This is a genomic window from Tenggerimyces flavus, assembly GCF_016907715.1.
Lineage (GTDB): Bacteria > Actinomycetota > Actinomycetes > Propionibacteriales > Actinopolymorphaceae > Tenggerimyces > Tenggerimyces flavus.
Genome location: NZ_JAFBCM010000001.1, coordinates 617902 through 672547, shown reverse-complemented (window position 1 = coordinate 672547; position 54646 = coordinate 617902). Strand labels below are relative to the sequence as shown.

Annotated in this window: 60 protein-coding genes (2 of these 60 running past the window's edge); 30 read left to right on the top strand and 30 right to left on the bottom strand. The window is 68.8% G+C overall.

Translation table 11 applies throughout. The annotated features are described in order from the left end of the window. Positions 1 to 384, bottom strand: the beginning of a protein-coding gene (locus tag JOD67_RS03290; RefSeq protein ID WP_205114956.1) for a sulfite exporter TauE/SafE family protein. It extends 522 nt beyond the left edge of the window; 384 of the gene's 906 nt are visible here — the first part of the coding sequence; its start codon is at positions 382 to 384; the stop codon falls past the left edge of the window. 314 nt (positions 385 to 698) lie between these two features. Here JOD67_RS03290 and JOD67_RS03285 point away from each other — a divergent pair, with 314 nt between their 5' ends. Beyond that, a complete protein-coding gene (locus JOD67_RS03285; RefSeq protein ID WP_205114954.1) occupies positions 699 to 2039 on the top strand; it encodes a dipeptidase in 1341 nt (446 codons plus the stop codon). A gap of 19 nt (positions 2040 to 2058) precedes the next feature. Next, the gene (locus JOD67_RS03280) at positions 2059 to 3075 is read left to right on the top strand and encodes a DNA polymerase IV (RefSeq protein WP_307782256.1); all 1017 of its coding nucleotides are present in this window, start codon (positions 2059 to 2061) and stop codon (positions 3073 to 3075) included. Here JOD67_RS03280 and JOD67_RS03275 read toward each other — a convergent pair. Continuing rightward, on the bottom strand, positions 3049 to 3984 hold the full coding sequence (locus JOD67_RS03275) for a hypothetical protein (RefSeq protein ID WP_205114952.1): 936 nt from the start codon (positions 3982 to 3984) through the stop codon (positions 3049 to 3051). The genes JOD67_RS03280 and JOD67_RS03275 overlap by 27 nt on opposite strands. Before the next feature lie 179 nt (positions 3985 to 4163). Here JOD67_RS03275 and JOD67_RS03270 point away from each other — a divergent pair, with 179 nt between their 5' ends. After that, complete coding sequence (locus JOD67_RS03270; RefSeq protein WP_205114949.1) at positions 4164 to 5147, top strand: PLL family lectin; 984 nt, start codon at positions 4164 to 4166, stop codon at positions 5145 to 5147. Continuing rightward, positions 5144 to 6484 (top strand): hypothetical protein, encoded by a 1341-nt coding sequence (locus tag JOD67_RS03265; RefSeq protein WP_205114947.1) that lies wholly within the window; start codon positions 5144 to 5146, stop codon positions 6482 to 6484. Before JOD67_RS03270 ends, JOD67_RS03265 begins: the two co-directional genes overlap by 4 nt. On the opposite strand, the gene JOD67_RS03260 is transcribed toward JOD67_RS03265, so the two are convergent. Together JOD67_RS03260 and tdh are read right to left on the bottom strand one after the other, a co-directional pair. Continuing rightward, complete coding sequence (locus tag JOD67_RS03260; protein WP_205122836.1) at positions 6481 to 7650, bottom strand: glycine C-acetyltransferase; 1170 nt, start codon at positions 7648 to 7650, stop codon at positions 6481 to 6483. The genes JOD67_RS03265 and JOD67_RS03260 overlap by 4 nt on opposite strands. A gap of 16 nt (positions 7651 to 7666) precedes the next feature. Beyond that, the gene (gene tdh, locus JOD67_RS03255) at positions 7667 to 8695 is read right to left on the bottom strand and encodes an L-threonine 3-dehydrogenase (RefSeq protein WP_205114945.1); all 1029 of its coding nucleotides are present in this window, start codon (positions 8693 to 8695) and stop codon (positions 7667 to 7669) included. Positions 8696 to 8778: 83 nt separating this feature from the next. Between tdh and JOD67_RS03250 the strand changes: the two genes are divergently transcribed. Then, entirely contained in the window at positions 8779 to 9132 is a 354-nt protein-coding gene (locus JOD67_RS03250; protein WP_205114943.1) for a hypothetical protein, read from the top strand. A 12-nt stretch (positions 9133 to 9144) separates the two neighbouring features. Here the strand turns inward: JOD67_RS03250 and JOD67_RS03245 are convergent, their stop codons facing one another. From JOD67_RS03245 to JOD67_RS03230, 4 genes are all read right to left on the bottom strand, one after another. Next, positions 9145 to 10104, bottom strand: coding sequence for a phosphotransferase enzyme family protein (locus JOD67_RS03245; RefSeq protein ID WP_205114941.1), 960 nt, complete (start codon positions 10102 to 10104; stop codon positions 9145 to 9147). Then, complete coding sequence (locus JOD67_RS03240) at positions 10101 to 10949, bottom strand: alpha/beta fold hydrolase (RefSeq protein WP_205114931.1); 849 nt, start codon at positions 10947 to 10949, stop codon at positions 10101 to 10103. The genes JOD67_RS03245 and JOD67_RS03240 overlap by 4 nt, the downstream gene beginning before the upstream one ends. Beyond that, complete coding sequence (locus tag JOD67_RS03235) at positions 10946 to 11551, bottom strand: PadR family transcriptional regulator (protein ID WP_205114929.1); 606 nt, start codon at positions 11549 to 11551, stop codon at positions 10946 to 10948. Before JOD67_RS03235 ends, JOD67_RS03240 begins: the two co-directional genes overlap by 4 nt. A gap of 292 nt (positions 11552 to 11843) precedes the next feature. Continuing rightward, on the bottom strand, positions 11844 to 12410 hold the full coding sequence (locus JOD67_RS03230; protein WP_205114927.1) for a TIGR03086 family metal-binding protein: 567 nt from the start codon (positions 12408 to 12410) through the stop codon (positions 11844 to 11846). 146 nt (positions 12411 to 12556) lie between these two features. Between JOD67_RS03230 and JOD67_RS03225 the strand changes: the two genes are divergently transcribed. Next, complete coding sequence (locus JOD67_RS03225; protein ID WP_239554405.1) at positions 12557 to 13342, top strand: class I SAM-dependent methyltransferase; 786 nt, start codon at positions 12557 to 12559, stop codon at positions 13340 to 13342. Here the strand turns inward: JOD67_RS03225 and JOD67_RS03220 are convergent. After that, the gene (locus tag JOD67_RS03220) at positions 13339 to 14685 is read right to left on the bottom strand and encodes a serine hydrolase domain-containing protein (protein WP_205114923.1); all 1347 of its coding nucleotides are present in this window, start codon (positions 14683 to 14685) and stop codon (positions 13339 to 13341) included. The two genes, JOD67_RS03225 and JOD67_RS03220, sit on opposite strands and share 4 nt — an antisense overlap. Before the next feature lie 11 nt (positions 14686 to 14696). Beyond that, positions 14697 to 15290, bottom strand: a complete 594-nt coding sequence (locus JOD67_RS03215) for a TetR/AcrR family transcriptional regulator (protein WP_205114921.1) — start codon at positions 15288 to 15290, stop codon at positions 14697 to 14699. Positions 15291 to 15402: 112 nt separating this feature from the next. Between JOD67_RS03215 and purF the strand changes: the two genes are divergently transcribed. Together purF and purM are read left to right on the top strand one after the other, a co-directional pair. Next, positions 15403 to 16908 carry an amidophosphoribosyltransferase gene (gene purF / locus JOD67_RS03210; RefSeq protein ID WP_205114918.1) on the top strand — a complete coding sequence of 502 codons (1506 nt, stop codon included), beginning with the start codon at positions 15403 to 15405 and terminating at the stop codon, positions 16906 to 16908. Continuing rightward, the gene (gene purM / locus JOD67_RS03205) at positions 16895 to 17965 is read left to right on the top strand and encodes a phosphoribosylformylglycinamidine cyclo-ligase (protein ID WP_205114916.1); all 1071 of its coding nucleotides are present in this window, start codon (positions 16895 to 16897) and stop codon (positions 17963 to 17965) included. The genes purF and purM overlap by 14 nt, the downstream gene beginning before the upstream one ends. Positions 17966 to 17971: 6 nt before the next feature. On the opposite strand, the gene JOD67_RS03200 is transcribed toward purM, so the two are convergent. Together JOD67_RS03200 and JOD67_RS03195 are read right to left on the bottom strand one after the other, a co-directional pair. Then, positions 17972 to 18169, bottom strand: coding sequence for a DUF3073 domain-containing protein (locus tag JOD67_RS03200; RefSeq protein ID WP_205114914.1), 198 nt, complete (start codon positions 18167 to 18169; stop codon positions 17972 to 17974). A gap of 255 nt (positions 18170 to 18424) precedes the next feature. Further along, positions 18425 to 19057 carry an eCIS core domain-containing protein gene (locus tag JOD67_RS03195; RefSeq protein ID WP_205114912.1) on the bottom strand — a complete coding sequence of 211 codons (633 nt, stop codon included), beginning with the start codon at positions 19055 to 19057 and terminating at the stop codon, positions 18425 to 18427. Between the two features lie 384 nt (positions 19058 to 19441). Here JOD67_RS03195 and JOD67_RS03190 point away from each other — a divergent pair, with 384 nt between their 5' ends. The 4 genes from JOD67_RS03190 to JOD67_RS03175 all read left to right on the top strand — a co-directional run bounded on the left by JOD67_RS03190 (position 19442) and on the right by JOD67_RS03175 (position 22347). Further along, positions 19442 to 20215 carry an NAD-dependent epimerase/dehydratase family protein gene (locus tag JOD67_RS03190; protein WP_205114910.1) on the top strand — a complete coding sequence of 258 codons (774 nt, stop codon included), beginning with the start codon at positions 19442 to 19444 and terminating at the stop codon, positions 20213 to 20215. A gap of 17 nt (positions 20216 to 20232) precedes the next feature. Then, on the top strand, positions 20233 to 20904 hold the full coding sequence (locus JOD67_RS03185) for a ThuA domain-containing protein (RefSeq protein WP_205114908.1): 672 nt from the start codon (positions 20233 to 20235) through the stop codon (positions 20902 to 20904). 6 nt (positions 20905 to 20910) lie between these two features. Continuing rightward, positions 20911 to 21870 (top strand): acetylxylan esterase, encoded by a 960-nt coding sequence (locus JOD67_RS03180; RefSeq protein WP_205114901.1) that lies wholly within the window; start codon positions 20911 to 20913, stop codon positions 21868 to 21870. A 93-nt stretch (positions 21871 to 21963) separates the two neighbouring features. Next, entirely contained in the window at positions 21964 to 22347 is a 384-nt protein-coding gene (locus JOD67_RS03175) for a VOC family protein (protein WP_205114893.1), read from the top strand. Here JOD67_RS03175 and JOD67_RS41670 read toward each other — a convergent pair. The 3 genes from JOD67_RS41670 to JOD67_RS03160 form a co-directional block, all read right to left on the bottom strand. Beyond that, complete coding sequence (locus JOD67_RS41670) at positions 22337 to 22531, bottom strand: aminoglycoside phosphotransferase family protein (protein ID WP_205114883.1); 195 nt, start codon at positions 22529 to 22531, stop codon at positions 22337 to 22339. The two genes, JOD67_RS03175 and JOD67_RS41670, sit on opposite strands and share 11 nt — an antisense overlap. Before the next feature lie 225 nt (positions 22532 to 22756). Beyond that, positions 22757 to 23845 carry a Leu/Phe/Val dehydrogenase gene (locus JOD67_RS41665; RefSeq protein WP_205114882.1) on the bottom strand — a complete coding sequence of 363 codons (1089 nt, stop codon included), beginning with the start codon at positions 23843 to 23845 and terminating at the stop codon, positions 22757 to 22759. Positions 23846 to 23974: 129 nt separating this feature from the next. Further along, the gene (locus tag JOD67_RS03160; RefSeq protein ID WP_205114879.1) at positions 23975 to 25507 is read right to left on the bottom strand and encodes an MDR family MFS transporter; all 1533 of its coding nucleotides are present in this window, start codon (positions 25505 to 25507) and stop codon (positions 23975 to 23977) included. Positions 25508 to 25642: 135 nt separating this feature from the next. Between JOD67_RS03160 and JOD67_RS03155 the strand changes: the two genes are divergently transcribed. Next, a complete protein-coding gene (locus JOD67_RS03155) occupies positions 25643 to 26203 on the top strand; it encodes a TetR/AcrR family transcriptional regulator (protein ID WP_205114877.1) in 561 nt (186 codons plus the stop codon). Here JOD67_RS03155 and JOD67_RS03150 read toward each other — a convergent pair. Together JOD67_RS03150 and JOD67_RS03145 are read right to left on the bottom strand one after the other, a co-directional pair. Then, the gene (locus JOD67_RS03150) at positions 26200 to 26577 is read right to left on the bottom strand and encodes a VOC family protein (RefSeq protein WP_205114875.1); all 378 of its coding nucleotides are present in this window, start codon (positions 26575 to 26577) and stop codon (positions 26200 to 26202) included. The two genes, JOD67_RS03155 and JOD67_RS03150, sit on opposite strands and share 4 nt — an antisense overlap. Continuing rightward, positions 26574 to 26990 (bottom strand): MerR family transcriptional regulator, encoded by a 417-nt coding sequence (locus JOD67_RS03145; RefSeq protein ID WP_205114873.1) that lies wholly within the window; start codon positions 26988 to 26990, stop codon positions 26574 to 26576. The genes JOD67_RS03150 and JOD67_RS03145 overlap by 4 nt, the downstream gene beginning before the upstream one ends. A gap of 24 nt (positions 26991 to 27014) precedes the next feature. Between JOD67_RS03145 and JOD67_RS03140 the strand changes: the two genes are divergently transcribed. Continuing rightward, on the top strand, positions 27015 to 27779 hold the full coding sequence (locus JOD67_RS03140) for an SDR family NAD(P)-dependent oxidoreductase (RefSeq protein WP_205114871.1): 765 nt from the start codon (positions 27015 to 27017) through the stop codon (positions 27777 to 27779). On the opposite strand, the gene JOD67_RS03135 is transcribed toward JOD67_RS03140, so the two are convergent. Beyond that, entirely contained in the window at positions 27745 to 28563 is an 819-nt protein-coding gene (locus JOD67_RS03135) for a ferritin-like domain-containing protein (RefSeq protein ID WP_205114869.1), read from the bottom strand. The genes JOD67_RS03140 and JOD67_RS03135 overlap by 35 nt on opposite strands. Positions 28564 to 28746: 183 nt before the next feature. On the opposite strand from JOD67_RS03135, the gene mug reads away from it, so the two are divergent. Together mug and JOD67_RS03125 are read left to right on the top strand one after the other, a co-directional pair. Beyond that, entirely contained in the window at positions 28747 to 29301 is a 555-nt protein-coding gene (mug, locus tag JOD67_RS03130; RefSeq protein WP_205114867.1) for a G/U mismatch-specific DNA glycosylase, read from the top strand. A gap of 11 nt (positions 29302 to 29312) precedes the next feature. After that, complete coding sequence (locus JOD67_RS03125; protein ID WP_205114865.1) at positions 29313 to 29768, top strand: winged helix-turn-helix domain-containing protein; 456 nt, start codon at positions 29313 to 29315, stop codon at positions 29766 to 29768. Here the strand turns inward: JOD67_RS03125 and dnaN are convergent. Then, positions 29765 to 30895 (bottom strand): DNA polymerase III subunit beta, encoded by a 1131-nt coding sequence (dnaN, locus tag JOD67_RS03120; protein WP_205114863.1) that lies wholly within the window; start codon positions 30893 to 30895, stop codon positions 29765 to 29767. The genes JOD67_RS03125 and dnaN overlap by 4 nt on opposite strands. Positions 30896 to 31099: 204 nt before the next feature. On the opposite strand from dnaN, the gene JOD67_RS03115 reads away from it, so the two are divergent. Then, a complete protein-coding gene (locus JOD67_RS03115) occupies positions 31100 to 31906 on the top strand; it encodes an alpha/beta fold hydrolase (protein WP_205114854.1) in 807 nt (268 codons plus the stop codon). Here the strand turns inward: JOD67_RS03115 and JOD67_RS03110 are convergent. After that, positions 31893 to 32804 carry an aldose 1-epimerase family protein gene (locus tag JOD67_RS03110; RefSeq protein ID WP_205114852.1) on the bottom strand — a complete coding sequence of 304 codons (912 nt, stop codon included), beginning with the start codon at positions 32802 to 32804 and terminating at the stop codon, positions 31893 to 31895. The genes JOD67_RS03115 and JOD67_RS03110 overlap by 14 nt on opposite strands. A 32-nt stretch (positions 32805 to 32836) precedes the next feature. Next, complete coding sequence (locus JOD67_RS03105; protein WP_205114850.1) at positions 32837 to 33235, bottom strand: carboxymuconolactone decarboxylase family protein; 399 nt, start codon at positions 33233 to 33235, stop codon at positions 32837 to 32839. 58 nt (positions 33236 to 33293) lie between these two features. On the opposite strand from JOD67_RS03105, the gene JOD67_RS03100 reads away from it, so the two are divergent. After that, positions 33294 to 34034 (top strand): SDR family oxidoreductase, encoded by a 741-nt coding sequence (locus tag JOD67_RS03100; protein ID WP_205114847.1) that lies wholly within the window; start codon positions 33294 to 33296, stop codon positions 34032 to 34034. Between the two features lie 501 nt (positions 34035 to 34535). Here JOD67_RS03100 and secD read toward each other — a convergent pair. The 3 genes from secD to JOD67_RS03085 all read right to left on the bottom strand — a co-directional run bounded on the left by secD (position 34536) and on the right by JOD67_RS03085 (position 37668). After that, complete coding sequence (gene secD, locus JOD67_RS03095) at positions 34536 to 36866, bottom strand: protein translocase subunit SecD (RefSeq protein ID WP_205114845.1); 2331 nt, start codon at positions 36864 to 36866, stop codon at positions 34536 to 34538. Between the two features lie 69 nt (positions 36867 to 36935). After that, complete coding sequence (locus JOD67_RS03090; RefSeq protein WP_205114843.1) at positions 36936 to 37301, bottom strand: hypothetical protein; 366 nt, start codon at positions 37299 to 37301, stop codon at positions 36936 to 36938. 46 nt (positions 37302 to 37347) lie between these two features. After that, positions 37348 to 37668: a DUF6191 domain-containing protein gene (locus JOD67_RS03085; protein WP_205114840.1), complete on the bottom strand. Its 321-nt coding sequence runs from the start codon at positions 37666 to 37668 to the stop codon at positions 37348 to 37350. A gap of 86 nt (positions 37669 to 37754) precedes the next feature. Here JOD67_RS03085 and JOD67_RS03080 point away from each other — a divergent pair, with 86 nt between their 5' ends. From JOD67_RS03080 to JOD67_RS03070, 3 genes are all read left to right on the top strand, one after another. Further along, positions 37755 to 38666: a 1,4-dihydroxy-2-naphthoyl-CoA synthase gene (locus JOD67_RS03080; RefSeq protein WP_205114838.1), complete on the top strand. Its 912-nt coding sequence runs from the start codon at positions 37755 to 37757 to the stop codon at positions 38664 to 38666. 160 nt (positions 38667 to 38826) lie between these two features. Then, a complete protein-coding gene (locus tag JOD67_RS03075; protein ID WP_205114836.1) occupies positions 38827 to 40767 on the top strand; it encodes a Xaa-Pro dipeptidyl-peptidase in 1941 nt (646 codons plus the stop codon). Between the two features lie 101 nt (positions 40768 to 40868). Next, positions 40869 to 41075, top strand: coding sequence for a hypothetical protein (locus JOD67_RS03070; protein WP_205114834.1), 207 nt, complete (start codon positions 40869 to 40871; stop codon positions 41073 to 41075). 175 nt (positions 41076 to 41250) lie between these two features. On the opposite strand, the gene JOD67_RS03065 is transcribed toward JOD67_RS03070, so the two are convergent. Next, positions 41251 to 41649, bottom strand: a complete 399-nt coding sequence (locus JOD67_RS03065) for a RidA family protein (RefSeq protein ID WP_205114832.1) — start codon at positions 41647 to 41649, stop codon at positions 41251 to 41253. A gap of 94 nt (positions 41650 to 41743) precedes the next feature. Between JOD67_RS03065 and JOD67_RS03060 the strand changes: the two genes are divergently transcribed. Together JOD67_RS03060 and JOD67_RS03055 are read left to right on the top strand one after the other, a co-directional pair. After that, complete coding sequence (locus JOD67_RS03060; RefSeq protein WP_205114830.1) at positions 41744 to 42070, top strand: lycopene cyclase domain-containing protein; 327 nt, start codon at positions 41744 to 41746, stop codon at positions 42068 to 42070. Then, positions 42063 to 42410: a lycopene cyclase domain-containing protein gene (locus JOD67_RS03055; RefSeq protein ID WP_307782255.1), complete on the top strand. Its 348-nt coding sequence runs from the start codon at positions 42063 to 42065 to the stop codon at positions 42408 to 42410. The genes JOD67_RS03060 and JOD67_RS03055 overlap by 8 nt, the downstream gene beginning before the upstream one ends. Here JOD67_RS03055 and JOD67_RS03050 read toward each other — a convergent pair. From JOD67_RS03050 to JOD67_RS03035, 4 genes are all read right to left on the bottom strand, one after another. Further along, positions 42328 to 43185: a phytoene/squalene synthase family protein gene (locus JOD67_RS03050; RefSeq protein WP_205114826.1), complete on the bottom strand. Its 858-nt coding sequence runs from the start codon at positions 43183 to 43185 to the stop codon at positions 42328 to 42330. The two genes, JOD67_RS03055 and JOD67_RS03050, sit on opposite strands and share 83 nt — an antisense overlap. After that, complete coding sequence (gene crtI, locus JOD67_RS03045) at positions 43182 to 44639, bottom strand: phytoene desaturase family protein (protein WP_205114824.1); 1458 nt, start codon at positions 44637 to 44639, stop codon at positions 43182 to 43184. The genes JOD67_RS03050 and crtI overlap by 4 nt, the downstream gene beginning before the upstream one ends. Next, positions 44636 to 45877: an FAD-dependent oxidoreductase gene (locus JOD67_RS03040; RefSeq protein WP_307782254.1), complete on the bottom strand. Its 1242-nt coding sequence runs from the start codon at positions 45875 to 45877 to the stop codon at positions 44636 to 44638. The genes crtI and JOD67_RS03040 overlap by 4 nt, the downstream gene beginning before the upstream one ends. 664 nt (positions 45878 to 46541) lie before the next feature. Then, entirely contained in the window at positions 46542 to 47435 is an 894-nt protein-coding gene (locus JOD67_RS03035) for a LysR family transcriptional regulator (RefSeq protein ID WP_205114819.1), read from the bottom strand. Between the two features lie 96 nt (positions 47436 to 47531). On the opposite strand from JOD67_RS03035, the gene JOD67_RS03030 reads away from it, so the two are divergent. Then, positions 47532 to 48434 (top strand): alpha/beta fold hydrolase, encoded by a 903-nt coding sequence (locus JOD67_RS03030; RefSeq protein ID WP_239553702.1) that lies wholly within the window; start codon positions 47532 to 47534, stop codon positions 48432 to 48434. A 58-nt stretch (positions 48435 to 48492) separates the two neighbouring features. On the opposite strand, the gene JOD67_RS03025 is transcribed toward JOD67_RS03030, so the two are convergent. Further along, entirely contained in the window at positions 48493 to 49008 is a 516-nt protein-coding gene (locus tag JOD67_RS03025; protein ID WP_205114817.1) for a hypothetical protein, read from the bottom strand. Between the two features lie 122 nt (positions 49009 to 49130). Here JOD67_RS03025 and JOD67_RS03020 point away from each other — a divergent pair, with 122 nt between their 5' ends. From JOD67_RS03020 to JOD67_RS02995, 6 genes are all read left to right on the top strand, one after another. Then, positions 49131 to 49781: a nitroreductase family protein gene (locus tag JOD67_RS03020; RefSeq protein ID WP_239553701.1), complete on the top strand. Its 651-nt coding sequence runs from the start codon at positions 49131 to 49133 to the stop codon at positions 49779 to 49781. Beyond that, a complete protein-coding gene (locus JOD67_RS03015; RefSeq protein ID WP_205114813.1) occupies positions 49771 to 50679 on the top strand; it encodes a serine hydrolase domain-containing protein in 909 nt (302 codons plus the stop codon). The genes JOD67_RS03020 and JOD67_RS03015 overlap by 11 nt, the downstream gene beginning before the upstream one ends. A 78-nt stretch (positions 50680 to 50757) precedes the next feature. Then, entirely contained in the window at positions 50758 to 52062 is a 1305-nt protein-coding gene (locus JOD67_RS03010) for a sugar ABC transporter substrate-binding protein (protein ID WP_205114812.1), read from the top strand. A gap of 3 nt (positions 52063 to 52065) precedes the next feature. Then, on the top strand, positions 52066 to 53547 hold the full coding sequence (gene malF, locus JOD67_RS03005) for a maltose ABC transporter permease MalF (protein ID WP_205114811.1): 1482 nt from the start codon (positions 52066 to 52068) through the stop codon (positions 53545 to 53547). Then, positions 53544 to 54392 carry a sugar ABC transporter permease gene (locus tag JOD67_RS03000; protein WP_205114810.1) on the top strand — a complete coding sequence of 283 codons (849 nt, stop codon included), beginning with the start codon at positions 53544 to 53546 and terminating at the stop codon, positions 54390 to 54392. The genes malF and JOD67_RS03000 overlap by 4 nt, the downstream gene beginning before the upstream one ends. Positions 54393 to 54395: 3 nt before the next feature. Then, positions 54396 to 54646, top strand: partial view of a glycoside hydrolase family 31 protein gene (locus JOD67_RS02995; protein ID WP_205114809.1) — the 5' end (the start) only. 1594 nt of this gene lie beyond the right edge of the window; only the first 251 of its 1845 coding nucleotides appear in the window; its start codon is at positions 54396 to 54398; its stop codon lies beyond the right edge, outside the window.

Sequence of the window (54646 nt, the reverse complement as noted above, 5' to 3'; positions counted from 1 at the left end):
CAGGTTGCCCTTCGGCATTCCCCAGCCGGTGAAGCGGATCAGCAGGTAGATGCCGATCGCGAGCAGGATGCCGGACATGACCGGTGCGGCCGTCTCGGTGGACAGGTTCGACAGGAACGTCGCCCCGGCGAACGCGCCGATCGCGCCCGGGATCGCGATCTTCCCGACGACCTTCCAGTCGACGTTGCCGAAGCGCCAGTGCGAGGCGCCGGACGCCAACGTGGTGCCGATCTCCGCGAGGTGGACGGTCGCCGACGTGGCGGCCGCGCCCACGCCGGTGGCCAGCAGCAACGTCGCCGACGTCGCGCCGTACGCCATGCCGAGGCTGCCGTCGACGAGTTGGGCGATCAGTCCGACGATCGCCAGCAGGATGAGTTTCCGCACAACTACAGCCTTCCGATGTCTCCGACAGTTCAGCTAGGAAAAGGGTACGAGCGGTGTCCATATTCCGAAGGGCTTTCTCCGCATTCGGACAACAGCCGAACCGATCCCGCCCACATAACCGCCCAGGCTCGCCCGAACCGGACAAGCTCGCGGAGGCTCGTACGGCCCGCGTCCACAGGCTGGCGCCACTTCACCCACCGAACCGGGGTTCTGCAACGTGGTAAAGGTCCGTCGGACCCCGATTCCGTGGGTGAAGTGCGGGTGGGTGCGCGGGCGGTGGCTCGGGTTCGTGCCGAAGGTTAGGCTGCGGTTTCGTGACCGACGACCTGCGCAAAGCCGTTGAAGCCGTCCTTCCGAGTGTTCGGGCCGATCTCGACGCCCTGATCCGGATCCCGTCGATCAGCGCGGACCCCGGCTCAGCCGAAGTGATGCGCCAGTCGGCGGAGACCGTCGCCAACCTGTTCCGCGCCGTCGGCAGCCCGGACGTGCAGATCCTCGACGACCTCGAGGGCGGCCAGCCGGCCGTCGTCGCGCACTACCCGGCCCCGCCCGGCCAGCCGACGATCGTGCTGTACGCGCACCACGACGTGCAGCCCACCGGCGACCCGGACGGCTGGACCAGCCCGCCGTTCGAGCCCACCGTGCGCGGTGGCCGGCTGTACGGCCGCGGTTCCAGCGACGACAAGGCCGGCATCGCCGTCCACCTCGCCGCGCTCCGGGCGTTCGACGGCAAGCCGCCGATCGGCGTCACGGTCTTCATCGAGGGCGAGGAGGAGATCGGCTCGCCCACGCTGGGTCCGTTCCTCGAACGCCACAAGGACAAAATCGCCGGGGACGTGATCGTCATCGCCGACTCCGGCAACTACGACGTGGGCATCCCGACGCTCACGACCTCGCTGCGTGGCCTCGTCGACGTGTACGTCGAGGTCCGAACGCTCAACCACGGCGTGCACTCCGGCCAGTACGGCGGCGCCGCGCCCGACGCGCTCACCGCGCTCGCGCGGATCCTCGCCACGCTCCACGACGAGGACGGCAACGTCGCGATCGAGGGCCTGGTGACGGCGAAGACCCCCGAGGTGGAGTACCCCGAGGACCGGTTCCGCGCCGAGTCCGCGCTCGCGGACGGCGTCCAGCTGATCGGTTCCGGCACGCTCGCCGAACGGCTGTGGGCCAAGCCGACCGCCTCCGTCCTCGCGCTCGACACCACCCGCGTCGCCGACGCGTCGAACACCCTCATCCCGGTCGCCCGCGCGAAGGTCAGCGTCCGGCTCGCACCGGGCGACGACGCGCTTCGTGCGCGCAAGATCCTGGCCGAGCACCTCGCCAACCACGCGCCCTGGGGCGCGCAGGTCACCGTGCGGGAGGGCGACGCGGGCGAGCCGTTCGCGCTGGAGGCGAGCGGTCCGGCGTACGACGCGATGCGCGCCGCGTTCCGCGAGGGATTCGGCGTCGACAGCGTCGAGATGGGGATGGGCGGCTCGATCCCGTTCATCGCCGCGTACTCCGCGAACTTCCCGAACGCCGAGATCCTCTGCGTGAGCGCGGGCGCCGACCCGGACACGCGGGCGCACGGGCTGGACGAGAGCCTGCTGCTCGCCGACTTCGAGAAGGCCGCGATCTCCGAGGCTCTGTTGCTGGCGAAGCTCGCGCGCTGATACTGGCAAAATCAGTCCGGTGTGGATCCTGCACGTCGACATGGACGCGTTCGTCGCGTCCGTGGAGCTGCGCCGGCACCCTGAGCTGGTCGGTCAGCCGATCGCGGTCGGCGGTCGCGGCGATCCGCAGCAGGCGCGCATGGTGGTGATGAGCGCGTCGTACGAGGCTCGCGCGCTCGGCATCCATGCCGGACTGCCGCTCCGGCGGGCCGTACGTAAGGTGCCGGAGCTCGTGGTCGTGCCGGTGGACCAGGCGGAGTACCTCGCCGCGTCGGCGGAGATTCTCCAAGCCCTGCGCGAGTTTCCGATGCCGATCGAGCCGTGGGGACTGGAGGAGTTCTTCCTCTCCACCGATCGTGCCGACCCCGAAGACCTCGCGCTGGAGCTCCAGGCGAGCGTGCTGGCCGACACCCGGCTGGTGTGCACGGTGGGGATCGGCGAGAACAAGCTGCAGGCGAAGATGGCCACGAGGCACGCCAAGCCGGCTCGGATCTTCAAGATCACCAGGGAGAACTGGCCGCTGCTCATGGACCACCGGCCCGCCGGCGACCTGTGGGGGATCGGCGAACGGACAGCGGAGAAGCTGGCCGAGCTGGGGATCGGCACGATCGCGGAGCTCGGCGCCGCGGACGAGGCGATGATGGCGAAGCGGTTCGGTCCGACGATCGGGCCGCGGCTGGCGCGGATGGGGCGAGGCGAGGGCGACACCGAGATCGTGACCGAGCCGCAGCAGGCGAAGTCGCGGAGCCACGCCGTGACGTACCCGGAGGATCTGACCGAGCGTGCCGAGATCGCCGCGCGGGTCGAGGGTCTGGCACGCGACCTGGCCACCTCGGTGATCGCCGACGGTCGTCAGGTGGTGCGGGTCGCGGTGACCGTACGGAACGCCGGATTCTTCACCAAGACGCTGCCACTGAAGCTTCCGGAGGTCAGCACGGATCCGGAGCTGGTGGCCTCGCATGCCCTGCTGGTGTTGGAGAAGTTCCCGCTCGACCGCCCCGTCCGGCTGCTAGGCGTGCGCGTCGATCTCGCCTGAGGTGCGGTGCCGGTAGTAGGCATACGCGGCTAGCGCGACCGCGACGGCCCACGGGACGAAGAACAGGCCCGGGCCACCGGAGCCCCAGTTCGTCGCGGTGATCGGGTCGACGTTCGCGATCGCCCAGGCGGTCACTCGCAGCCCGGATTGCGCGATCATCAGCGCCGCGGTGATCGCTGGAGCGACCGCGAACCACACCGGCACGCGCCGCCCGCCGGCGAACGGAATCCAGCGCGGGAACGTCTCGCCCCACGGCCGGACGAGCCCGAGGGTGAGGATCCCGCCACCGACCGCGAGCAACCCGAGGCCGGTCTCGCCGAGGCGGAGCGCGAGGTCGTCGGCGTCCAGCATGCTCGGCGGGACGCCGAGCGGGATGCCGAGCGCCCAGGAGATGCGGACGATCGGGTACGGCAGCGCGAGCAGGGCGGCCGCGTACGTGACGGGAACGCGCCAATGCTCGAGCTTGGCCTGGTCCGTCGGCTTGGCGCGGCACTGTCGGATCGCGACCCACGCCCAGAGCGCGCCGCCGACCATGCTGAACACGCAGACCGCGAGCCCGAGCTCCCACATTTTCGTCACGCCGAAGAACAGGTAGGCGAAGTTCTGGATCACGCGGATGTCCGGAACGGCGACGAACAGCCCGGCGGCCAGCACGGCAGCAAGCGGCCACGCCCGCCGGAAGCGGCCCAGCGCGAACGCGAGCACGAGTCCGAACAGTCCGACGCCCGCGGTGCCGAGACCCATCGTCAGAGGCTCGGCGTTGTCGAGCAGGCTGCCCACCTCTCCGCGCCGCGGGTCGTTCGCACCGAACGGGAACGGGACGACGCCGGTCGCCCAGCCGACCCCCAGCAGTGCGGAGAGGGCGGACCAGGCGGCCGCCGCGGAGCGGATCAGCGATGTCTTCACCATGACCACCAGGCTCGTCGCCCGCGTGGTGGGTCCACCTCCACCGAACGCATGACCAACCTCCCGTTCGAGGCGCCCTCCCTCGGCCGATTGGCGGCGCTCGTGCACAGGTGTGAACCATTTACGGCGAGTTCGCATTCGTGAGAAGTTCTTGACGGAGATCTCTACAACGATGTACATCCATGGGCATGGAAGCCCTCGCCCAAGCACCGATCTGCCTGGACTCACCTGACGAGCCGGTTGGCTCTAACCCGCCTCCGTTCCCTCCCGCGCCGGTCCGCAAGACGGCCGAGCCGACGCTGGACCTGTTCGCCCGCGGCACCGACAACCAGCTCTACCACCGCTGGTGGAAGTCAGGATCGCCTTGGACGCAATGGCAAAGCCTGCGTGGCGAGCTCGCGTCCGGGGCGGGCGTCGCGTCGCACAACAACGGCGTCCTGCACCTCGGCGTGCTCGGCCCCGACCGCCGCATCCACGACCGGTCGTTCGTGAACGACGGCATGCTTGCCGGCGGCTGGAGCAACTGGAAACCCTTGGGGAGTGGGGAGTTCAGCTCCGCGCCCTCGCCCGTGTCGTGGGGGACCGACCACTTCGCGATGTACGCCAAAGGCGCGGACAACCGGATCCGGCAGAACCGCTACACGTTCGGTGTCGGCTGGTCGGACTGGCAGCTGTTCCCCGGCGACACCCAGACGTTCACCTCGGCACCCGCCGCCGTGGCGTACGCGCCGGAACGGCTGCACGTGTTCGTCAAGGGCACCGACGACCGCATCTACGAACGGCACACCCTCCCTGCGGGTGGCTGGAGCGCGTGGGCCGCGCTCGGCACTCGGACGTTCCACTCCGGTCCAGGGGCGGTGTCCTGGGGTGAGCAGCACCTCGAGGTGTTCGCGGTCGATCTCGCCGACCGCAAGGTCTGGCACACCTGGTACCGCTTCGGCGTCGGCTGGAGCGACTGGGTCACGTTCGACGGCGCCCAGACGTTCACCGAGGCACCGGCGGCGGGAACGCACGGGCTGGAGAAGCTCAACCTGTTCGCGCTCGGCACCGATGGCCGGATCTGGGAGCGATATCACCTGGGCGGCGGCCAGTGGAGCCCGTGGGCCTCGACGGGCACTCAACAGTTCACCTCCGCACCGGCGAGTGCCTCCTGGAGCAACCGATGACCAATCCCACAAGGAAGTCTGGCGCCCTGAGTCGGCGTACGCTGCTGGGGATCGCAGCCGGTGCGGCAGGTGCGAGCCTGCTGCCCGCGTCCGCGTTCGCTTCGACGGCGCGGGTGGGTGCCGTCGTTCCGCTGGCGGGCTCGCCGACCCTCCTGACCGACGCCGAGTTCCCCATCGGGTTCTTCTGGCCGCCGCCGCGGCGGCAGTCCACGCAGGCGCGGTACGACGAGATCGCCGACGCCGGGTTCACCCTCGTCCTCGGCGGCAACGACGTCGTCCAGAAGAACGCGAGCCAGAAGATCCTGCCGTTCGCGCAGGCGGCCGGCTTGCGCGTGCTGCCGGTCGACGACCGGATCAACCAGTGCGTTCCCAAGCCTGGCTTCGAGAACGACCTGCGCGCGGTGCTCGAGGAGTACTCGGCGTTCCCGGCGTTCGCGGGCTTCCGCATCGACGACGAGCCCGTGCCGACGGAGTATCCGCGCTACCGGATGATCACCGACGTGCTGGCCGCGGCGGCGCCGGACAAGCTGAGTCACTTCAACCTGGTGCCGGCCTACGATCCGGCCGCCGACCTGCGGTACCGCGAGTTCATCTCGCGGTACGTCGAACAGGTCGACCCGACCTTCGTCTCGTTCGACCACTACCCGCTGCTGAAGGACGGCACGACGCGACCGACGTTCTTCGCCAACCACCAGCGGATCCGTGAGGCCGGCCTCGCGGCGGGGCTGCCGACGTGGGTGTACATCCAGTCCGTCGACCACGGGATCATGAAGCGGCCCACGTTCGCCGAGCTGGCGTGGCAGATCAACATGGGGCTCGCCTATGGCTGCAAGGGGATTCAGTACTTCACGTACTGGACGCCGGGGGACGCGGACTTCGTGTTCGGCGAGGCGCTGATCAAGAAGGACGGTTGCCAGTCGCAGGTGTACGTCGACGCGCGCACCATCAACCGGACGTACCTGCAGCCGGTCGGCCGGCAGCTCAAGCACCTGAAGAGCGAGAAGGTCTTCCACGCTCTGGAGTCGCCGTTGCCGCTGGGCGCCGTCGGCTTCGCGTCGGCCCAGTCCACGGTGCTGAACGCGGTGGCGGGGACGACGCCGGTCGTGATGGGGGAGCTCAGCCAACTCGGCGGAGACGCGCGGCGGTGGGTCCTGGTCGCGAACCGTTCGTTCAAGGCCAACGCCTCGGTGACGTTGACGGTCAAGCCCGGCGTCGCCGCGGTGTCGCTGTTCGACCCCGCGACGAGCGCCTACGGGCCGGTGCCACTGAACGGTGGCGCGTTCTCCGTCAGCCTGGCGCCGGGGATGGCGAAGCTGTACCTGCTCGCGCCTGCCTAGCCCGCGATGCGCTTGCGGGCTTCGACGAACGCGTCCGCGGCCCGGTCCAGATCTTCCGTCGAGTGGGCCGCGGACATCTGCGTACGGATGCGCGCGGTGCCGTGCGGGACGACGGGGTAGGAGAACGCGGTCACGTAGAGGCCGAGGTCGAGCAGCTCCGCGGCCATCTTCCCAGCGAGCACCGCGTCGCCGAACATCACCGGGATGATCGGGTGTTCGCCGGGGAGGAGCTCGAATCCCTCGTCCTGCATGCGATTCCGGAAGTGCGCGGTGTTGGCACGGAGCCGTTCGCGCAGCTCGCTGGACCCGCTGAGGAGATCCAGCGCGCGGATCGAGGCGGCGGCGATGGAGGGGGCGAGGGAGTTCGAGAACAGGTACGGGCGGGAACGTTGGCGGAGAAGCTCGACGATCTCCGCCTTCGCGCTGGTGTAGCCGCCGGACGCGCCGCCGAGAGCCTTGCCGAGAGTTCCGGTGACGATGTCGATCCTGTCGGCGACGCCGTGCAGCTCGGGCGTGCCGCGTCCGTTCTCGCCGACGAACCCGACGGCGTGCGAGTCGTCGACCATGACCAGCGCGTCGTACTGCTCGGCGAGGTCGCAGATCTCAGGGAGCGGAGCGAGGTAGCCGTCCATGGAGAAGACGCCGTCGGTCGCGATCAGCCGGAAGCGCGCGTCCTTGGCCTCTTGGAGCTGCTTCTCGAGGTCGGCCAGGTCGCGGTTGGCGTACCTGAGGCGTTTGGCCTTGCACAGACGTACGCCGTCGATGATGCTCGCGTGGTTGAGGGCGTCGGAGATGATCGCGTCCTCTGGGCCGAGCAAGGTCTCGAAGAGACCGGTGTTGGCGTCGAAGCAGGAGCTGTAGAGGATGGTGTCCTCGGTGCCGAGGAACCTGGAGATCCTGGCTTCGAGCTCCTTGTGCAGCTCCTGCGTGCCGCAGATGAACCGTACGGACGCCATGCCGAAGCCCCAGGTGTCAAGCGCGCCTTGCGCCGCCTTGATCAGCTCGGGGTGGTCGGCGAGGCCGAGGTAGTTGTTGGCGCAGAGATTGAGCACGTTCTTGTCGTCGACGGCGACGGTTGCGCCTTGTGGGGTGGAGATGTGGCGTTCGCCCTTGTAGAGGCCGGCTTCGCGGATCTCGTCGATCGTCTGCTTGAGGTGGTCGCGCATCGTTCCGTACATCTGCCTAGGCCTCCCAGTCCATGATCACCTTGCCGCATTGCCCTTCGCGTACGGTGGCGAGCGCCTCCTCGTAGTCGTTCGCCTCGAACCGGTGCGTGATGACCGGCGTGATGTCGATGCCCTGCTCGACGAGGACCGACATCGCGTACCAGGTCTCGTACATCTCCCGGCCGTAGATGCCCTTGAGCGTGAGCATGTGCAGGACGACGCGGCTCCAGTCGATGCTGATCGGCTGCGCGGGCAGGCCGAGCATCGCGATGCGGCCGCCGTGCGACATGTTGTCGACCATGGTCGGGAGGGCGGTCGGGTGGCCGGACATCTCCAGGCCGACGTCGAAGCCCTCCTTCATGCCGAGGTGCTTCTGGACGTCCTGGATCGTCTCTTGTTGGACGTTGACCGCCGCGGTGACGCCGACTCTGCGGGCGAGGTCGAGGCGGTACTCGTTCACGTCGGTGATCACGACGTGCCGCGCGCCGGCGTGCTTGACCACGGCGGCGGCCATCACGCCGATCGGGCCGGCGCCGGTGATGAGGACGTCCTCACCGATGACGGGGAACGCGAGCGCGGTGTGCACGGCGTTGCCGAACGGGTCGAAGATGCTGGCGACCTCGAGGTCGATGTCTGGCTTGTGTTTCCAGACGTTGGTCGCGGGGAGCGTGAGGTACTCGGCGAAGGCGCCGTTCCTGGCGACGCCGATGCCCTCGGTGTTGGCACAGAGGTGGCGGCGGCCGGCCATGCAGTTGCGGCAGTGACCGCAGACGATGTGGCCCTCGCCGGAGACGATGTCGCCTTCTCGGAGATCCTCGACGCCGTGGGTGGTTCGGACGATCCGGCCGACGAACTCGTGGCCGACGACGAGCGGGGCCTTGACGTTGCGTTGGGCCCAGTCGTCCCAGGCGACGATGTGCAGGTCGGTGCCGCACAGTCCGGTTTTGAGGACCTGGATGAGGACCTCGCCCTCCTGGGGTGTGGGGACGGGGACGTCTTCGAGCCAGAGGCCGGGTTCGGCTTTGGCCTTCACGAGAGCGCGCACGGAGTACAGCATTCATCGCGGTTGTCCACAACGCACGCGCGGGGTCCTGGCGAGTTGTCGGTGTGGGCTGCTAGCGTTCGAACATGTCATCGAAACGACTGTACGAGCTGCTCCCGTCCGGGCTGCCGGACATCGATGCCGTTGCCCTCGGCCACGCCGGCCTGCAGGCCCTGGCCCTCGCCGGAACGGCGATCCTAGCGCGCCACGCGACCGTCGAGCTGCGGGCCGACGGCGTCTCCGACATCGAGGGCACGCTGCCGCTGGCGGAGTGGGGCGTGGTGATGCGCGCGCTGGGCGCGTTCGCCGATCCGGGCGGGGATCTGGTGAGGACGGAGAAGCAGAGAAGGGAGGAAGCCTTCGTCGCGATGTGTGTCCAGGCCCGCGCCGCGTTGGAGAAGGGGCACCGCCTGGGAGCCGGCCGCTCCGCATCCCTCTGACCGCCGCCTCGGCTACTTGATCGGGTGGGCGAGGAGCCATTCGGCGATGGTCATGCCGGCTCGGCGTTCGCGGTAGCGGAGGTAGGTCGAGTCGGGGAAGTAGGCGGCGGGCGCTGCCACTGCCAGTGGGATGGCCGCTGCGTACGGGGTGAGGGCGCGGTGTTCGAGGTCGGTCAGCTGCTCGCCGCTAGCTGACTCGTAGGCCTGGAGCAGCTCCGGCACGCGGGACCAGTCGAAGTCCGGCGCGAGGCCCTCGTCGTTCGGTCCCACCACCAGATAGAACAGCGCGACGGCGAGGTCGTGGATGCGCGGGCGGACGGCGGCGCAGCCGAAGTCGAGGTAGAGGGCTCGGCCGTCGTCGCTCCGACCGAGGTTGGGGCCGACGAGATCGCCATGCACAAAGTGCGTCGGCAGCTCGCGAGCCGGGACCCACTGCCGCCTGAGCTCGCGGACGATGCCCAACGCCCATTGGGCGACGCGCATGGTCTCGGCATCGCCGCGCACGTCCAGCAGGTACCGCCGCAGGGTTGCGGGTGTGCCGTACTGCGCGTCGACCGGTCGTGGAACGGCGATGCCCCGACTGGCTCGATGGAGCTGGCCGAGGGCTTCGAACTGCGCCACGTCGCCAGCCAGCGCGGTGTGCGGCACGTACGTCTCCAGCTCGGCGACCCGCTGACCGCAACGCAGCAAGGCCAACGGCTCCGGCACCAGCAGGCCACGCGCGAGCAGCGACCGCCGGGCATCGTGGACCGCCGCCAGCCGCGACCGCGTGACGAAGCGCTGATGCACGCGCAGCACCTGACCCGGCCCGACGAGGTGCACGTTCGTACTCGTCCAGCCACCGAGCTCGACCGCCTCGCTGCCGGGAGCGAACTCGGCGATCAGCGCCGCGACGTCCGGATGACCGATCCCGAGGAACGACGGATCGCCCTCGTCGCTGGCGAAACGAGCGCGCAGCCGGTCGCCGATCACGCCAGGAACGTACGCATCGCGCCGGCCACCGTCAAAGGATTACCGCGCTGCGCGGCGTTGCCCGACCCGCCGTGCCCAAGGCGGGGAAACTCCACCCGCTGCCGCACGGGCAGCACGCGCTCGAGGGTCGCGAGCCCGTCCTTCAGGTACGGCGGGCTCTGCCCGCCACCGAGCAACAACACCGAAGCCGAGATCTCGGCGTACCGCGACGCACGCCCCGCGGCCTCGCGCACGAGGCGGAAGTCGCCCGCTACCGTGGGCGCCGCCTGGCGCATCGTGAACGAGCCCGGCGCGGCACTCCGCTCCTCGGCCCGCATCCCGAGCCGCACCAGCGGCCGCAGCACGAAGTCGGGCAGCCGGCTCAGCGCCGGCGGCCCCAGCTGCGCAGCCTTCATCGCCGCCACCATCGCGCCGACCACATCGCCGGCCGCCAGCCGCGCGAAGTACCGGTCGACTGAAGTCATGTCGTACGAGGAGTCCACCAGAGCCGGCTCGTAGACGACGACCTTCCGCAAGGGCAACGACAGCGCCGCTTCCAGCGCGATGAGCCCACCCGAGCTGACCCCGAAGACCAGCTCCGACCCGGTCGCCGCGAGCACGGCCGCGAGGTCCGCGACCTCCGTACCCAGCCCGTGCGACGATCCGAACGGCCCACTCGCGCCCCGCCCGCGACGGTCGTACAGCGTCACTGTGAACGAGTCCGCCAGGGCTGACGCGAGCTCGTCGTGGCTGGCAGCCGACTCGACGCTCCCGTGCACCAGCACGAGCCCCGGCCCCTGCCCGAGCGAGCGATATCCCAAGGAGGTTCCATCGGCGGAGGTCGCCGACAGTGCGGTAGTGATCATGACGAAGCTCCGTTCGAGAGGTGATGGTCCCGCCAGCCCTCGAGATCCGGGAACGACCCGTCGACCAGCTCGCCGAGCAGCGAACGGGTCCAGGCCAGCTCGGTCTCCCGAACGGCGAGGTCGTACTCGCGCTCGAGCAGGAACAGCCGCGGCAACGTACGGCTGTGCAGCGAGAACGTCGCGCGCTGCGCGGCCTGCAGCGACTCCAGCCGCTCGACCCGCTGCTGGAGCAGCGCGATCATCTCGTCCGGCCCGAGCAGGCCCATGACCGACAGCCCGGCCTCCAGCCGCGAGTGCTCGGGCGTCGGCCAGGCGAGCAGCTCACGCACCCAGGAGTCCGCCTCCTCGCGACCGGGCGCGGTGATCCGGTACACGGTCCGCTCCGGCCGCGCTCCCTGCCGCCCGCTCTCGATGGCCTCGATGAACCCGTACCGCTCGAGGTTCTGGATCACGCGGTAGAGCGAGCCCCACTTGATCGCGAGGTCCTGCTCCTTGTCGCGTTCGCGCAGCACCGACGCGAGCTCGTACGGGTGCATCGGCTTCTCGACGAGCGTCGCGAGGATGCCCAACGCGAGCAGGTTCCCGACCGGTCGACGTCCCACAGACAGCCTCCTCGCACGCGAATACTCGCATGCGAGTATGGACGCCAGGCCACCCCGCCGTCAAGCCCCGCGGCTGGAGCGACCCAGTGGCGTCTCCGCATGGCCGACGCGCAGGCCGCCCTCCGGGTGCTCCCCTGGATGGCTCTCCAGCGACTCCCCAGTGACGGCAAATGATCATGTTTACATGATCATTTGCCGCTCTACGTGGGATATCCCCCGCGTCAAGCACCCACTCGCCAGGTAATGCGGCATCGGTTCCCCATCCGCCAGCACCCCCGACCTACGCAAGGTTCTAGGGGCGGCGGCCGGACAGGGCGATCAACCGGTCGAGCGGAGAGTCGTACGACCCCGTGACCGCGTCCTTGAAGCCGAACCCGCGCCACTCCTCGACGTGCTCCGCTAGGTACGCGGTCACGTGCGCGACAGCCGCCGGGTCGGGAGCAGGCGGCACCCCGATCGACCGGGCCAGGTCCCACCCGTGGATGACGAGGTCGGTCAGCATCTGGTCGGCGTACTCGCCCAGCGGCGTGTCCCCGAACGACAGGTGGACGGGCTGCGAGTCGGACGCGGCAGCGAACTCCTTGGCGGATACCGAAGCGGCCGCGTCCCAGGTGGCCACCGGGTCCGAGCCGAGCACGTCGCCGTCGTAGCGCGATCCCACCTCCGCGATCGTCCCTCCGCCCAGCAGGTGCGGCACCCACAGATGCTCGCCGGTCACGTGGTTGACCAGGTCGCGTACGGACCAGTCGGTGCACGGCGTCGACCCGGTCCAGTCCGACGGGTCGACCGCGTGCACGAGCGCGGTGAAGGAGTTGATCGAGTCCGGCATCAGCGTCCGGGCGGTCTGGGTGTCAGCCATGGTCGCGGCCTCCTTGCCTACCCCCGAAGTCTCGCCCACCGAAGCCGTCTCCGTGGCGAATCCCATACGCGGCACGGATGTCTCATCAACCGGGCCGGCCGACGCTGGGAGGACCGCGACGGAGAAGGAGTACGAACGTGACCACGATGCCGCTGCTCGACTGGACCATCGTCGACGAGGGCTGGGGGCGCAAGGCGGTCGACTTCGCGACGCTGAGCGAACCCGCCAGCTGCCGCGAGTACGTCGCCGTCCATCACCGGCTCGGCCTCGAGCGGGGCGACCGGCTGATCGACGTCGCCTGCGGCGCCGGCCTCGCCCTCGAGCTCGCCGCCATCCGAGGCGCCGAATGCGCCGGCATCGACGCCTCGCACCGGCTCGTCGCGATCGCCCGCGACCGATCGCCGGACGCGGACATCCGTACGGGCGACCTGCAGGCGTTGCCGTGGGACGACGAGAGCTTCGACGTCGCGACCAGCTTCCGCGGCGTCTGGAACACCACGCCGTCGGCGGTCGACGAGCTCTACCGCGTCCTCGTTCCCGGCGGCCGCCTCGGCCTCACCGCCTGGGGGCACGTGAAGCACTCGACCGGCGCGTGGGCGCTGACTCCGTTCCGGCTGGCCGCACTGGCGCAGTTGGAGTACCAGTCCGCGATGCAGCTCGGACGCCCCGGCGTCGGCGAGGACCTGCTGGAGCGGAAGGGCTTCGTGGACGTGGAGCGGTTCCACGTCCCGTTCGCCTGGGAGTTCCCCGACCCCGAGACGTACGCCCGCGCGCTCGCCTCGACCGGCCCCGCGTACGAGGCGATCGAGACCGTCGGCGAGGAGTCGTTCCTGCAGGCCGCGCGGCACCAGGCGCGGCAGCGCGTGCGGGACGGACTGCCGCTGCGGGCGACGATCGACCTGGTCGGATTCGTTGCCCGCAAGCCCTACTAGCGCCAGCCCTCTACGCCACCCGGAACGGGAGCGTCCGGGTCGTACGGCGAACGCGTGAAGACGAACGACGCGAGGTCGAGGTGGCTCACCGAGCCGTCGGCGAGCCGCACGACCCGCAGGGTCTCACCGAGGTAGTAGCCGTCGAGTCCCTGCCAGGTGTCGGTCCCCGTCGGCCGGAACCGCGACGCCCGCCCTCGTTCGGTGAGCGGCGTGAGGTCGAGCCAACCGTCCGCCTTGGCGTGCAGGGCGAACGGCGTCGGCCCCCAGTACCAGGGCCCGACCAGCTCGAGCACCGAAGCGGGGACGGAGGGATCGGGCGCCCACTCGGCCGGGACCCGCGGCTCGTGCTCGGCCAGGATCGAGACGAGGTCGGTGCCGAGCCGGACGGGGTTCACCCCCGACGTCGTGTTCGCCGCGCACACCCCCGCGGTGGAGTCCGCGACGTCGACGTACACGCCGGCGAGGAACCCGGGCATCGACCCGCCGTGCCCGACGAACGTGCGCCCGCCGACGTGCAGCACCTGCAGCCCGAGACCGTAACCGGAGACCCAGGTGTCCGATCGCTCGACGGTGTTGGGCTCCCGCAGCTCAGTGAGCGTGTCGGCGGACAACACCTCGCCGGTGTCGCCACCGATGAACGCCGCCCACCGCGCGAGGTCGACGACCGTCGACCACAGCTGGCCCGCCGGTGCCATCGCGCCCGCGTCGTGGAACGGCTCCTCCAACACGACGTCGGCCCACGGGTGCACGGCGTACCCGAGAGCGTGCGGCGCCTCCGGCGAGAACGACGTCCGCGTCAGCCCGAGCGGCCGCAGGATCTCCCCTTGCAGCGCGTCGAACCAGGACGCGCCGCGCAGTCTGGAGATGACCTCGCCGAGCACCGCGTACCCGAGGTTGGAGTAGTGGTGCAGCTCTCCGCCGCGGTGCAGCGCCGGACTGAGTGCGCCGGCGAGCGTGTCCCACGCGCCGCCCGGCGTGCGCTCCCACCACGGGCCGGAAGTTTCGGCCTGCACGCCGGAAGTGTGCGCGAGGAGCTGGCCGATCGTCCGGTCGCCGAGCGTCGTGCCCGGAACGTGGCGGTCCAGCGGGTCGGCGAAGTCCAGCTTGCCCTCGTCCCGCAGCCGGGCGACGAGCACGGCGGTGAACGTCTTGCTGATCGAGCCGATCCGATACTGCGTACCGCTGTCGGGCTCGGCGCCGTCGACCTTGCCGCGGCCGCCGGACCAGAGCAGGACGCCGTCGCGGACGACGCCGCCGACGAGCGAGGGCGTACGCGCGGTCCGTTGCTCGTCGGCAAGCCGGACCAGCAGGGCGTGGGCAGTAGGAGCGAGGACGTCGGACACGGACCGGGAGTCTACGAGCCGAACAAGGTCCGCAGCGCGGAGACGTGCGCCGGCAGGTCGAACGCGTCGCCGAAGATCGCCTTCTGCACCATCAGCCCGGGCAGCACGCCTATGTACGTCTCCGCCGCGATCCGCGGCGGCACCGACGGGTTCATCAGCCCGGCCTTCTGCGCCCGGATCACGACCTGGGTCAGCACGTCGTACACCTCGGTCATCCGCGTCATGATCACGTCGCGGACCTCGGGGTTGCGGATCGCTTCGCCCCACACCTGGATCACGATCCGGATCCGCAGCTTCGCGTCGTCGAGCCCGGCCATCGCGGTGAGCAGGTCGCCCAGGACGTCGGTCGGGCGCGGCGGCTCGGTACGGTTCAGCGCCTCGGTCAGCACGGTGTGGATGTGCGTCAGCGTCTCGTCGGCGATCGCCTCGATGATCGCCTGCTTGCTCGGGAAGTAGCGGTACACAGCACCGGCGGACAGCTCCGACGCGGCGAGTACGTCCTGCATCGACGTCGCGTGGAATCCCTCCGCGGCGAAGCAGCGACCGGCGGCGTCCAGGATCTGGCGCCGGCGCCGGTCCAGGTGCATCTGACTCACGCGGGGCATAGGCGGCACGCTAGCAAACGCGAACGATCATTCGTTCTAAGTCCAGGCAAAGGTCGCCCCCTGTTCGAGTGCCGTCAGCCGCGCTTGCACCCGACCGTCTACACTCGTGAATGTGCCGGGTGGCGTAGGAACCAGCAGTCCAGACCTCGACCCCGACGAGAAAGGCCCCCAGGACGCTTGCGGCGTCTTCGGTGTGTGGGCGCCGGGGGAAGAGGTAGCCAAGCTCACCTATTTCGGTCTCTATGCGCTGCAGCACCGCGGCCAGGAGAGCGCCGGGATCGCCGTCAGTAACGGGCGTCAGATCGTCGTCTACAAGGACATGGGTCTGGTCTCCCAGGTCTTCGACGAGGCGACGCTCGAATCGCTCAAGGGGCATCTCGCAGTAGGGCACTGCCGCTACTCCACGACCGGTTCCAGCGTCTGGCAGAACGCGCAGCCGACGTTCCGTTCCACCGCGACCGGGGCCCTCGCGCTCGCCCACAACGGCAACCTCACCAACACCGAGGAGCTCATCGAGCTCGCCGCCGAACGGGCGCCCGAGTCGAGCCTGTTCGCGCTCAACGACGCCCAGTCGACCAGCGACACCGGCCTCGTCACCACCCTTCTCGCCGAGTTTCCCGACCGCAAGCTGATCGACGCGGCGGTCGAGGTCCTCCCCGCCCTCAAGGGCGCGTTCTGCCTGGTGTTCATGGACGAGAACACGCTGTACGCCGCGCGCGACCCGCAAGGTCTGCACCCGCTCGTGCTCGGCCAGCTCGACAACGGCTGGGTGGTCGCGAGCGAGAACTCCGCGCTCGACATCACCGGCGCCACGTTCGTCCGCGAGATCGAGCCGGGCGAGATCGTCGCGATCGGCGAGCACGGCGTGGACTCGCGCCGGTTCGCCCAGCCCGCGCGCAAGGGCTGCCTGTTCGAGTACGTCTACCTCGCCCGTCCGGACGCCAAGATCGCCGGCCGCTCGGTGCACGAGAGCCGCGTCGACGTCGGCCGCCGGCTGGCCAAGGACTTCCCGGTCGACGCCGACCTGGTGATGCCGGTGCCGGAGTCCGCGACGCCCGCCGCGATCGGGTACGCCGAGGCGAGTGGGATCCCGTACGGCCACGGCCTGGTGAAGAACAGCTACGTCGGCCGGACGTTCATCCAGCCCAGCCAGACGCTCCGCCAGCTCGGCATCCGGCTGAAGTACAACCCGCTCCGCGAGGTCATCGAGGGCAAGCGGATCGTGATGGTCGACGACTCGATCGTGCGCGGCAACACTCAGCGCGCGCTCGTCCGCATGCTCCGCGAGGCCGGCGCGCAGGAGGTGCACGTACGGATCTCCAGCCCGCCGGTGAAGTGGCCCTGCTTCTACGGCATCGACTTCGCCTCCGCCGGCGAGCTGATCGCGGGCGCGATGAACGTCGAGGAGATCTGCGCGTCGATCGGCGCCGACTCGCTCGGCTACATCTCGTTGGAGGAGCTCGTGGAGTCCAGCCTGCAACCGAACGACCAGCTGTGCCGGGCCTGCTTCGACGGCGTCTACCCGGTCGAGATCCCGGAGTCCTCGCGGAGCGGCAAGCTCCGGCTGGAGCCGCGGAAGGCCGACGCGCAACCGGTGGGCAGCCTTGTCGGCCGGTAAGGGCGCGGGCGCGTCGTACGCGGCCGCCGGCGTCGACATCGAGGCCGGCGAGCGCGCGGTCGACCTGATGCGCGAGTGGGTCGAGAAGGCCCGCCGCCCGGAGGTCGTCGGCGGTATCGGCGGGTTCGCGGGCCTGTTCGACGCGTCGGCGCTCAAGACGTACCGGCGGCCGTTGCTCGCGACCTCGACCGACGGCGTCGGCACGAAGGTCGCTATCGCGCAGGCACTGGACAAGCACGACACGATCGGGTTCGACCTGGTCGGCATGGTCGTCGACGACCTCGTCGTGTGCGGCGCCGAGCCCCTGTTCATGACCGACTACATCGCTTGCGGGCGGGTCGTGCCCGAGCGGATCGCCTCGATCGTCAAGGGCATCGCCGAGGCGTGCGTCGCCGCGGGAACCGCGCTCGTCGGCGGCGAGGTCGCGGAGCACCCCGGCCTGCTGAACCCGGACGAGTACGACGTCGCTGGCGCGACGACCGGCGTGGTCGAGGCCGACGAGATGCTCGGCTCTTCTCGGGTCGAGGTCGGTGACGTGGCGGTCGCGATGGCGTCCACCGGGCTGCACTCGAACGGCTTCTCGCTCGTACGGAAGGTGTTCGCCGACGCGGGCTGGGCGTACGAACGGCACGTCGACGACTTCGGTCGCACGCTCGGCGAGGAGCTGCTCGAGCCGACGCGGGTGTACGCCAAGGACTGCCTCGCGCTCGCGCGCGGCCCGTTCGGCGTCCACGCGATGGCACACGTCACCGGCGGCGGGCTCGCGAACAACCTCGCGCGCGTGCTGCCCGGTCAGATCGACGTCGAGCTGGACCGTTCGACCTGGACCCCGCCGCGTGTCGCCACGCTCGTGGGTGAGCTCGGTGGGGTGGATCCGCTCGAGCTCGAGCGCACGCTGAACATGGGTGTAGGCATGATCGCACTCGTCCCCGAGGAGCACGCCGCCGGAGCGGTCGAGTTCCTCGGGGAACGAGGCGTTGATTCCTGGATCGCCGGACGGGCGATCGCTGGTGCGGGTGAAGTCCGGCTGGCGAGCGATTACGCCGAGTCGAGATGAGCGCCGTCAGAGACGGCGAGCTATCCGCTCGTCGTCATCTTGATCAGGCTCGTCGACATCGCTGTCAGAACCTGTGTCCCCGTTGCCGGCTTCTTCTCGCCCAGCGAGCTCCCGTTGCAGCGCATCGAGGTCGGTCTCGTAGCTGCGATACTTCAGCTCCCGGGCGACCTTCGTCTGCTTGGCCTTAGCTCGGCCGCGCCCCATAGGGTCGACCCCCTCGCACACATCTACCGGGGCGGCGCGTGCACGGCGCCCTCGGGCTCACGGATTCATCTGATCGTAGGTCCACGGTACCGGCTGCCGCCGACTTCTCGCACCTCGGGTCGGGCGAGGGAGGTAGGTTTCTGCACCCCCAGGCGGTCCTTACCCGGCTCTCACCTGGTCAACTGCCGGATTGTGCGGCATTGACTACGGTACGAAGTTTTTCGTCCAGGCTTGGACACCCGTCCCATAATTCGGTCAGGGCTCGAGTTCTTCTTCCTCTTCTTCGAGCTCTCTCTGCACCGGGCTGGGCTCGGCGAGCACCCGCGCGGCGGTGTCGGCGGCCTCCCGTTCGAACCTGTCGCCGGGGTCGCTGACCGCGATGCCGCCACCTGTCGGAGTGCCGTCCACCGGGCCGTTGCGCTGCTGGACGACGTGGGTGAGCTCGTGCGCGATCGTGTTTCTTCCGGCGTTTGAGCTCGGGTTGAACGCGTCGCGCTGGAAGACGATGTCGTTCCCGACGGTGTAGGCGTGGGCGTTGACGGCCTCGGCGGAGGCGGCGGCCTGGCCGTCGGTGTGGATCCGTACGTCGCCGAAGTCGGCGCCGAGCCTGCCCTCCATGTCACTGCGGAGGTCGGCGGGGAGCGGACTGCCGCCGCTGCCGACCGTGTCGAGGACGGCGTCGTCGACCATGCCGGCCACGCCCTGGTTCCCGGCGAGCCGCTGCAGGTGCTGGACGCCTTCGTGGCCGAGCAGGTCGGGCCTTCCCGCGGCGAGCGCCCGCTGGACGAGCTCGGGGGTGCCGGATTCGGTCTCGTTCTCGTTCTCAGGCGCCCGCCGCCGCGCGGTGGTGGCGAGTTCCTCATCGTGGGCGTGATCGTGGCGGACCATGCCTTGCAGGATCCCCGCGCTCGCGGCTGGCGGGAACGGCCATCCGCCCGGCCGTTCGGGAATCTCGAGCTGCCCCAACGGGCGCCCAGCCCCGCGCGGTCTGACTCGAATCGTGGCGGAGGTCTGGTTGGGTCGGGGGCACCCTCGTCCAGACCTATCGGACCAGGGTGCCCCTCACCCAAACCTCTGCCACCTGCCCATGATCACGGACAGGGAGGGCGCCTGGGGGAGGGGCCGGCCAATGGGACCGGGGTGCCCCCGACCCAACAGCGAGTCCGCGCCAGATTCGTCAGACCACTTATGGACAGCGGCTCGCGCGCGCGTTCGGGAACGGGTGCGATAGGAAGGTCTCAGCAGTGATCTTCGAAGGAGCCGACGCGCAACATGAGCACGGTGCTGGTGACGGGTGCCGCCGGTCGGGTCGCGCAGATGGCGATGCCCGGACTGGTGAGCGCCGGATACGACCTTCGGCTCCTCGACCGGATCGAGACTCCCGATCCGCCCGAGGGCGCCCAGGTCCTGGTCGGTGACATCACCGACCGCACGTTCATGGCCAAAGCCTCCGACGGCGCGGACGTCGTCCTGCACCTGGCGGCCTCGCCGGGCGCGCGGGCGACGTACGAGGACCTCCGCGCCCCCAACCTCGACGGCGTCGACGTCGTCATGCAGGCGGCCAGTGACGCCAAGGTACGCAGGGTCGTGCTCGCCAGCTCGGTGCACGCCGCCGGCGCGTACGTCGAGATGGGCAACGTCCCCGTCGATCCCGCCTGGCCGAGCTGGCCCTGCTGTACGTACGGCGCCTCGAAGGCGTTCGCCGAAGCGCTCGGCCGCCGCTACGTCTACCGGTCGGCAAAGGAGCTGACCGTCGCCTGCCTGCGCTTCGGCGCGGTCCAACCGCAGCCGTGGTCGGTGGGCATCCGTACCTGCTGGATCGGCCCGTCCGACCTGCGGCAGCTGGTGACGAAGAGCATCGATGCCGACGTCGCGTTCGGCGTCTATCACGGCATCTCCCGCAACCTCAGTGGCCATTGGGATCTCGCCAACGATGTCGGGTACGAGCCCACCGAAGACGCCGAAGCCTTCGAGAATCTCGACCCCAACCCCGCTACCAGCATGTGTCTCGCCGACCACCTGGCGAGCGCAAAGCAACGCGCATGACGAAGGAGCGATTCACAGTGGCAGACAAGATCCGGGTCCTGGTGTGGTCCGAGCACACCGCCCCGCGCGACATGTACCCGAACGACATCAACGGCGCGGTCGCCGACGGGCTGCGCAAGGACGACCGGCTCGAGGTCAGCATCGCCGAGTACGTCGACCCTGACCAGGGCGTGTCCGAGGAGACGCTCGCCCAGACCGACGTGCTCGCCTGGTGGGGTCACATGCTGCACCGCCAGGTGACGGACGAGACCGTCGACCGGATCGAGCGGCACGTGAAGGAGCGCGGCATGGGCTTCCTCGCACTGCACTCCTCGCACATGGCCAAGCCGTTCACCCGGCTGATCGGCGACGACGGCCGGATCGGCGGCGTGAAGCATGACGCGGGCCCCGAGCAGATCAAGGTGCTCGCGCCGGACCACCCGATCGCGAAGGGGATCACGGACTTCGCGATCGACGACGAGGAGATGTACGACGAGGAGTTCGGCTGCGGTACGCCGGACACGGTCGTGTTCCACTCGACGTTCCCCGGCGGGCACGAGTTCCGGTCGGGCTGCGCGTACCAGATCGGCAACGGACGGGTCTTCTACTTCCGTCCGGGCCACGAGGAGAACCCGACGTACTACCGCGACGACGTCCAGCTGATCCTCAACAACGCGGTGCACTGGGCCGCGCCGTCCAAGGGGGAGTAAGTCCGCATGCCGATCTTCGACAAGGAGCTGCCCGACCTCGAGGCCTACAAGCCCGAGCGTGAGGAGCAGCCTGACTTCGACTCGTTCTGGACCGCGACGCTCGATGAGGCGCGGCAGCACCCTGTCGATGCTCGGTTCGAACCCGTGGACGCGTTGCTCTCGACCGTGGACGTCGCCGACGTGACGTACCGCGGCTTCGGCGGCGACGAGATCCGCGGCTGGTTCGTGACGCCACACGGCGCCGACGGGCCGCTGCCGTGCGTGGTGGAGTACATCGGGTACGGCGGCGGCCGCGGCCTGCCGCACCAGTGGCTGCTGCACGCGAGTGCCGGGCGCGCGCACTTCGTCATGGACACGCGCGGCCAGCGGGGTGGCGACACCCCGGACCGCGACCCGTACCCGACCACCCCGTCGTACCCGGGCTTTATGACGATGGGCGTCGAGTCGCCGGAGACGTACTACTACCGGCGGCTGATGACCGATGCCGTACGCGCGATCGACGCGGCTCGTACGCATCCGCTGGTCGATCCCGCGAAGATCGTGGTGACGGGCGGCTCGCAGGGTGGCGGCCTGGCGCTGGCCGCTGGCGGGCTGGCCTCGGACGTCGTCGGGGTGATCTCCGACGTGCCGTTCCTGACGCACTACCGGCGCGCGGTCGACGTGGCGGACGACGGCCCGTACCCGGAGATCAAGTGGTACCTGCGCGACCGGCGCGGCCGGGTGGAGGAGACGTTCAAGACGCTGTCGTACTTCGACGGCGTGAACTTCGCCGCCCGCTGCGCGGGCTCCGGCCTGATCTCGGTCGGGCTGCTGGACAACGTGTGCCCACCGTCGACTGTGTACGCGGCGTACCACCACTACGCGGGCCCGAAGGAGCTGCGCGTGTGGGAGTACAACAAGCACGAGGGCGGCGCGAACTACCAGCAGGCCGAGGCGTTGAGGTTCCTCAAGGACCTGCTTGGGTAGCCCGCACCGGGCCCTGGGGCGGGCGAAATCCCTGTGCGTGTAACCGGCTAAATCGCTATGGTGGTGCTTCCAACGTCTTCAGGAGGTGCCACGATGGCTGCTGGACTGACCGGCCCACTGACCCTCGGCGGGGTCGCGCTGGACTGTCCGAACCCACGGGAGCTGGCCGAGTTCTACAGCCAGCTGCTGGGCTGGAAGATCACCCACGAAGACGACGAGTGGGTGTCGCTGGAGTCCCCGAACGGCGGCCCGGCGCTGGGCTTCCAGCGCGACCCGGAGTTCGTTCCACCGACCTGGCCCGAACGAGGCGTACCGCAGATGCTGCACCTCGAGATCGAGGTCGCCGACCTCGACGCCGGTCGCGACCACGCGCTGGCAGCCGGGGCACGCGAGACCGGCAAGCCCGACTCACCCACCGCCAGCTTCCGCGTCTACCTCGACCCCGCCGGCCACCCGTTCTGCCTCGTCAGAAGCTGAGGCCGTCGATCTTGGCGGCGTCGGCGAAGATCCGGATCCGCCTGCGCACCACTCGCTCGGGCTCGGGCATCCTCATGGCTTCGGCCCACCGGTCGCGGGGATGGGTGAGGCACTCGAACGCGATCTCACCGACGTATCCCTGGGGATCGATCGCGAGCCAGTCCTCGCGCACTCCGCGGAGCACGTTTGTCTGCCCATCGTTCGAACGTTGGCGCCAACCGGGGCAGGTCGGGTGGCGCCGGCACGGCGAGACGCCCGGCCAGCCGCCCGATGATGGACATCGCCTTGTCCGAGTCGGCGACGGTGTCACCGACTCCGGGTGGAGTTCCTCGAGCAGCATCGCGTAGGACGAATCGTGACGGTCGAGCCCGCTACTGACGGTCACCGCATCGTTTCGGCCCATGAGGGATCAGCCGAGCCAGAGGCTCCGGAGGCGGCCGATCTCGGCGATCCGGCGTTCGGCCAGCCGGTCGGCCGCCACCGCGGGTGGGACGCCTTCCTCTTCGGCAAGGGAGAAGACCTTGCCGGTCGTCTCGTAGATCTTCGCCGCGCGTGCCTTCGCGCGGGCGAAGTCGAAGCCCTCGATCTCGTCCGCGACCTGGATCAGGCCGCCCGCGTTCACGCAGTAGTCCGGGGCGTACAGGATGCCGCGGTCCTCGAGCATCTTCTCGATCCCCGCGTGCGCGAGCTGGTTGTTCGCCCCGCCGCAGACGGCTCGCGCGCGCAAGGACAGGACGGTCGCGTCGTCGAGCGACGACCCCAGCGCGCAGGGCGCGTACACGTCGATGTCGGACGCTGCCAGCGCCGAGGCCGAGTCGACCACGTCGACCGACGGGTACTCCAGCCGCACCGCCGCGATCGCCTGTTCCGACACGTCCGTCACCACGACCGACGCGCCGTCGTCGAGCAGGTGTCCGACCAGGTGCCGGCCGACCTTGCCGACGCCGGCGATGCCGACGCGGCGGCCGTGCAGGGTGGGGGAGCCCCACAGGCGTTCGGCGCAGGCGCGCATGCCCTGGAAAACGCCGAAAGCGGTGAGGATCGACGAGTCGCCCGCGCCGCCGTGCTCGACCGTACGGCCGGTCACGTACGTGCACTCGCGGGCCACCAGGTCCATGTCGGGGGAGTACGTGCCCACGTCGCACGCGGTGATGTACCGGCCGCCGAGCGACTGCACGAACCGCCCGTACGCACGCAGCAAACCCTCGGACTTGTCGCGGGAAGGATCGCCGATGATCACGGCCTTGCCGCCGCCGAGGTCGAGGCCGGCGAGCGCACCCTTGTACGCCATGGCCTTCGAGAGGTTGAGCACGTCGGTCAGTGCCGCGTCCTCGGTCGCGTACGGGTAGAACCTCGTACCGCCGAGCGCTGGGCCGAGCGCAGTCGAATAGATCGCGATGATCGCACGCAGTCCGCTCGGCTCATCGGAGCAGAACACAACCTGCTCGTGGCCGCTACTCCGGCCGAAGACGGCTGAGGCGGTCGCGGATTCGGTCACGGTGGTGACCCTCCTCGTCCATGCCCGCTCAGGGGTGGTGCGGGCTCTCCACCTCCAACGATAGAGGGGCCGGGTGAGCTACACCCGGCCCCTCCACATCCTCGGGGGAACGTGCCTTACTCCGTACGGCTAGACCGAGCTGACCGACTCCAGGTCCCGCGGCGGCGCCTCATCGGCGGATGGCGCGCCCCGCAGCGGCTCGTTCTTGATGAACCAGCTGAGTACGAACGCCAGGACCGCGAACGGCAGCGCCCAGAGGAACACGCCTTGGGTGGCGTGCACGATCGCTTCCAGGATCGACGTCTTGACCTCCGGCGGTACCTGGCTGAGCATCGCCGGGTCGATGTTCGTGCCGCCTCCGACCGAGGCACCGCTGGGCAGTGCGTCGGTGAGCCGGCTGGCGAAGATCGCGCCGAACACCGAGACACCGATCGAGCCGCCGATCGACCGCGCGAACATCGACGTGCTGCTCGCGACGCCCATGTCCTTCATCTCGACGCTGTTCTGCGCGAGCAGCATCACCACCTGCATGAGCAGGCCCATGCCGATGCCCAGCACGACCATGAAGATCGCCGAGGCGAGCTTGCCGGTACCGACATCGAGCATCGAGAGCAGTCCGATGCCGACAGCCATCGCCGCCGAGCCGATGATCGGGAAGCTTCGGTAATGGCCCGTACGGGTGATGATCTGACCGACGACCAGCGACATCACCATCGAGCCGCCCATCAGCGGGAGGAGCAGCAGGCCGCTGTTCGTGGCCGACGCGCCCTGCACGGTCTGCTGGTACAGCGGCAGGAACGTCACCGCACCGAACATCGCGACGCCGACCAGGAAGCCCATCAGCGTGCTCACGGTGAAGTTGCGGCTCTTGAACACGTGCAGCGGAACGATCGGCTCGACCGCGCGGCGCTCCTGGAAGACGAACGCCACCGCGGCAACGACGCCGAGGATCGCCAGGCCGATGATCTGGAACGAGCCCCATTCGTACTGCGAGCCGCCCCAGGTCGTGACCAGCACGATCGAGGTCGCGGCGACCGTCAGCAGGGCAGCGCCGAGGTAGTCGATCTGGTGCTTGATCGTGTGCCGCGGCAGGTGCAACCGGGCGGCGATCACGAACAGCGCGAGGATGCCGAGCGGGATGTTGATGTAGAACACCCAGCGCCACGACAGGTGGTCGGTGAGGAACCCGCCGAGCAGCGGGCCGGCGATCGTCGCGGCGGCCATCGTCGCGGCGAAGTACCCCTGGTACTTGCCACGTTCGCGCGGCGAGACCAGGTCGCCGATGATCGCCATCACGCCGACCATCAGGCCACCGGCGCCGAGGCCCTGCAGGGCACGGAACCCGATCAGCTGGATCATCGACTGGGCGATGCCCGACAGCGCGGAGCCGGCCAGGAAGACGATGATCGCGAAGATGAACAGCCGCTTGCGGCCGTACAGGTCGCCGAGCTTCCCGTACAGCGGCGTCGAGACGGTGGAGGTCAGGACGTAGGCGGTCACGACCCAGGACAGGTGCTCGACTCCGCCGAGCTCGCCCACGATCGTCGGCATCGCGGTGCCGACGATGAGCTGGTCGAGCATGGCGAGGAGCATCGCCAGGATCAGACCGGGCAACACGAACAGGACTTCCCGTCGCGTCGCGGGGGCCTGCGTGGAGGACATCGGTACGCTCCCGAGTTGTTGAGGACTGGCTGACTTGCCGGCAGGCAAGTTATGCTTACTTGTCGTACGGTAAGTGGGTTACTTGCCGGTCGTCAAGTAAATTGCTGGTCAAGTCAGGCGAGGAGGTACGCGAAGATGGGTGCCGGAGCCAGCGAACGCGGTGACACGCGGACGCGCATCCAGGAAGTCGCGTTCGAGCTGTTCGGGGAGCAGGGGTACGAGAAGACCTCGCTGCGCGAGATTGCCGACCGCCTGGGCGTGACCAAGGCGGCGCTGTACTACCACTTCAAGTCCAAGGACGAGATCGTCACCTCGCTCGTCGGCGACTTCATGGCGAGCATCGACGAGCTGGTGTCGTGGGCGGACTCGCAGCCGCGTACGGCGGAGATCCGCCGCGAGATCCTGGAGCGGTACTCGACGATCGTCCAGAACGGCTGGCAGGCGATGCGCTTCTTCCAGCAGAACCCGGCCGCGGCGAAGGGGGTGAGTGGGGACGACTTCCGCGCGCGGATGAAGTCGATCCACCGCCTGATGGTGGCCGAGGACGCCCCGTTGGAGCACCGGATCAGAGGGATGCTGGCGGTGGTGAGCCTGCACACGGCGCAGGCGATCATGGCCGAGGACAAGACGTCGACCCCGGAGTCGCGGCGCGAGGCGGCCCTCGTGGTGAGCCTCGACCTGGTCCGCGACATCTAGGCCGGAGCCGAGGTCCAGAGGCCGAACGAGACACCCTGCGGGTCGAGCAGGTTCGCGAACCAGAAGTCGTCCGATCCGAGGAACGTCCGGCCCCGCTCGAGGGTGGCTCCCCGACCGAGCGCGGCCTCGATCGTCTGCTCGAGGTCGTCGACCTGAACGTACAGTCGCGCCCCCGCTTGCGGCCTGTGCGCGCCTGACTGGAGCCCGCCGAGCGTCTCGCCGCCGCTCGAGGTGATGATCCAGTAGTCCCGCCCGAGGTCCGATCCCTCGAACGCGCGCCGGAACGTCCAGCCGAACAGGTCGCCGTAGAACGCCTGCGCCCCGGCGGGATCCGGGGTCTCGATCTCCCACCAGACGACGGCGCCGCCCGTCATGGCTGCGGCGCCCAGAGGTGGTCGGCGTCGCCGGCTTCGAGGCGGCCGCGGTAGACGTCGATCTTGTGGTCGATGACGCGGAGGTTGTCCTGGATCTCGGCGAGCTTGGCCAGCACCTCGACGCGGTGGGTCTCCATCAGCGCGAGGCGTTCCTTCTCGTTCCCGCGGCCCTCCGACACCAGCTCCGCGTACCGTCGGATGGTCCGGATCGGCATCCCTGTCGCCCGCAGCTTCGTACAGATCTGGATCCACTCCAGGTCGAGCTTGGAGTACCGCCGCCGGCCCGACGTCGTACGGTCGATCGTCGTCACGACCAGCCCGGCCCGCTCGTAGTACCGCAATGTGTGCACGCTCACCCCGGTCAGCCGCGCTGCCTCGCCGATGCTGACGCAGTCGTCCTTGACTTCGAGCACGCTCTCAATTCTACCGTCGAGGCCATGGACGGAAACGCGAAGAAGATCCTGATCACCGGAGGGACGAGCGGGCTGGGGCTCGCGATGGCGGAGGCACTCGCCGCGAACGACGCGACCGTCGCGCTGACCGGGCGATCCGGGGAGCGCGCGAAGGAGGTCGCCGCGAGCCTGCCGAACGCGATCGGCCTGGGGCTCGACGTCCGCGACGAGACGGCGGTGAGCGAAGGCGTCGCCGAGGTGTGGGAACGCCTGCGCGGCATCGACCTGCTGGTCAACAACGCGGGCATCGGCATGCGTACGGTCAACCCGAACTTCCTCACCCAGCCGACCCGCTTCTGGGAGGTGCCGGCGGACGGCTTCCGCGCCGTCGTCGAGACCAACCTGACCGGCTACTTCCTGGTGGCGCGCGAGGTGGTCCCGCGCATGCTCGCCGCCGGCAGCGGCCGCATCGTCAACATCGCGGTCAACGAGCAGAGCATGCGCCGGACCGGCTTCGTCCCGTACGGCCCCTCCCGCGCCGGCAGCGAGTCGCTGTCCCGGATCATGGCCGCCGACCTCGAAGGAACGGGCATCACCGTCAACCTGCTGATGCCCGGATCGGCGACCGTCACCGGGATGTTCCCCGACGACGTGCCCGCCGGGCTGCGCATCCTGCAGCCCGACGTGATGGGTCCTCCCATCGTCTGGCTCGCCTCCGCCGAAGCGGTGGGCGTGCACGACGAACGGATCGACGCGTCCCAGTTCGACGACTGGCTCAGGCAACGGCAGGGTCGAAGCGCGGGAGTCTGATCCCGTACTTCGTCAACGCCTTGCTGACCAGGTCCAGGCCGGCGAGTCCGGGCAGCTTGTCGACCTTCTGGTCGAGCATGAAGATGGTCTTCGGGCCGCCGTCGCTGTTGAACAGGTGGTTGAGCATGAAGCGGGTCTCGTACTTCGGTGCGATCGTCGACCCGACCGGTGCCCACAGCTTCGCGAGCGCCCAGCGGGTGATGTTCTGCGCCTTCTTGCTGCGCTCCAGCCGCTCCTTGGCCTCGGAGTAGTAGAACGCGAGGTGGCGGGTCTCCTGGTGCTGGATCCGGCGCAGGATCTTGGTCAGCGTCGGGTGGTCCTCGACCGCGATCAGGCGCGCGTACGCGGCGTGTGCGGACCACTCGTTCACCGCGCCCCAGCTCATGTGGGTCGCGATGAAGTCGTCGCCCACGACGGCGGCGGTGAGGCATTGGGTGATCGGACTGACAACGTTCTTGATGCCCTGCTTGAGCCGCACCTTGCGGTGCCGGATCAGGCCGGCTTCCTCGGCGTGCATGGCGAGGATCCGGTCGATCACGTCGCCGTGCCAGAACTCCTCGTAGTTCCACATGGTGAGGAACGTCGTGATGCGCGGGTTCTGGTGCGACGGCGTGACCAGCAGGTCGCGTAGGTAGCAGACCGTGTGGGTCTCGACGTCTGCCATGTAGTGAAGGCAGCGCAGCGCTGCTGGCGACAGCGGCTGTCGACGGAAGTCGTCGAAGTCGATGTCGTCCACGTTGACCGCTGCGGCTTCTTGTTTGTACGTGTCCAGTTCGAATGCCATTGGCCCATCTCCGGTTGGTGTTCGGACCCCGCTCGTGGCCGGATGGGTCCCGATCCAAGATTGCCGCTGCAATGTGTCCACCCGTTGCCCTACGGGCTACGAGTCGGTGAGAATATAGAACAAGCATTCGCCTTTGACTAGGATCCGGTCAGGGGCATGTCCGAGTGGTGGACGATGGGAGCGATGACCGCTCCTCGACTCGATCGCGCGGCACTGGAGGCTGCGCGTACGAAGCTGCTGCCGGACGTCGTGGCGCCGGGCCTGACGATCCTGTTCTCGGGCATCAACCCGGGTCTGATGTCGGCCGCGACGGGTTGGCACTTTGCCCGTCCGGGCAATCGGTTCTGGCCCGCGCTGCACCAGTCCGGCCTCACCCCGCGGCTGCTGCTTCCGCGCGAGCAGTCGGAGTTGTTGACGTATGGGCTGGGCATCACGAACGTCGCGCCACGCGCCACGGCGCGGGCTGACGAGCTGGCCGCGGAGGAGCTGCGGGCTGGCGGCGTACGGCTCGCGGCGCTGGCTTCGCGCTACGCGCCGCGGTTCGTCGCGATCGTCGGCATCACCGCGTACCGGACCGCTTTCGAGCGGCCGAAGGCTGTGTTCGGCGAGCAGCCGGAGCCGCTCGGTCCGTCCCGGTTGTGGGTGCTGCCGAACCCGAGCGGGCTGAACGCGCACTTCACCGCGTCGACGCTGGCCGCCGCTTTCGCCGAGCTCCGGCGTGCGGCCCAGGGTGACTAAGGTCACGGAGCATGCTGCCCCGAAGGATCCTCGAAGCACTCACCGAACCCCGGACCGTCGACGAGCTTGCCAACGACCTGCAGATCAACGATGCCCGGGTGCTCTGGCATCTGGAGCGGCTCGCCGCGACGGGCCACGTCGTCGGCGGCGAGCGTTGGCAGCGGACCGACGTTCCGGTGCCGGACGAGGCCGAGCCGGGGCCGGTGACCCTGGTGCCCGAGGCGAGCGTGCACGACTTCGTCCAGGCGTTCGCCGATGCCGAGGCCGGGATGTTCGGCAGCGACTACGTCCAGGCGGGCGAGGAGCATGCCAGCCGGATGTCGACCGAGCAGGCCGCCGAGTTCCGCGATCGGCTGATGGCGTTGATCGCCGAGTACTTCGCGCCGGGCGCCGGTGACCGCAGTGGCACCAAGTACGGCTTCCGCTGGGTGCTGACGCCCGTCGACCTGCACCCGCTACGGGATTAGGACAGTCGGCGGGGCATCGCGACGTAGGTCGAGTCCTCCCTCGGCTCACCACCTTCCAGCGCCGTGGTGCCGCGCAGCAGGGCGGGGCGGAGGCCCTCGTTGTACGACAGCACGACGAAGTCGGTGTCGACGCCCTCGAGCCCGTCGAGCAGGTAGCCGGCGTTGAACGACACCGTTCCCGCCGCTCCCGACAGCCGCGCTGGCAGCCGCTCGCTGCCGCGGGTGTCGACGTCGCCGGTCGCGCCGACCACGAGCCGGGTCTCCTCGATGCCGAGCACCACGCCCGCGTACCGGTCGGCCACGATGCACACCCGTCGCAGCGCCGCCCGCAGGTCCTCGACGCCGACGGTCACCGAACCGGCGAACTCGGTCGGGACCTTCGAGCGCAGCGGCGGGTAGTTGTCGTCGAGCAGGCGCATCGTCGTCACCTGGTGCTCGTCGCCCAGGCTGACCAGCGACTCGCCGCCACCGACGCGCAGCCCGATCGTCAACGTGCCCTTGCTGCCCAGGCTCTTCGCCGCGTCCGCGAGCATCCGCGCCGACACGACCGCCCGCGCGGGAGCGGACGTCCCGGTCGGCTTCCACGGCTGCTCGTGGATCGCGATCCTGTACCGGTCAGAGGAGGTCAGCGTGACCGTCTCGTCGGTGAGCTCCAGCAAGGTGCCCGTCAGCACCGGCACCACGTCGTCGCGCATCGCGATCCGCGCCATCCGCACCGCGGCGCGCGTGAACGCCTCGGCGTCGACCGCGCCAACCGCGTCCGGTGGCTGCGGCAGCTCCGGATAGTCCTGGAGCGGCAACGTGGGCAGCGTGAAGTCGATCGTGCTGGTGCGGATCTCGGTGACGCCGTCCACCGTGCGTACCTCGACCGACCCCGACGGCAGCGCGTGCACGATCTCGGCGAACACCCGGCCCGGCAGCAGCACCTCGCCCGGCTCCTCCACCTCGACCGGCAGCAGCACGGTCGAGCTGGCCTCGTAGTCGTACCCGGTCAGCCGTACGGCGCCGTCCTCGGTCGCGATCCGCAGGCCCGTCAACGCCGGGATCGGGGCCGCATGACCCGACGTATGCCGGGCGGAGAATGTCGCCGCGCGACCCAATGCCGAGCTCTCGCTGACGAAGCGCATCGTGTCCCTCCCCAAGGTGTGAGAGACAGACCGTACCTCCCTGCACCGACAAGTACGGCGGCGAGCATGGTGCTGTGGATACAGGGGCGCGCACTTGCCCACAGGTGAGCCGGGGATCGGGGCGGCTGCCGAGCTCTCGACAACTCCTTACGCCCTAAGGTATGGTCGCCTCATCGAATTCCTTACGCCGTACGGAGACGTGCCATGCCGCAAGCGACCCTCCACGACGACAGCACGATCGACCTCACCGTCGCCGGTTCTGGACCGACCGTTCTGGTGGCCGTCGACGAGCTCACCAAGGGCCTCGTCGACGAGCTCGCGGACACGTTCCACGTCGTCGGCTTCGATCTCACCGCTCACACGATGGCCACGCCGAAGCCCGACACGTTGACGCCCGACAACCTCGCCGCCGATCTGCTCGCGATCGCCGACGCGGCTGGCGCCGAGCGGTTCGCGTACTACGGCTACTCCTGGCTCGCCCTCGCCGGCCTGCAGCTCGCGATCCGTACCGACCGTCTCGACGCGCTCGTGATGGGCGGCTACCCGCCGCTCGACGGGCCGTACGCGGAGATGCTCGCCGTGACGGAGGCGACCCACCAGCTGTCGCTCAACCCCAAGCCGTCAGAGCCGGCGACGCAGCCGGCACAGCCGGCGCAGGACGGCGAGATCGACTGGGAGACCGTCGAGCTGACCGTGCCCGAGCCGGTGACCCGGCAGTTCATGACGCTCTACCAAGGCCTGCGCGGGTTCGACGACCGCGCCGCCCAGCCCGCGGTGCAATGTCCCCGGCTGGCAGTCGTCGGCTCGGCGGACCGCATCGTCTACAGCGAACGGTGGGGCGGGGTGACCGTCGACCTGGCCGGACCGGTCGTACGCAACGCCGCCGAGCTGCGCGAGCTCGGCTGGGACGTCGAGGTCCTCGAAGGGCTCGACCACCTCACCGCGATGCAGCCAGCCAACCTGCTACCGGTCCTCGAGCCGTGGCTGGCCAACGTCCTCACAAGGCGCTGACTCGCCACCAGGCTTGGTGATCGTCGCCCGGCTTCAGCACGACGAGGCCACGGCCGGAGTTGAAGGCGTCGGGCGGGCAGGTCATCGGTTCGAAGGCAAGGCCCGCCCGGTCGAACCTGCGCTCGGGCCGGTCCGCAGTGTGGACCTGGGCCCAACCGCAGGTCGTCGAGTCCCAGACGACCTCGACTCCCGTGCCGTCGCCGGCGAGGAGCTGCGCCGATGCCAGGCCCGCGCCGGACCTCGTGAGATCGGTGAACGCGTGGTCGACGGACAGCCCGCTCAGCGGCCGGCCGGCGCGGAAGTCGTACGGCGTTCCGCCCACGTCGACGAGCCCGACGGGGAGCAGTCGGTCCGGGGTGACGGTGAGGTACGTACTCGCGCCGAGCGTGAGCGTCCAGTCGTCCACGCGACCCTGGCCGGCGACGAGGTAGGAGTGCGAGGCCATGCCGTACGGGGCCTCGATGTCACCGGCGTTCGCCGCGGTGAGCTGGCAGGTCAGGCCCTTGTCGTCCAGGGAGTACGACATCGTCAGGTCGAGCAGGAACGGGTAGCCGCTCTGCGGGAACAGCCGGTGCGTCAGCACGACACTGCCCGGCTCATGCGAGGCGACCCGCCACGCGGCCCAGCTGACCAGGCCGTGCAGCGCGGTGCGGCGGGCGGGCTCGTTGAGCGGGAGCTGGTACGCCTCACCGCCGAACTCGTACTTGCCGTCGGCGATCCGGTTCGGCCAGGGCGCGATCACGGCGCCGCGGAACATCGGCATCATCTCGTCGGCGTCGAAGCCGGCGACGAGGTCGCGGTCCTCGTACCGCAGCATCCGCAACGTCGCGCCGACCTCGGTCACCACCGCCGAGTAGTCGCCGGCTGCGATCTCGAACTGCTCCCCGCTCGCTCGCATCCGGCCACCCTATTGGCAGGTGCTGTGGGGCGTCAGGACTGCTGAACGGGAAGCAGGCCGCGTTCGGCGAAGACCTTCTTGGCCACGAACGTCGCGTTGAGCGCGCGCGGGAACCCGCAGTAGCCGGCGGAGTGCAGCATGGCCTCGACGATCTCTTCCGCTGTGAGCCCGACGTTCAGTGCCGCGTTGACGTGCACCTCGAGCTGCGGCTCGCAGCCGCCGAGGGCGGTGAGCATGCCGATCGTGACGAGCTGCCGGTCGCGTGGCTGCAGGGCGGGTCGCGAGTAGATCTCGCCGAACCCCCAGGCGACGACCTGGTGGGCGAGCTCGGGGTTGACGTCCTGGAGGGATTCGACGACGCGTTCGCCTGCTTCGCCGTCGATACTCTTCAGGACCTCGAATCCGTGTGCGTAGCTTTCTTCCCGTGTCATGGTCGCGACCCTATGAGCTGGAGTGCGCTCCAGCGCCAGTCGCGCATAGGGTCGGGATATGAGCATGTTGGCGGGGAAGACCGCGGTCGTCACGGGCGGCTCGCGGGGGATCGGACGGGCGATCGTGGAGCGGCTCGCTTCCGATGGGGCGCGGGTGTTGTTCAGCTTCCATGCCAACGACTCCCTGGCCGCGGAGGTCGTCGATGTCGTGGCATCGAAGGGTGGCGAGGCGTCGGCCGTACGCGTCGACCTCGGGCGGCTGGACGACGTACGCAACCTCTTCGCCGAGGCCGACGAGGTGCTCGGCGAGCTCGACATCCTCGTGAACAACGCGGCTTCGGGCAGCCCGCTCGCGATGGCGGAGGTGACCGAGGAGCAGTACGACGCGATGTTCGACGCGAACGCGAAGGGCACGTTCTTCGCGATGCAGGAGGCGTCCGTGCGGTTGCGCGACTTCGGCCGGATCATCAACATCTCGACGATCAACACCGTCCTGCCGGCGCCGCGGAACGCGCTGTATCAGGGGGTGAAGGGCGCGATCGAACAGTTCGCGCTGGTCGCGTCCCGCGAGCTCGGCGCGCGGGGGATCACGGTGAACGTGGTCTCGCCGGGCGCCACGGACACGGATCTGCTGCGCGCCTCGAACCCACCGGAGGCGTTGGAAGCGCTGCCGGCGTACATCCCGCTGGGCCGCCTCGGCCAACCCATGGACATCGCCAACGTGGTCGCCTTCCTCGCCAGCCCCGACGGCGGCTGGATCACCGGCCAGAACATCCGCGCCGGCGGAGGGTTGCCCTAGCCAGGACCAGCCTCTCGAGGTTGGGATCCTTCGCGCTCGAAGCATCTAGCGCGCCGGTTCGTGATCATGAGCGTGATCATGAAGGCGAACCCGGCGTATATGACCGGTTTGGCTTCACGATCACCATCATGATCACCGGCTGGTTTGGATGAAGGTGCCCTTCATCCAATGCCGGTTGTGGGTGGCGAAGCTCTTCTGGTTCTGGTGCTGTCTTGGTGCGGTCCTCGATGAGAGCTGTTCTCGAGGTGGTGCTCTCGGGTCTGTGGCGGCGGTCGAGTGTGGCCACCTGCTTTTCACGCGCCGCCCCTGCCCCCCGGAACAGGTGTCCGGGGCAGGCCTGCTTGCGGTCCAGGTCTGCTGCCGTGCTTGGGTGGCTTGTGGAGCCCACGGTCTCTTGTGGCTCGGATGAAGCCGGGGGTTCGGTCTGCTCCTGGTTTCGAATGAGGGCGTCCCTCTATCGAATAGATCGATAGAGGGACGCCCTCATTCGCAACGTGGTGGTTAGACGACTGCTCCGGAGCTCGAGCGTTGGGCGCGCTTGCGGGCGACCGCTTCGGGCATGCGGGACTTCACCCGCGGCGGACGGGACGGCCACTTGCTCTGCAGCGCGATGGCCAACGGGGGCGAGGTGAGGCCCGACGAGTACGTACCCACGACCAGACCGACCAACAACGCCATCGCGAAGTCCGTCAAGGAGTCGCCGCCGAGAATCGTCAACGCTCCAAGGATGAACATCGCGCCCAGGCCGGTGTTGATCGTTCGCGGCACCGTCTGCAGGACCGCGGTGTTCGCAGATTCCGCGAACGGCACCTTCGGATGCGCTGCCCAGAGCTCGCGGATTCGGTCGAACACCACCACGACGTCGTTCACAGATCGACCGATGATCGTCAACGCCGCGGCCAGGAAGACGCCGTCGATGGACTTGCCCAGCCAGGCGAACAGACCCACCACCAGCACGATGTCGTGGAACATCGTCAACATCGCCGCGACGCCGAACATCCATCGGAACCGGATGGCCAGATAGACCATCTGGGCCAACAGTGCGACCCCCAACGCGATCAACGCCTTGAGCCGCAGTTCGTCACCCAGCGATGGCCCGATCAGCTCGTCCCGGATCTCCTGAACGTCCCCGCCGACCTTCCCCAGCTCCGCGCGGATTCGATCCTCATCCGTCGGCGTGAGCTGCGACGTTCGCACCGAGATGTTGTCGTTGTTCGACGTCTGTACGACAGCCCGCGGGAAGCCGGCGTCCGCCACCGCGGCACGCGCGTCGTTCACGTCGACTGGCTTGGACATCGAGTACTCGATCAGCCGCCCACCGGTGAACTCCACGCCGAAGTTCAGCCCGCGGATCGCGATGCCCGCGATCGCGACGACGAGCAGCGCCGCGGAGATGCCGAGCCACAGCTTGCTGCGCTTCATCAGGTTGGGGTTGCGCTCGGTGAGCCAGGTACGGATCCGCCCGATGTTCGCCAAACCGGTAAGGCGGGGTCGCTTCATGACGAACGAACGACGCACCGCCCACTCGACCAGCACCCGGGAGATGATCAGCGCCGAGACCATCGACGCCAGCACACCGACGGTCAGCGTGACACCGAACCCTCGGACCGCGCCCGACGCCAGGAAGAACAGCAGACCGGCCGAGAGCAACGTGGTCACGTTCGAGTCGATGATCGCCGACCAGGCACCCTGGAACCCGCGGGGAACGGCGGATGCCAGGCCGCGTTTGGGCGAGGCGGCGTACTCCTCTCGCGCTCGTTCGAACACCAACACGTTCGCATCGATCGCCATACCGATCGCGAGCACGAAGCCCGCCAGGCCAGGCAACGTCAACGTGGCATTCAATGCGACGAGCACGGCGTACGAGATCAGCGCGTAGCAGGCAAGAGCGACCGTCGCGAGGAAGCCGACCAGCCGGTAGACCACGATGATGAACAGGCCGGTGAGGATCAGACCGATGATGCCGGCCTTCGCGCTCGCCTCGATCGCCTCTTCGCCGAGCGTCGGGCCGACGGTCCGCTGCTCGATGACCTCGACGGGAACGGGCAGCGCGCCGCCCTTGATCAGCGTGCCGAGCTCCTGCGCCGACTGCTGGTCGAAGTCGCCGGTGATCTGGGTCTGGCCGCCGGTCATGCCGACGTTGCAGCCGACCTCCTGGACGACCTGCGGCGAGGAGATGACCTCGTTGTCGAGCACGATCGCGACGCGGCGCGTCGGGTCGCCGGGCTGGGCGCAGGCGGCCTTCGCGGTGAGGTTCTTCCACTTCGTTCCGCCAGGCCCGCTGAAGTCGACGTTGACGAACCAGGTCAGACCCTGCTGCGGGTCGTACCCGCCGGAGGCGTCGGTGACGTCCTCACCGGTGAGCGCGGCCGGGCCGATCTTGATCGGCTGACCGGACTCGTCGTTGATCACCCGTTCCTTGGTCGGGTCCGCGGCCTTCGTCGGCGACGGGGTCGGCGTCGGCGTGGCCGGTGGTGCCTCGGCGCCGAGAACGGAGTGGAACGTGAGCTGCGCGGTCCGGCCGATCACCTCGACCGCTTCGCGCGGGTCCTGCAGGCCGGGCAGCTCGATGATGATGCGGCGTTCGCCGGAACGGCTGACGTTCGCCTCGGCGACGCCGAGGGAGTCGACGCGCCGGTTGAGCACGCCGATCGCGCGGTCGGTCGACTCGGCGTTGGCCTTCGTGGTCGGGCTGTCGGACGCTTCGAGCACGATCTGGGTGCCGCCGCGCAGGTCGAGGCCGAGCTTGGCGGGCGTGCTGACGGCGAAGAACAACGCGCCGCCGAGGATGAGGAAAGTCAGTAAGGCGCGGATGAGTGGTGCACGAGACACAGTGCCTCCGATGGGCGCTTGGTGCGTGAGTAAGGTCCGCGTGCGCCCAAGGGAGGAAGGAAGGTCGGCTCAGGCGCGGGGTGCGCCGGGCGGGCCTCGTACGTTCGCGCCTCGACTGCTCGTGCCCGCGGGCCGGCCCACGGCCGCGGTCGGCTCGGCGAGGTACGCGGTCGGCCGGTCGAGCGTCCAGTTGCTCGCGACCAGGCCGATCGGAGCGGTGCGATGCTGCTTGGCCGAGGTCTTGCTCGCGACCGCGACGGCGATCGGGGAGTTGGACTCGACGAGGGTGCCGCGGCTGCTCTGGCCGGACGAGGCGGAGAACGCCTGCATCCGTACCGACGACGTCGGCTGCTGAGCACTCGCCGCCCCGTGGCCGAGGCCCACGACCGCGGCCACGAGCCCGAGGGTCCACGCGAGCGCGGCGCGGACGCGCATCTCGTACCCTCCCCGCTTCGTCGGTCTGAATCGAGCGGGGCTCAGTCTAAGTGGTTCCCTGATCGGTGTCTTTGGCCGGAAGGCGAACGGTCGCCCGGCCCTGCTCGAGATCGATCTTGGTCCGCGGCGGCGCGCCGTCCTCCTTGCGCGCGGGCATGATCGCCTCGTACTCACGCTGCTTGGTCAGGTGCATCCGGTTCTGGTTGAAGATCGGGTCGATCTGTTCGAGCCCGAGAGAGACCAGCTGCGCGCCCTTGCCCTCCGGACGGTGCTTCTGCAGGGCGCTGCTGAGCGCCGGGAACAGCGCGACGGCCGACGCCGTGCCCACCAGGGACAGCACGGTCGGCAGGACCCAGCCGCTACTCATGTCTGTAGATACGACTCGGCGGGCCGAAATAGTTGCCTGCCGGCGATACTTCCTCGGTAGCCAACTCCACGGAGGACTCAGAGCCCATGCCGACGCCAGGTGTGTCCGAGCTGTTCGACCCCGCCGCGTGGAAGCCCGTCGACGGCTTCGACTTCAGCGAGATCACCTACCACCGCGCGGTCGACCAGGGCACGGTCCGCATCGCGTTCGACCGCCCGGAGGTACGGAACGCGTTCCGCCCGCACACGGTCGACGAGCTGCACCAGGCGCTCGAGCACGCGCGGATCAGCTCCGACGTCGGCTGCGTACTGCTGACCGGGAACGGGCCGTCGCCCAAGGACGGCGGCTGGGCGTTCTGCTCCGGCGGTGACCAGCGGATCCGCGGCAGGGCCGGTTACCAGTACGCCGACGGCGAGACCGCTGACAGCGTGGACAAGGCGAAGCTCGCGCGGCTGCACATTCTCGAGTGCCAGCGACTGATTCGGTTCATGCCGAAGGTCGTCATCTGCGTCGTTCCGGGCTGGGCCGCGGGCGGTGGGCACAGCCTGCACGTGGTCAGCGACCTCACGCTGGCGAGCGCCGAGCACGCCCGCTTCAAGCAGACCGACGCGGACGTCGCGAGCTTCGACGGCGGGTACGGATCGGCGTACCTCGCCCGTCAGGTGGGGCAGAAGTTCGCCCGCGAGATCTTCTTCCTCGGCGGGGAGTACGACGCCGAGCAGGCGCACCGGATGGGCATGGTGAACGCGGTCGTCCCGCACGCCGACCTCGAACGCGTCGCGCTGGACTGGGGCCACAAGATCAACCAGAAGAGCCCGACCGCGATCCGGATGCTGAAGTATTCGTTCAACCTGATCGACGACGGGCTGGTGGGTCAGCAGCTGTTCGCCGGTGAGGCGACCCGGTTGGCCTACATGACCGACGAGGCCGCCGAGGGGCGCGACGCGTTCCTCGAGAAGCGCGCGCCCGATTGGTCAGGCTTTCCTTACTACTACTGAAAAGCGCCCATTTGTGCACTCTGAGTAGTACTTTGCCGAATGCCGTCACCTAGCGTACCGAGGCCTTGACGGTCCGATATCGGAGCGTTCATCCTTGCCGGCGAGCCATTTCTGTGACATCTCGTCCACGGACTGTATCCAACCCAAGGAGTTCTGCCCGATGCGACCGGTTCGTCTGGTCCTCCCTGGTGCGTTGGTCAGCGTCGCGCTCGTCACCGCGGCCTTCGCTCCCGGCGCTTCCGCCGCACCGACCCGCGACAACGAGCCGACCCGTGCTGCTTCTTCGACCTCGGAAAGCGCCATCCCGTCTGTCGGGAAGCCGCAACGGGTCGTCAAGGACGGCATGACGCAGCCGGTCTTCTCGTTCGCGGAGTCGATCAAGGAGACCGTCTTCATCGAGACCAAGGTCGACAGCGACAACGACGGCAAGAGCGATCGCGTGGCCGCGTACGTCCATCGGCCGAAGGAGACGAACGAGGGGCTGAAGGTCGCGACGATCGTCGAGGGCAGCCCGTATCCGGGTGGCATGCTCGACGTTCCGTACCACCCCGTCGACGTCACGACCGGTCAGCCGACGCTCGCGCCGTGGACGCCGCCCGCGGACATCGAGCCCTCGATCCACTACGAGCCGATCTACTACGACAACTACTTCGTGCCGCGCGGCTACGCGGTGGTCGTCGCGAACACGCTCGGCACGGGCGAGTCCGACGGTTGCCCCACGGCGGTCGGGCCGAACGAGACCGCCGGCATGGTGGCCGTGATCGACTGGCTGGCCGGACGGGCGAACGCGTATGGCAAGGACGGCAAGAAGATCCGCGCCCTCTGGTCGACCGGCGCGGTCGCGATGGCGGGCAAGTCCTACGACGGCACGCTCCCACTCGCGGCGGCGGGCACGGGCGTCAAGGGGCTGAAGACGGTCGTGTCCGTCTCGGGACTGTCGAGCTGGTACGACTACTACCGGGCCAACGGTGCGGTGACGTCGCCTGATGGCTTCGTCGGCGAGGACGCGGACCTGCATGCCAAGTTCGTCTTGACGCGGCGGCATGCGGAGGTCTGCGCGTCTGCGATGCGCGAGCTCGAACGTGGGATGGATCGGACCTCGGGCGACTACAACTCCTTCTGGGACGAGCGAAACTTCCTTCACGGCGTGCCGAACTTCAACGTCAGTGTGTTGATGACAGCCGGCCTGAACGACTGGAACGTGAAGCCGCAGCAGTTCTCGCAGTTGTGGGCAGCGCTGAAGGCGAACAACATCCCACGCAAGCTGTGGTTGCACCAGGGCGCGCACGACGACCCGGTCGACGTTCGCCGTCAAGTCTGGCTTGACACGGTGAACAAGTGGTTCGACTACTGGCTCTACGGGGTCCAGAACGGGATCATGAAGCAGCCCAAGGTCGACCTGGAGACGGCGCCTGGTACGTGGACGACGCAGTCGGACTGGCCTGCCGCGGCGCCGAAGAAGGGCACCAAGTCGCTGACGTTCGCCCCCTCGCGCGCGGTCGAGGCCAAGCGCGGCCGCGCGCCGACGTTGTGGTTCGACGACGCCCCGGCTCGCCCCGCCGCGGACCTGATCCAGAGCCCGGAGGAGGCCGACCCGAACCGCATCCTCTACCTCACCCCGCCGTTGCCGCAGTCGTTCCGGCTGTCGGGGACGCCGAGGGTGAGCGTGAAGGCGGCAATGAAGGGCAAGTCGCCTTACCTAACGGCCCTGTTGGTCGACTACGGGATCGACGACCGGGTGCAGAAACTCGCGAAGACCGGCGCGACGTGGTGCTTCGCGGAGAGCCTGCCGGACAACCCGGGCTGTCGTACGACGAAGGAGTACGTGACCGCGGCGACGCCGTTCAAGATCGTCAGCCGGGGCTGGATCGACGTACGCAACCGGTCGTCGCTGAAGAAGAGCGAACCGATCAAGCCCGGCACGATGTACCCACTGAGCTGGAACCTGCAGCCGGTCGACTACGTGATCAAGCCCAACCACCGCCTCGGCGTCGTGCTGCTCGCTACCGACCACGACTACACGCTGCGCTATCCGGCAGGCACGAAGGTCGGCGTCGAGATCACCGCCAGCTCCGTACAGCTCCCGATCGCCGCCTCCTGAGAGCGGCCCTTCGACACGCCGACCAGCCGTCCCGGCATGGGAACCGGGGCGGCTGGTCGCGTCGTCAGAGGGGGATAAGTTCGGACGCAAGGGGGAGGAACATGGCGCAGTACACGGCTGCCGGCCGGCAGATCTCGTGTTCGGTGTGTGGGGGCACCGACTTCACGGGACGCGAGGTGTTGCTGAACACGTCGAGCATGTCGTTCTTCAACATGGATTGGGCGAACAAGGCCGCAGAAGGTCTGGTTTGTCAACATTGCGGCTTCATCCAGCTCTTCATGCCGGAGCTGCTGGACAAGGTCGGCTAGGGCGTGTCTCTCAAAGAGCGTCGGCTAAGCGCGCGTAGCGCGCGGCGCCCCGCGCCCGGCTGGGCGTGGTGCAGGAGGAACTCATATTGGTTATATGGGTGACGAGCTGGACCGCGGCCAGGCGGGATGTGGGGTGTCGCGCGCCCGGCGATATTTGAGAGACACGCCCTTAGACTCAGTCCGGCAGCGCGACCACAGCGTCGACCTCCACCAGGAAGCCGGGCCGGAACAGGCCGGCGACCTGGATCAACGTGCTCGCGGGCGTGGGGGCGTCCCCGAGCACGGCGTCGCGCGCGTCCCGTACGTCCTGGATGCGCGACACGTCGAGCAGGTACCAGTTGAACCGCACCACGTCCGACCACGTCGCGCCGAGCGCGGTCAGGACGTTGCCCAGGTTCCGCAACGCCCGCTCGGTCTGCGCGCGGACGTCGCCGTCGCCGACCAGCGCGCCGTCCTCGCTCAGCGCGACCTGACCGGAGACGAACGCGAGCTGGCCCGTCGTGGTGACGGCGTGGGCGTAGCGGAGGCCAGGCGCCACGCCGGGCACGGAGAGGTGGCGATCGACAATCGGCATGAGAAAGATCATGCCCAGCCGATCCCAAGCCGGACAAACGATAGATTCGCATCGTCCCCATGCCCGAACGTCATGGCTACCTCATTGAGGGCGAATGGATCGCTACCAGTACCTGCTGCTGATGGCCGCCTGTGTGGCGATCACGCTGCCGCTCGAGCTCGTCCTCGGCGCCCGCGTCTACCGCCGCCCGCGCCGGCTGGTGATCGTCCTGCTCATCGTGGTCGCGATCTTCCTGGTCTGGGACGCGATCGCGATCGCGCGCGACCATTGGCAGTACAGCGAACGGTTCACGACCGGCTGGCTGTTGCCGTTCGGCATCCCGATCGAGGAGCTCGCGTTCTTCCTCGTGATCCCGTTGTGCACGCTGCTCACGTATGAGGCCGTCAACGCCCTGCTGCGCAAGGGACATGAACGTGCCTGAGTACACCGTCGCCGCCACGGGCTCGATCCTCGTCGTCGTCCTGCTCGAGCTCCTGCTGCTCAGGACGAGGCTGTTCACCAAGGCCAGCTACTGGATCACGCTCGCGATCGTGTGGTTCTTCCAGATCCTCGTCGACGGCTGGCTGACCAAGCTCGACGCGCCGATCGTCACCTACACGCGCGAGCAGTTCAGCGGCATCCGCTTCCCATGGGACATCCCGATCGAGGACTTCGCGTTCGGCTTCAGCATCGCCACGCTCACCCTGCTGCTGTGGGAGAAAGCAGCGATCGGGCGGCGACCCACAGCTTCTCCGCGCTCGGCACCCGAGCGCGTCGAGTGAACACGTCGTAGTCGTTCGCCTCGATCCGGTCCAGGATGCGCGAGTACAGGATCCGCGCGGTCGCGACGCAGCGCGCCGACCGTCGTGGCAGCAGTGGAATTCCCTTGTCCGCTTCGCGATAGATGGCACGTGTACGTTCGATCTCGAACCTCATCAGCGCGCGCCAAGGGTCGTCGACGCGGCGCGTGTGCGGGTCGGCGTCGAAGCGGTCCAGGTCCTCCCGTGGCAGGTAGAGGCGGCCGCGGTCGAGGTCCTCGCCGACGTCGCGCAGGAAGTTCGTGAGCTGGAACGCGACGCCCAACTGACGCGAGGGCTCGAACGCCTCGGGAGTCAGCGGATGCAGGACTGGCAGCATCATTTCGCCAATGACAGCGGCGGATCCGTCCATGTAGCCGACGAGGTCGTCCCAGGTCGCGTACGAGCTCGTGGTCAGGTCCATCGTCATCGAACGCAGGAACCGATCGAAGCACTCCGGGTCGATCTGCAGCTCCCGCGCCGTGCGGACGACCGCGGCGAGCAGCGGGTGGGACGACGTTCCGGCGGCGAGATCGGTGCGGAACCGGTCGCCGAACTCCGCCAACGCCGCCGCTGTCTGCTCGGTCGGGCGGTCGGTGGCCTCGTCCACGATGTCGTCGGCGACCCGGCAGAACGCGTAGATCGCGAACACGTGCCGCCGGTCGCTCGGCGTCAGCAGATAGGCCGCGGTGGAGTACGTTTTCCCATGCCTGCGGGCGATTTGGGCGCACCGAAGGTACGACTCGCGCAGCGAGGTCACAGCGCGTTCACTCGTTCGGCGGCGAGCTTTCCGGACACCAGGACCATAGGCACGCCGACGCCGGGCACGGTGCCCGTACCGACGAAGACCAGGCCGCGGACGCGCCGATCGAGGTTCGACGGGCGGAACGGGCCGGACTGGAAGAACCTGTGGGACATGGAGAACGGCGTGCCCGCGCCCATGCCCTGTCGCGCCCAGTCGTGCGGGTCGACGAGTTCCTCCGCGACGACGTCGGTGGGGTAGCCCCAGGTCTCGAGGCGGGCGGCGAGACGTTCGCGGGAGGCGTCCCGTTCGCGACTCCAGTCGACCTTGCCCGCGGCGAGGTTGGGGACGGGCTCGAGGACGTACAGCGTCGAGTCGCCTGGCGGGGCGAGGGACGGGTCCGTTCGCGATGGCACGCTCACCAGCACAGAGGGGTCGGGCATCATGCGCCCGTCCCGCAGCAGCGATCGAAAGGACGACTCCCACTCCGCCGCGAAGTGGATGTTGTGGTGGGCCACGTCGTCCGGCGGCAGGCCGCGTACGCCGACGTGCCAGACGAGCGCTGAGGGGGAGAACTCCGGGCTCCGCAAGGGCCTCGGGAGGGTGAGCTTGGGCAGCAGGTCGTACGCGCCAGGCAAGTCCGCGTTGACAACGACCGCGTCGGCCTCGATCGTCTCGCCGTCGACGAGCTGGACGCCGCGCACGTCGCTGTCGTGCAGGACCTGGCGAACGGGCGCGTTGTAGCGGAACTCCACGCCGGCCTTCTCCGCCGCGGCGGCCATCGCGTGCGGGACCGCGGCGATGCCGCCGTCGGGGAAGTAGACGCCGGCGACGGAGTCCATGTAGGTGATCACGGCGAAGATCGCGAGCGCTTCCTGGGGCGCGAGGCCGGCGTACATGGCCTGGAAGCTGAACAGGCGTTGGAGTCGTTCGTCACGGAAGTACCGCTTGACGGCGTTGGCGAGCTTGCCGAGGGCGCGGAGCTTGAGGAGGGCGATTGCGGGTTGGATCGGGCGGGCGAGGTCCCAGGGGTGGTCGTAGTTGCGCGCGATGAACTTGGGCATCTCCAACTGGTAAAGGCGTTCCAGCCAGGCGCAGAACCGGTGGAAGGCCTCCTCGTCGCCGGGGCCGCACTGCTCGCGGATCTCGGCGGCCATCGCCTCGCGGCCGTGGCGTACGTGGATCGTGGAGCCGTCGGCGAAGTTCGCACGGTAGGCGGGGTCGAGTGGCCGCAGCCGTACGTGCTCGTCCATCTCGGCGCCGACGGCGTGGAACGCCTCCGCGACCAGGTCGGGCATGGTCAGCACGGTGGGTCCGGTGTCGAAGCTGAAGCCGTCGCGCGTCAGCCGCCCGGCGCGACCACCGGGGTGCGCGTGGCGTTCGACGACCGTGACTTGGTGCCCGGCGCCGGCGAGGTGACACGCCGCCGACAGCCCGCCGAGGCCGGCGCCAACCACCACGACCCGCTTCATGCGAGCAGCGTCGGGTCGAGGCGCGGGGTGCGCGGGCCGTACGCGTTGGCTCGGGCGCTTCTGCCTCGCAGGTAGGGGACGCGGGTGAAGAGGCGGAAGGCCGGGGAGGGACGGAACGCCTTGCCTGTTTGAAGAGTGAGCGCCGTCCGTTGCTCGACACGTACCTGCATTCGCTGCACGGCGACGATCGCGGGCTCCCGTTCGTTCTGGATGCGCGCGAGGTCGCGGCTGTCGACAGTGCCACCGTTGCGGAGGCGGGGGACGAGGACGTTCGCGGTGACGATCGCGTCCTGGATGGCCATCAGGATGCCGTTGCCGCCGACCGGCGAGATCACGTGCGCGGCGTCGCCGATGAGCAGCAGCCCAGGGCGGTGCCAGGTGTCGACGCGGGCGATCTCGACGGAGAGCAACGTGATCTGACTCCAGTCGGTGAGGAGGCTGGTGCGGTCGGACAGCCATGGTACGTACTGCTCGACGAACGCGCGGATCGGCTCGACCCCGCGCTCGCGCGTCGCGGCGTACGCGCCCTTGGGGATCGTGTAGCCGACCTGCCAGGAGTTGGTGCGGCCGAGCAGCGCGACGTAGTGGCCGACGCCGAAATAGAGCGAAACGTCGGCGTCGGGCGGGTCGTTGGGCCGCTTGGGCAGCTGGAACCAGAGCAGGTCACTGCTGGCGCCGAGAGGTCGGGCCGGGAGGTCGGCGAGCCTGCGAAACCTGGAGAACCGCCCGTCCGCCGCGATGACCAGCTTCGCGGGCTGCTCACGTTCCTGCCCCTGCCCGTCCTGGTAGCGGACGCCGGTGACGACGTTGTCCTTGTTGGTGACGATTCCGGTGGCTCTGGTGCTTTGCCTCAGCGTGAAGTGGCTGAGCTCGCTGCCCTTGCTGGCAAGGAACTCGAGGAACGCGCTCTGCGCCATGAGGGCGACGTAGTTGAACTTGGTGCGCAGCCGTCCGTAGTCGGTGGTGGTGTAGGAGCCGGTGGGAGTGTGCAGGCGGAAGTACCTGGCGCGGTAGTGATCCAGCGTGAGGAGCTCGTCGGCGAGGCCGAGGTGGTCGAGTAACTCGAGCGTCCCGGGGTGGAGCGAGTCGCCGCGGAACTCCCGGTCGAAGTCCTGGTGCGTCTCGAACAGCGCGACATCGACGCCCGCCCGGGCGAGGAGATAGGCGGTCATGAGGCCGCCAGGTCCGCCGCCGACGACGCAACAAGTGACAGCGGGGTCGCGAGGAGGCTGAGTCACGTTCGTCCTGCACCTCCACCTTCACGTTCTCGCTGAGGAGATCATGCCCGGAACCAGCCCGTGGCGCGCGGGAAAGCCGGGCGATTCGATGACCATTCGATGACAGACCCCCAGCGACGGTTTGTATGAAGGGCCCCTTCATACGAACCTATTGAATGAAGGTGCCCTTCATTCAAAACAGCGGGGACGGAAGGCCCGGCTTCATCCGAGCCACAAGAGACCGGGGGAAGCCCACAAGCGACGCGACCACGGCAGCAGACCTGGGGCAAGCAGGCCTGGCCCGGGACACTGTTCCGGGGGAGGGGGCGGCGCGTGAAAAACAGGTGGCCGGGCCGGGGCGAGTCAAGGGCCGCTCCGCGGTCGCGAAGCGACGTCTCTCTCCTCCTGCGCGAAGCGCCCCCAGAGAGGCGCCCTTGACGCGCCCCGGACCGGCCACCACTATCGACCGCCGCCACAGTCCCGAGAGCACCCAAACCCAGCGGAGCCCCCATCACGACAGACCTTGGATGAAGGTGCCCTTCATCCAAAAGACCGGCCCATCCAGCGTGCGCCCTCAACGCCCGTGATCATGTACGTGATCGTGAAGCTAATCGGTCGTATACGACGGGTTTGCCTTCATGATCACGTACATGATCACGGACCGGAGCCTTCGAGCGAGGCGGCGTCAAGAGGGCGCGAACTCGGAGGCGACCTCGGTGGCGATCGCAATCGCTCGGGCGGCGAGCGGTGAGTGCGTCCGTCCAGTCCGCCAGTGCAGAGAGATCTCCCTGGCAGGCAGGGACGGCCGAAGTTCGTGGATGCGAAGCCGGTCATCGGACCAGGCGTCCGACCCACGGAGGGCGAGTCGCGGCAGCACGGCCCAGCCAAGCCCCGCGCGCACCATCGAGAGGATCGTCTCGTTGCCCGGAGAACGGAAGACGATCCGCGGCTGAGCCCCGGCGACAGCAAGAGCCGGCTCCATCCAGCGCTGGTCACAGGTGTGGTGGCAACCCACCATGGGGCGACCGTCGAGCTGCTTCAGCCGTACCGCGCCGTCGGGGAAGTCGCCCGGACGGGCCACGAGCAGGTACGGATCGTCGAGTAGCTTGAGGCGCTCGAGGTCGCCGTCGAGAGGTCCGTCGTAGAACAGCAGGTCGAGCTCGCCCAGCTCGGGATCCCCCTCCGGCACCTCCGAAAGCCTGATCTCGCAGCTGGGATGCTCCTCGCGCAACCGACTGATGATCGACGGCAGGATCACGTTCGACACGCTCTGGAACGTGCCGATGTCGATCCGCCCGTCACCCGCCTTGAACCGCGCCACGGCCTCGGCCAGCGCGTCCGCCTTCGCCAGCAGCTCGCGGCCCTGGGCGAGGACCACCGCGCCGAGTGGGGTGAGCCGAACGGGCTTGGGACCGCCCGGCCGGTCGAAGACCAGCCCGCCGACGGCGCGCTCCAGCGCGGTGATCTGTTGGCTCACTGTCGACTGGGTGTACCCGAGGCGGGCGGCCGCCCGGCCGAACGAGCCCTCCTCGGCGATGGCGACCATCGCGACCAGGTGGCGTAGCTCGACGTCCTTCATGCAGCCAGCCTAACAACCTCCATTCTCACAAGCGATCTAATCGATCGGAAACCATCGCTTTTCACGATGCACCAACGAGCTCTAGCGTTCCCAGACATGAGCCCTACGAACGGAACGGACGGACCGATGGAGCTGACCGAGTGGAAGATCAAGACGAACGGTGTCGAGCTGGCCGCGACGACCGCGGGCGACCCGGCCGATCCGGCGGTGCTGTTGCTGCACGGAGCGGGCCAGTCGTCGGTCGCGTGGGAGGACGAGTTCGTGGCCCGCCTCGTGGCCGGGCGGCGGTACGTGATCCGCACCGATAGTAGGGACACGGGCGGATCGACCAGCTCCTCGGTCGGCGCGCCGACATACGCCCTGCCCGATCTCGCCGCCGACGCGGTGGCAGTCCTGGACTGGCTCGGGATCGACCAGGCCCACGTCGTCGGGATGTCGCAGGGCGGCGCGGTCGCCCAGCTGCTCGCGGTCAACCATCCCGGCCGGGTCGCGACGCTGACGCTCTCGGGAGCCACGCCGGGCGGACCTGGCCATCAGAACCCGGACCTGCCCCCGCCCACCGACGAAATCCGCGCCCTGTTCGAGGTCGAGGATCCGGGGCCGGACTGGTCCGACCGAGCCGCCGTGGTCGAGTACCTGATCGACATCGAACGTCCCTTCGCCGCCTCGTCCCGCCCGTTCGACGAGGCCGGCATGCGCGCCAGCGCCGAGCGGGCGGTGGACCGCGCCGGCGACTCGATCGCGGCGCAGGTCGCCAACCCGTTCATGGTCGGCGTGGGACCGGAGTGGCGGTCGCGGCTCGGTGGGATCACCGCGCCGACGCTCGTCCTGCACGGCGTCGAGGACCCGATGTTCCCGTACGACCACGGCGTCGCGCTGGCGAAGGAGATTCCCGGCGCCCGCCTCATCGCGCTCGAGGGAGTCGGACACGAGCTGTTCCCGCGCCACACCTGGGACCTCGTCGTGCCGATCCTGATCGAGCACACCGCGAAGAGCTGAGTGGAGCGGCCGACGCGCCACGGCGGATGGCGCGCCGGCCGGTCTCGGGGCACCACGCTCAGGCGCAGTGCGCGGTGGTGTACTCCTGGATCTTCAAGCCCCACTGGGCAATGTTCTGGGCCTGCGCCTCGAGCTCGGGCGAGGACGTCGCCCCCGACTCCGTCGCCTCGACGACCTGGGCGAACAGGTCGCGCGACCCTTCCAGCTCGGTCTTGATCTCCGCCGGCGCCACCTCGGCCAGTTCCTCGTAGACCGAGGCCAGCTGCTTCAGCCCCTCGACGCCGTCCGGGTCGGACTGCGCGGACGCCAGGACGCCCAGCGGGTCCTGCTTGGCGCCGAGTTCCAGCACCTTGTCGCAGTACGCACTCCCGTCCCCGTTCCCCTTGACGACCGGGTCGGCCGGGTCGGCCGGCTTGACCGGCTGGGACGCCGAGGACGCCGAGGACGCCGAGGACGCCGAGGTCGACGGCTTGTCGGTGTTGTCGTTCGCGGAGTTGCTCTCGCCGCCGCTCCCGCAGGCCGCCGCCATGGCGACGACCAGGCCGATGGCGGCAGCTCGTAGGACGAACCGCATGTGGTGTTTCCCCCCTGTACCCGTGGCTGAGGCCCTCACGCTAGGCGCGGCCGGCACCCGAACGAATCGGGTGAACCCCCACCGATTAATCCCACCTCACCCCTGTTGCCAAGATGAGACGCATGAACCTTGAAGACATCGACCACCTGCTTACCACCACGCCGTCGGTGCGCAAGAAGCTCGACCTCGATCGCCCGGTCGAGCCGGAGGTCGTCGCGGACTGCCTGCGCCTCGCGCTGCAGGCACCGACGGCCGGCGGTCAGCAGACGTGGCGGTGGCTCGTCGTACGGGACCAGGAGATCAAGAACGAGCTTGGCAAGTTCTTCCGCTCCGTCGGGTCCGCGTACGTCGACAACGTCGAGAAGCGGCTCGGCGACGCCGCCCACTCGCCGGCGGGCAAGCGGTCACTGAGCTCGGGGCGCTTCCTCATCGACAACATCGAACGCGTTCCTGTCATGGTGATTCCGTGCCAGCTCGGCCGCCCGGACGACGGCAACCAGACGCTCTCGGCGTTCTACGGCTCGATCTTCCCCGCGGTGTGGAGCTTCCAGCTCGCGCTGCGGTCGCGCGGGCTCGGCAGCACGTTGACGACGTACCACCTGACGTACGAGGCGGAGGCCGCGAAGATCCTCGGCATCCCCGAGAACGTCACCCAGGTTGGCCTGCTGCCCGTGGCGTACACGACCGTGTCGGACTTCAAGCCCGCGCCACGCAACCCGCTCGAGCAGGTCGCGTTCGCCGACCGGTGGGAGGCGCCGCTCCATGGCGAGTGAATTCACCGGCGTCGCGGTCCTCGCCGAGAACGGCCAGCCGGTCAGCACCAGGACGTACGGCGACGTAGACGCGACGATGGCGTTCCAGATCGCCTCCGGCAGCAAGCAGTTCGCCGCCTGCGCGGTGCTGCTGCTCGTCGACCGCGGCCAGCTGGCGCTCGATGACACGGTGGCCCAGCACCTGGGCGGCGGCTGGGACGACGTCACCGTCCACCAGCTGCTGACGCACACGTCGCGGCTCGGGCACTGGGCCGGGATCCCCGGGCTCGACACGTCGTTCACCGCCAGCGGCGACGAGATCGTCGCGCAGATCCTGGCGGCCCCGCTGGGCGAGCAGGGCTGGCACTACAGCAGCCCCGGCTACATTCTGGCCGCGAAGATCGTCGAGCAGGCGAGCGGCCGGGTGTACGCGGACTTCGTCACCGCGGAGATCTTCGAGCCGCTCGGCATGCGGGAGTCGGCGATCGCGGCGCGTCCGGCCAACGCCGCACCGGCGATGCACGACGGCGAGCCCACCGACGAGTGGAACCTCGCCGTCACACCAGGCGCCGGGGACGCGTGGTGCACAGCGGCGGACCTGGTCCGGTTCGAACAGGGCCTGCACGTCGACCGCACGATTCTCAGCGACGTCTCGTACCGAGCGATGGTCGCGCCGCACGCACCGATCGATGGCTCCTGGCGTTGGGTGGACGGCTGGCTGACGGGCGAGACGTACGGCTACGGCGTCGCCGCGGGAACGCTCGGCGGAGAACGCGCGTACTTCCACCCCGGCGACAACCCGGGCTTCCAGTCGTTTCGCGTCTGGCTCCCCGACACCCGTCGCGCGCTCGTCGTCCTGACCAACGACGACACGACCGATCGCGATCCGATCCTGCGTGGTCTGCTCGCCGACCACTGAGTTCAAGGCTTGACGACGCTGCCGGCCGAGGTTTATATAGTTCCTTAACTAACCATTGGCGACGGGGTGGGTCGTGCCATGAGAATGCTGCTTCGGATCGCTCCGATCACGGTTGCTGTCGCGCTCGCGCTTGCGGGTTGTGGCAGCGGTTCGACGCCCGAGGCGGCGCCGACCGACGTGCCGTCGAAGACGCCGAGCAAGGCGGCCGAGCCGAAGCCGGCCGAGTCGGGTACGCCGCCGCCGAAGCGCGCGGACGCGGACCTCGTCATCTGGGCGGACGGCAACCGCGCGCCTGTCCTGGAGAAGTTCGGCAAGCAGTTCGGCGACGAGAACGGGCTGCGCGTCGCGGTCCAGACGCTCGACTTCGCCCAGCTGCGGCCGTCGTTCGTCCAGAGCGCGCCGGTCGGCCAGGGTCCGGACCTCATCGTCGGGCCGCACGACGTGCTCGGCGAGTACGTCGAGAACGGACTGGTCGACACCGTCGACCTCGGCGCCGACGCGGCCAACTACAGCGACGTCGCGGTCAAGGCTTTCACCTACCAGGGCAAGATCTACGGCCTCCCGTACGCGGTCGAGGACGTCGCGCTCATCACCAACACCGCCCTCGTGCCCAAGGTCCCGACGACGTTCGAGCAGCTGGAGAAGACCGCGCTCGAGCTGAAGAAGCAGGGCAAGGCGGAGATCCCGCTGGCGCTGCCGATGGGCGAGACCGGCAACGCCTACCACCCGTACGCGCTGTTCTCCGGCTCCGGCGGCTACGTCTTCGGCGACAAGGCAGGCGAGCCGAACGTCGACGACCTCGGCATCGACTCGCCCGGCGGTATCAAGGCCGCGCAGAACTTCGCCAAGTGGGCCAAGGAGGGCCTGATCTCCGTAGACGTCACCGCCGACATCGCCAAGCAGAAGTTCGTGGCGGGCAAGGTGCCGTTCCTCATCGACGGCCCGTGGGTCGTCGCGGACCTCGCCAAGGCCAGCTCCTCCTACGAGGTGAGCCCGATCCCGTCCGTGAACGGCAAGCCAGCAAGGCCGTTCGTCGGTGTGCAGGGCTTCTACCTGTCCCACTTCGCGCAGAACAAGACGCTGGCGCGCACCTTCCTGCTCGACTACCTCAACACCAAGGAAGCGCAGCAGGCTCTGTTCGAGGCCGACTTCCGCCCATCCGCCTACCAGGCTGTGGCCGGTGCCGTGACCGACAAGGTGAACGCGGGCTTCCTCGCCTCGGCCCAGCAGGGCGTCCCGACGCCGAGCGTGCCGCAGATGGCGTCGGTGTGGGAGGCGTGGAACAAGGCGTACGTGCTGGTTCTCACCGGAGAAGCCGCACCAGACAAGGCGTTCAAGGACGCGGCGGCGACCATCCGCGCCGCGATCAAGGCCAGTCGCTGATCCATGAAGGTTGGCCTGATCGTCAAGGTCGTCCTGCTCGGGCTCCTCGACGCGCTCGTCATCTCGGCTCTCCCCGGGCTGGTGTCCAACGAGCACTGGGCATTGCTCGTCGGGACGGTCCTCGCGACAGCCGTCCTCAACTACCTCTACCTGAGCCGCCGCAGGATCCCGGCGAAGTTCCTCGTCCCGTCGACGGTCCTGCTCGCGGTGTTCCTCGTGTATCCGGTGCTCTACACGGTGTTCGTCGCGTTCACGAACTACAGCACCGGTCACATTCTCAGCAAGGAACAGGCGGTCGAACGGATCCTCGCCAGCGGTGTCGCTCCCGTGGAGGGCGGTCCCACCTACAAGCTGCGCATCCTGCTTGGCCAGGACGACGACGTGGCATTCTTGCTCACCGACGAGAATGGCAAGCAGCACATCGGCAACGACGAGGGGCTCACATCCACCGACCAAGGTCTGCACCCGTATCGGCAGCTCAATCTCAAAGAGGCGCAGCAGTACGACACCGAGGTCAACCTCCTCAGCGTGCCCACCGATGACGGCGAGATCAAGGCTGAGACGTTCACGCGCGCGAAGCTCTACAAACGGACACGGAGTCACGAGGGCAGCAACGACACGATCACGGACACCACGACCGGGCTGACCTACCGAGCGGTGCGTGGCTCGTATGTCAGCGACAGCGGCGAGCGCCTCACCCCGGGCTGGCGGGTGCCGGTCGGTGCGGACAACTTCCAACGCATCTTCACCAACGAGGCCATCCGCGGGCCGTTCCTGAAGATCTTCGCCTGGACCTGCGGCTTCGCGGTGATCTCGGTGCTCGTCTCGTTCGCCGTCGGCCTGCTGCTCGCGCTCGTCCTCGGCGACAAGCGCATGCGCGGGCAGAAGATCTACCGCGCACTGCTGATCATCCCGTTCGCCCTCCCCAGCTTCATCACCGCGCTGATCTGGAAGGGCATGTTCAACAACAGCTTCGGGCTGATCAACAACCTGTTGCACGCGGACATCCCGTGGCTGCTCGATCCGACGCTCGCCAAGGTCGCGGTGCTGATCGTCAATGTCTGGCTGGGATTCCCGTACTGGTTCGTGGTGACGACCGGCGCGCTGCAGGCGATCCCACCCGAGCTGAAGGAGGCGGCGCGTGTCGACGGCGCGTCCGAGGTGCGGGTCTTCGGCCGCATCACGTTGCCGCTGCTGCTCGCGATGACCGTGCCGCTGTTCATCCTGTCGTTCGCGTTCAACTTCAACAACTTCAACGTGATCTACCTGATCACCGGCGGCGGTCCACCGATGGTCGGCGCGCAAACTCCAGCCGGGCATACCGATCTGCTGATCACCTACACGTACAGGTTGGCGTTCGGTGGCGCGGGCACGAGCGACTACGGCCTCGCCTCGGCGATCTCGCTGGTGATCTTCGTGCTGGTCGCGATCGTCTCGTTCGCGGGCTTCCGCTCCGCCCGCTGCGGCGACGGAGCGCTGTCGTGAGGCGCGGCTGGTTCCGCCGAACGGGCTGGCGCCACCTCGTCGGCATCGTGGTGGTCGTGCTCGTGCTGTTCCCCGTGGTGTACGTCGTCGGTGCCGCGTTCAGCGCGACGGGCGACCTCACCCGGCTGTTCCCGAGCAGGTTGTCGCTGCAGAACTTCGACACGCTGATGAACACGCCGCGCTACCCGTACTGGAGCTGGTTCCGTAACAGCCTCGTCGTCTGCCTCGGCTCCGCCACACTGTCGGTGCTGCTCGGCGCGTTGTCGGCGTACGCGTTCAGCCGGCTCCGCTTCAAGGGCCGCGACCTCGGCATGGCGACACTGCTGCTGTTCCAGATCTTCCCCGGCATGCTGCTGGTCGTCGCGCTGTTCCTCATCATGGTGCAGCTCAAGGACCTGCTGCCGGCGATCGGGCTCGGCACGCATGCCGGGCTGATCCTCGTCTACCTGGGCACCAGTCTCGGCGGGAACATCTGGCTGCTCAAGGGCTTCTTCGACTCGATCCCCAAGGAGCTCGACGAGTCCGCACTGGTCGATGGTGCCAGCCACACGCAGATCTTCTTCCTCATCCTGCTCCCGCTCGCGCGGCCGATGCTCGCGGTCGCCGCGCTGCTCTCGACGATCGCGGCGCTGAACGACTTCGTGCTCGCCAGCGCGCTGCTCTCCGGCGCCGAGCGCTGGACGCTGGCGGTCGGGCTGTACCAGTTCGTGAACGCGCAGTACGCGCAGTTCTGGGGACCGTTCGCCGCCGGCGCGCTGATCGCGGCGACACCGGTGGTGGTGATGTTCCTCGTGCTGCAGAAGGCGATCGTCTCCGGCCTCACCCAAGGAAGCCTGAAGGGGTAACCGATGGACCTGCTCGCCGACCTGCGGCGCGTCGTGACCAGCAAGCAGCCACTCACCAAGGTGCCGCTGCGCAGCCACCGACCCGCGGACGGCGTGCTCCGACTTCGTTCCTCCGTGGGGCAAACCCGGTCGACGCCGCAGCTCGCGTTCGACGGCGAGCAGTTGGTCGCGACCGGCACGGCGCGCCGCGAGCTCGCGGCGCTGGGGATCGACGTCCACCCGGTGACCGAGGGAGTCGGCTGGGCGGTGACCGT

Coding starts and splice junctions, on each gene's coding strand:
- JOD67_RS03275 (WP_205114952.1), bottom strand. CDS start 3,984: ATGGTGAAGACATCGCTGATCCGCTCCGCGGCGGCCGCCTGGTCCGCC.
- JOD67_RS03270 (WP_205114949.1), top strand. CDS start 4,164: ATGGGCATGGAAGCCCTCGCCCAAGCACCGATCTGCCTGGACTCACCT.
- JOD67_RS03265 (WP_205114947.1), top strand. CDS start 5,144: ATGACCAATCCCACAAGGAAGTCTGGCGCCCTGAGTCGGCGTACGCTG.
- JOD67_RS03260 (WP_205122836.1), bottom strand. CDS start 7,650: ATGCGCGACCACCTCAAGCAGACGATCGACGAGATCCGCGAAGCCGGC.
- JOD67_RS03250 (WP_205114943.1), top strand. CDS start 8,779: ATGTCATCGAAACGACTGTACGAGCTGCTCCCGTCCGGGCTGCCGGAC.
- JOD67_RS03240 (WP_205114931.1), bottom strand. CDS start 10,949: ATGATCACTACCGCACTGTCGGCGACCTCCGCCGATGGAACCTCCTTG.
- JOD67_RS03230 (WP_205114927.1), bottom strand. CDS start 12,410: ATGGCTGACACCCAGACCGCCCGGACGCTGATGCCGGACTCGATCAAC.
- JOD67_RS03225 (WP_239554405.1), top strand. CDS start 12,557: ATGCCGCTGCTCGACTGGACCATCGTCGACGAGGGCTGGGGGCGCAAG.
- JOD67_RS03215 (WP_205114921.1), bottom strand. CDS start 15,290: ATGCCCCGCGTGAGTCAGATGCACCTGGACCGGCGCCGGCGCCAGATC.
- JOD67_RS03200 (WP_205114914.1), bottom strand. CDS start 18,169: ATGGGGCGCGGCCGAGCTAAGGCCAAGCAGACGAAGGTCGCCCGGGAG.
- JOD67_RS03195 (WP_205114912.1), bottom strand. CDS start 19,057: ATGGTCCGCCACGATCACGCCCACGATGAGGAACTCGCCACCACCGCG.
- JOD67_RS03190 (WP_205114910.1), top strand. CDS start 19,442: ATGAGCACGGTGCTGGTGACGGGTGCCGCCGGTCGGGTCGCGCAGATG.
- JOD67_RS03180 (WP_205114901.1), top strand. CDS start 20,911: ATGCCGATCTTCGACAAGGAGCTGCCCGACCTCGAGGCCTACAAGCCC.
- JOD67_RS03175 (WP_205114893.1), top strand. CDS start 21,964: ATGGCTGCTGGACTGACCGGCCCACTGACCCTCGGCGGGGTCGCGCTG.
- JOD67_RS03160 (WP_205114879.1), bottom strand. CDS start 25,507: ATGTCCTCCACGCAGGCCCCCGCGACGCGACGGGAAGTCCTGTTCGTG.
- JOD67_RS03155 (WP_205114877.1), top strand. CDS start 25,643: ATGGGTGCCGGAGCCAGCGAACGCGGTGACACGCGGACGCGCATCCAG.
- JOD67_RS03150 (WP_205114875.1), bottom strand. CDS start 26,577: ATGACGGGCGGCGCCGTCGTCTGGTGGGAGATCGAGACCCCGGATCCC.
- JOD67_RS03140 (WP_205114871.1), top strand. CDS start 27,015: ATGGACGGAAACGCGAAGAAGATCCTGATCACCGGAGGGACGAGCGGG.
- JOD67_RS03135 (WP_205114869.1), bottom strand. CDS start 28,563: ATGGCATTCGAACTGGACACGTACAAACAAGAAGCCGCAGCGGTCAAC.
- mug (WP_205114867.1), top strand. CDS start 28,747: ATGACCGCTCCTCGACTCGATCGCGCGGCACTGGAGGCTGCGCGTACG.
- JOD67_RS03125 (WP_205114865.1), top strand. CDS start 29,313: ATGCTGCCCCGAAGGATCCTCGAAGCACTCACCGAACCCCGGACCGTC.
- dnaN (WP_205114863.1), bottom strand. CDS start 30,895: ATGCGCTTCGTCAGCGAGAGCTCGGCATTGGGTCGCGCGGCGACATTC.
- JOD67_RS03115 (WP_205114854.1), top strand. CDS start 31,100: ATGCCGCAAGCGACCCTCCACGACGACAGCACGATCGACCTCACCGTC.
- JOD67_RS03110 (WP_205114852.1), bottom strand. CDS start 32,804: ATGCGAGCGAGCGGGGAGCAGTTCGAGATCGCAGCCGGCGACTACTCG.
- JOD67_RS03105 (WP_205114850.1), bottom strand. CDS start 33,235: ATGACACGGGAAGAAAGCTACGCACACGGATTCGAGGTCCTGAAGAGT.
- JOD67_RS03100 (WP_205114847.1), top strand. CDS start 33,294: ATGAGCATGTTGGCGGGGAAGACCGCGGTCGTCACGGGCGGCTCGCGG.
- JOD67_RS03090 (WP_205114843.1), bottom strand. CDS start 37,301: ATGCGCGTCCGCGCCGCGCTCGCGTGGACCCTCGGGCTCGTGGCCGCG.
- JOD67_RS03085 (WP_205114840.1), bottom strand. CDS start 37,668: ATGAGTAGCGGCTGGGTCCTGCCGACCGTGCTGTCCCTGGTGGGCACG.
- JOD67_RS03080 (WP_205114838.1), top strand. CDS start 37,755: ATGCCGACGCCAGGTGTGTCCGAGCTGTTCGACCCCGCCGCGTGGAAG.
- JOD67_RS03075 (WP_205114836.1), top strand. CDS start 38,827: ATGCGACCGGTTCGTCTGGTCCTCCCTGGTGCGTTGGTCAGCGTCGCG.
- JOD67_RS03070 (WP_205114834.1), top strand. CDS start 40,869: ATGGCGCAGTACACGGCTGCCGGCCGGCAGATCTCGTGTTCGGTGTGT.
- JOD67_RS03065 (WP_205114832.1), bottom strand. CDS start 41,649: ATGCCGATTGTCGATCGCCACCTCTCCGTGCCCGGCGTGGCGCCTGGC.
- JOD67_RS03060 (WP_205114830.1), top strand. CDS start 41,744: ATGGATCGCTACCAGTACCTGCTGCTGATGGCCGCCTGTGTGGCGATC.
- crtI (WP_205114824.1), bottom strand. CDS start 44,639: ATGAAGCGGGTCGTGGTGGTTGGCGCCGGCCTCGGCGGGCTGTCGGCG.
- JOD67_RS03035 (WP_205114819.1), bottom strand. CDS start 47,435: ATGAAGGACGTCGAGCTACGCCACCTGGTCGCGATGGTCGCCATCGCC.
- JOD67_RS03030 (WP_239553702.1), top strand. CDS start 47,532: ATGAGCCCTACGAACGGAACGGACGGACCGATGGAGCTGACCGAGTGG.
- JOD67_RS03025 (WP_205114817.1), bottom strand. CDS start 49,008: ATGCGGTTCGTCCTACGAGCTGCCGCCATCGGCCTGGTCGTCGCCATG.
- JOD67_RS03020 (WP_239553701.1), top strand. CDS start 49,131: ATGAACCTTGAAGACATCGACCACCTGCTTACCACCACGCCGTCGGTG.
- JOD67_RS03015 (WP_205114813.1), top strand. CDS start 49,771: ATGGCGAGTGAATTCACCGGCGTCGCGGTCCTCGCCGAGAACGGCCAG.
- JOD67_RS03010 (WP_205114812.1), top strand. CDS start 50,758: ATGAGAATGCTGCTTCGGATCGCTCCGATCACGGTTGCTGTCGCGCTC.
- malF (WP_205114811.1), top strand. CDS start 52,066: ATGAAGGTTGGCCTGATCGTCAAGGTCGTCCTGCTCGGGCTCCTCGAC.